A 56,886-nucleotide genomic window follows, 5' to 3' on the forward strand; every position below is an offset into this window, starting at 1 on the left:
GCCCGCCGCGACGCCGTACGCCGGGTCGAGCAGCTCGACCTCGAGACCGGAGTCGGTGACCTCGACCCGGGCCCGGTGCTCGGCGCCGTGGGCGCGCAGCTGCACGGTCACCGACTCCCCCTCCAGCACCCTGCCTGCCGGCAGCCGGGCGCCGCACCACCGCGGGTCGACGCCGGTCAGGCCCGCGATGGCCAGCCGCTCGTGCGGACCGACCGTGACGGTCGCCGTGACCGGCTCGATGTCGAGGACGTAGCGCGGGCGGCCGTCGGGCGCCGGTCGGCCGAGGTGCAGGCCCCTGCGCTGGCCGATGGTGAAGCCGAACGTGCCCTCGTGCTCGCCTACCTGGGTGCCGGTCTCGTCGACGATCGGGCCGGGGACCAGAGACGGCAGCGCGGGGTCGCGGTCGCTGAGCTTCTCCCGCAGCCAGCCCGCGTTGTCGCCGTCGGCCACGAAGCAGATGTCGTGGCTGTCCGGCTTGTCCGCGACCAGCAGCCCGCGCCGCGCGGCCTCCTCCCGCACCTGGGGCTTGGGGGTGTCGCCGAGCGGGAAGAGCGAGTGCCGCAGCTGGCGCTCTTCGAGCACCCCGAGCACGTAGCTCTGGTCCTTGCCGTGGTCGACCGCGCGGTGCAGCTCGATGCCGCCGTCGTCGGTCGTCCCGAGCCGGGCGTAGTGGCCGGTCGCCACCGCGTCGAAGCCCAGCGCCAGCGCCCTGTCGAGCACCGCCTCGAACTTGATCTTCTCGTTGCACCGCAGGCACGGGTTGGGCGTGCGGCCCGCGGCGTAGGTGTCCATGAAGTCCTCGACCACGTCGGTGTGGAAGCGCTCGGAGAGGTCCCAGACGTAGAACGGGATGCCGATGACGTCGGCCGCCCGCCGGGCGTCGTTGCTGTCCTCGATCGTGCAGCACCCGCGCGCGCCGGTGCGGTAGCTCTTCGGGTTGCGCGACAGGGCCAGGTGGATGCCGGTGACGTCGTGGCCGGCCTCGACCGCGCGCGCGGCGGCGACGGCGGAGTCCACGCCACCCGACATCGCGGCCACGACCCTCATGCTCGGACCCCGCTCATGCGCGGGCGGCGCGGGCCCGCTGCACGCAGGCGCCGATCGCGGCGATGACGGCGTCGACGTCGGCCGCGGTGGTGGTGCGGCCGAGGCTGAACCGCAGCGAGCTGCGGGCCGTCGCGCTGTCGCGCCCCATCGCGAGCAGGACGTGCGAGGGCTGGGGTACGCCGGCGGAGCAGGCCGACCCCGTCGAGCACTCGATGCCCTGGGCGTCCAGCAGCATCAGCAGCGAGTCGCCCTCGCAGCCGGGGAAGGACAGGTGCACGGTGCCGGGCAGCCCGTCGCCGCTGTTGAGCTCCGCGTCGGGCACGGCCGCGAGCACGCCGGCGACCAGTCGCTCGCGCAGGGCGGTGAGCCGCTCGGCGTACTCGGCCTGGCCCTTGACGGCCGCCTCGACGGCCGCCGCGAACCCGGCGACCGCGGGCGCGTTGAGGGTGCCGCTGCGGATGTCGCGCTCCTGGCCGCCGCCGTGCAGCAGCGCGGTCAGGTCGGCCTCGCGGCGTACGACGAGCGCACCGACCCCCTGCGGCCCGCCCAGCTTGTGCCCGGTCAGCGAGAGCGCGTCCACCCCGGACGCGGCGAAGTCGACGGGCACCGCGCCGACGGCCTGGACGGCGTCGGTGTGCACCGGGATGCCGTGCACGGCGGCCAGCGCGACGACCTCGGCGATCGGCTGGAGCGTGCCGACCTCGTTGTTGGCCCACATCACCGAGATCAGCGCGACCGCGTCGGGGTCGCGCTCCACCGCGGCCCGCAGCGCCGCCAGGTCGAGGCGTCCGGCGCCGTCGACGACCACCAGCTCGACCTCGGCGCCCTCGTGCTCCTCCAGCCACTCCAGTGGATCGAGCACGGCGTGGTGCTCGATCGTCGTGGAGATCACCCGCACCCGGCGGGGATCCGCGTCCCGCCGCGCCCAGAACAGGCCCTTGACGGCGAGGTTGTCGGCCTCGGTCCCGCCGGAGGTGAACACGACCTCGCCGGGCCGGCAGCCCAGCGCCCGGGCCAGCGTCTCGCGCGACTCCTCGACGACGCGGCGGGTCCGCCGGCCGGAGGCGTGCAGCGAGCTGGCGTTGCCCACGTCGCGCAGGTGCGCGGTCATCGCCTCGAGCGCCGCGTCGACCATCGGGGTGGTCGCGGCGTGGTCGAGGTAGACGGTGCGCTCGCCGGAGCGTCCGGAGGTAGCAGTCATGACGCCCCCAGCCTACGGCGCGGAGGTGCGGACCCCTGACCACAGGTTGCGTTCGCCCCACGTTCATCCCGCGCGTCTACGTTCCGGGCCATGCAGAAGGACATCCGGGAGTACATCGACCGGCTCGCCGTCGAGGGACACACCATCGGCGAGGACCACGACGACGACCCGGTGCTGATCGACGCGACCGGACGGGCCGTCGACACCTGGCGGGAGAACTACCCGTACGACGAGCGGATGCCGCGCGCGGAGTACGACGAGCTCAAGTACCTGCTGCAGGTCGAGCTGATCAAGTTCCAGAACTGGCAGCAGCGCACCGGTCACCGCCACGTCGTGCTCTTCGAGGGCCGGGACGCGGCGGGCAAGGGCGGCACGATCAAGCGGTTCATGGAGCACCTCAACCCGCGCCACGCCCGCACCGTCGCGCTCGTGAAGCCGACCGAGCGCGAGCAGTCGCAGTGGTACTTCCAGCGCTACATCACCCACCTGCCGGCGGCCGGGGAGCTCGTGCTCTTCGACCGCAGCTGGTACAACCGCGCCGGCGTCGAGCGGGTGATGGGCTTCTGCTCCGACCGCGAGTACGAGACCTTCATGGAGCAGGCGCCGCGCTTCGAGCGGATGCTGGTGGAGTCGGGCATCTCGGTCACCAAATTCTGGTTCTCGGTGACGCGCTCCGAGCAGCGCACCCGGTTCATCATCCGCCAGATCGACCCGGTCCGGCAGTGGAAGCTGTCGCCGATGGACCTGGAGTCGCTCGACCGGTGGGACGCCTACTCCGCGGCGAAGGAGGAGATGCTCCGGCGTACCGATGCCCGCACCGCACCGTGGACCACCATCAAGTCCAACGACAAGAAGCGGGCGCGGATCAACGCGATGCGCTACTTCCTCTCCACCGTGGAGTACGACGGCAAGGACGACGCGCTCGTCGGCCAGGCCGACCCGCTCATCGTGAAGCGCGCCAAGCGGGCCGAGGGCGACTGAGCCGCTACTCCGGGTCCGCGGCGAGCGGCCAGCCGCCGGCGGCGAGCTTGGCCGACACCCGGCGCAGGTCCTCGTCGGTCGAGGCCTGCAGCGCCTGGTCGCGGACCATGGCGCGGATCTGGTCGGCGGTGACCGGCTGGACCCCGTTGGAGATCGACTGCAGGGCGAGCTCGTCGGCGATGGACTCGATGTCGCCCTCGGTCAGGTTGCGGCGCAGCACCCCCAGCACCGGCGGGTAGTCGCGCGGCGGGATGCCCTCGGGGTAGCCGGCACGCAGCCATTCGAGGATCCGGGCGACGGGCGAGGTGCTCATGACTTCGGCTCGATCCAGGGGACGATGTGGTCGAAGGTTAGGTCCTTGCCCTGACCGCTGGCGATGATGAACAGCAGGCCGGCCACGATGCCGTAGGCGACGACGAGGAACATCACCGCGGCGAGCACGTTGCCGAGCGGGTTGGGCCTGCTGCCCACCTCGCCGTCGGCCGCCGTACCGCCGTCGCCGGCCATCGCCAGCCCGCGGATCCCGACGGCGAACACGGCGGGGAGCCCGGCTCCCAGCACCAGCCCGGCGACGAGCACCTTCCACAGCGCCTCGGCGGCGAACCTCAGGTCCAGTCCGAACGCGGTCATGCCACACCTCCAGCAACCTTGGGGAGTACGTCGTCGGGCGAGTCCCACTCCTCGTTGACGTTGTGCGCGCTCACCGGCTGGGAGCGCGACCTCAGGAACAGCGCTCCGGCCACGGCGACGAGCAGTGCGAACTCGACGACCGAGCCGATCGCCAGGCCGGTGTCCGAGGTGCCGGCGATGTGCCCGATCCACCAGGTCGCCGCCCCGACCAGCGCCGCGGCCGGCAGGGTGAGCACCCAGGCCGCGACCATCCGGCCGGCGACGCCCCAGCGGACCTCGGCGCCCTTGCGGCCCAGGCCGGTGCCGAGGATCGAGCCGGTGGCGACGTGGGTCGTGGAGAGCGCGAAGCCGAGGTGGCTGGAGGCCAGGATGACTGCGGCCGACGAGGCCTCGGCGGCGACGCCCTGGGGTGCCTGGATCTCGACCAAGCCCTTGCCGAGGGTGCGGATGATCCGCCAGCCGCCCAGGTAGGTGCCGGCGGCGATCGCGACGGCGCACACCAGCTTCACCCAGAACGGGATGCCCGAGTAGTCGGTCCAGTGGCCGCTGGCGATCAGCGCAAGGGTGATGACGCCCATCGTCTTCTGGGCGTCGTTGGTGCCGTGCGCCAGCGAGACCAGGGACGCGGTGCCGATCTGGCCCCAGCGGAAGCCCGAGTCGGTGAACCGCTCCGCGATGCCCACGGTGATCCGGTAGATCAGCCAGGTGCCGAGCGCCGCGACGATCGCGGCCAGGACCGGCGAGACGAGCGCGGGCAGGATCACCTTGCCGATGACGCCGTCGGGTGCTCCCTTCGCGCGCAGCTTGTCGGCGTGGCCGGCCCAGTTGACGCCGTTGATGCCCAGCGAGGCGATCGTCGCGCCGATCAGCCCGCCGAACAGCGCGTGCGAGGAGCTCGACGGGAGGCCGAGCAGCCAGGTCAGCAGGTTCCAGACGATGCCACCCACCAGCCCCGCCATGACGATCGCGAGCAGGTCGTGGCCGTCGAGGGCGAGTCCTGCCGGCGTACCTCCGCTGCCGTCGTTGAAGGTCTTGACCACCGCGTTGGTGACGGTGAGCGCGACGGCGACCGACAGGAAGGCGCCGATCAGGTTCATCACCGCCGACAGCGCCACCGCGACCTTGGGCTTGAGCGCGCCGGTCGCGATCGAGGTCGCCATCGCGTTGCCGGTGTCGTGGAAGCCGTTGGTGAAGTCGAATCCCAGGGCGGTCGCGACGACCAGCACCAGGACGAGGGTCTCGGGGTTCACGCGCCCACCCTCACCCGGCGAGGGGTCGGGGTCCAGGGATGCCAGAGCATGTTCGCCCGCTGTTCACCACCTGCGCGGCAGCGAGGCGCCGCAGCGACCGAGGCCGAGCGCGGGCCGCCCGCGAGCGCAGGGAGCTTGCGACCGGAGCTCGCGGGCGGACCAAGGTCGGCGAGCGCAGGGAGCTTGCGACCGGAGCTCGCGGGCGGACCAAGGTCGGCGAGGGAGCGCCCGCGGCGACTCGCTCGCGCAATTCAGATGAGCAGGACGAGGGCGTCGCGGTGGACGACCTCCCGGATCCCCTGCGCACCCAGCCGGGCCGCGAGCTCGGTGGAGTCGAAGTTGACCAGGCCGCGGGCGACCGTGGCGCCGTCGGGGCCCACGATGTCGACCGGGTCGCCGGCGGTGAACTCACCGTCGACGGCCGTGACCCCGGCTGCCAGCAGGGAGGCCCGCCGCTCGACCACGGCGCGCACGGCACCGGCGTCCAGGATCAGCGAGCCCTTGGCGTCGGAGGCGTGGCGCAGCCACAGCAGGCGGCTCGGGCGGCGCTTGCCCGTGGGGTGGAACAGCGTCCCCACCGGCTCCCCCGCCAGCGCGGCGCCGGCCAGGGCGGCCGAGGTCAGGACGACGGGGATGCCGGAGCTGGTCGCGATCGAGGCGGCCTCGACCTTGGTGGTCATCCCGCCGGTGCCGACGCCGGCCGCGCCCGCGCTGCCGATCGTGACCGCGGCGAGGTCGCGCTGGCCGCGGACCTCGGGGATGAGCCGGGTGCCCGGGCGGCTCGGCGGACCGTCGTACAGGCCCTCGACGTCGGAGAGCAGCAGCAGCAGGTCCGCGTGCGCGAGGTGGGCGACCAGGGCCGCGAGCCGGTCGTTGTCACCGAAGCGGATCTCGTGGGTGGCGACCGTGTCGTTCTCGTTCGCGATGGGCAGCACGCCGAGCTCGAGCATCTTGGTGATGGTCTGCTGGGCGTTGCGGTAGTGCGCGCGCCGACTGACGTCGTCGACGGTGAGCAGCACCTGCCCGGCCGTGATGCCGTGCCGCGCGAGCTCCTCGGTGTAACGGTGGACGAGCAGCCCCTGACCCACGGCCGCGGCGGCCTGCTGGTCGGCGAGGCCCTTGGGACGGCGCTTGAACCCGAGCGGCGCCAGGCCCGCGGCGATAGCCCCCGACGACACCAGCACGACCTCGGTCCCGCGCTCCCGCGCCAGGGCCAGTACGTCGACCAGCGCGCTGACCCGGTCCGGGTCGATGCCGCCCGCGGCCGTCGTCAGCGACGACGAGCCGACCTTGACCACGACTCGCGAGGCGCCGGTGACGGCGTCGCGCAGGTCAGTCGTCATCACCATCGGCGGCACCGGGGTCGGACTCCAGCCAGTCGGCGTCGGGGTCCTCCGCGGAGCCGATCTCGTAGGCCATCGGGCCGTACTCGTCGGGGCGGTCCAGCCGCCGCGCGACGTCGGCGCGCGTCTCGGTCTCGCCGCGCTCGGGCATCTGCTCCTGGATGTCGCGGCGACGCTGGGCGGCGGGCCGGTCCTCCATGAAGCGGTGGTCCTCACCGCGCCGCGCGAGGTTCTCGGCACCGGCGTCGATGCCGGGGTTGAAGTCGAAGACGACCGAGTCGTCGAGGTGCCCGATGAGCACGGTGTCGCCGGGCTCCGCACCGAGCTTGAGCAGCTTGTCCTCGACGCCGAGCCGGTTCAGCCGGTCGGCCAGGTAGCCCACGGCCTCGTCGTTGCTGAAGTCGGTCTGGCGCACCCAGCGCTCGGGCTTGCGGCCACGCACGCGCCAGCCGGCGCTGGTCCTCGTGATGGTGAAGTCGTCGCCGTCGACGGCCTTGGGCCGCAGGACGATCCGCTCGGCGACCTCGGCCGCGCGCTCCGCGCGAGCCGCGGCGACGATCTCGGCCATCGCGAAGATCAGCTCACGGGTGCCCTCGCCGCTCATCGCGGAGATCTCGAAGACGCGCAGGTCGCGGGCGCGCAACTCGTCGACGACCATGCTCGAGATGTCCCGGCCATCCGGGACGTCCACCTTGTTGAGGGCCACCAGGCGCGGGCGGTCCTCGAGGCCGCCGTACCGGCGCAGCTCGTCCTCGATCACGTCGAGGTCGTCGACCGGGTTGCGGCCCGGCTCCAGGGTCGCGGTGTCGAGCACGTGCACCAGGGCGGCGCAGCGCTCGATGTGGCGCAGGAAGTCGTGACCGAGGCCGCGGCCCTCGGCGGCACCCTCGATCAGGCCCGGTACGTCGGCGACGGTGAACGTCGTCTCGCCGGCCGTCACCACGCCCAGGTTCGGGATCAGGGTCGTGAACGGGTAGTCGGCGATCTTCGGGCGGGCCCGGGAGATGGCGGCGATCAGGCTGGACTTGCCGGCGCTGGGGAAGCCCACCAGGCCGATGTCTGCCACGACCTTGAGCTCGAGGACGACCTCGAGCTCGTCGCCGGGCTCGCCGAGCAGCGCGAAGCCGGGCGCCTTGCGGGTCTTGGAGGCCAGCGAGGCGTTGCCGAGGCCGCCGCGACCGCCCTCGGCGATCACCAGCTCGGTGCCGGCGCCGACCAGGTCGGCGATCAGCTCGCCCTGGGGCGTGCTCACCACCGTGCCGTCGGGCACCGGCAGCACCAGGTCGGCGCCGTGCGCGCCGTTCTTGTGCGAGCCGGCGCCGTGGCCGCCGTTCTCCGCCTTGCGCTTGGGGCTGTGGTGGTAGTCCAGCAGCGTCGTCACGTCCGGGTCGACGCGCAGGATGATCGAGCCACCGGGGCCGCCGTTGCCGCCGTCGGGGCCGCCGAGCGGCTTGAACTTCTCGCGGTGGACCGAGGCCACCCCGTGGCCGCCGCGTCCGGCTGCCAGGTGCAGCGAGACACGATCGACGAAGGTGGGCACGGCCATGGGATCAGTCTTTCAGTAGGAAATGAAAAGGAAGGGCGTCCGAAGCCGGACGCCCTTCCCGTTGAAGCTCAGCGAGCTGGCGTCACTCGCCAGCCGGCAGGATGTTGACGACCTTGCGGCCGCGCTTCTTGCCGAACTCCACGTTGCCGGCGATCAGCGCGAACAGGGTGTCGTCGCCGCCGCGGCCCACGCCGGAGCCGGGGTGGAAGTGGGTGCCACGCTGGCGGACGATGATCTCGCCGGCGTTGACCAGCTGGCCGCCGAAGCGCTTGACGCCGAGGCGCTGCGCGTTGGAGTCGCGGCCGTTCTTGGTGCTCGCAGCACCCTTCTTGTGTGCCATTGCTCAGTCCCTTTTGTCTACGCGGCGGTCAGGCGTTGATCGCGGTGATCTTGACCTGGGTGTACTTCTGGCGGTGACCCTGGCGCTTCTTGTAGCCGGTCTTGTTCTTGTACTTCTGGATGATGATCTTCGGGCCCTTGGTGGCACCGAGGACCTCAGCCGTGACCGACGCCTTGTCCAGGCCGGCGGTGGTGACGGTCTCGCCGTCGACCGTCATCAGCACGGGCAGAGACACCGTCTCGCCGACCGCCGTGGAGACCTTGTCGATCTCGATGACGTCGCCGACAGCGACCTTCTCCTGCTTCGCGCCAGCGCGCACGATCGCGTACACCGCGGTCTCCTTCAGCCAAGCTCGTAACTACCGGTGGGTGAAACTCTGTTTGCTCGCAGCACGCGCGACCGGGGCCGGGTGCCAGCGAGAGATGGGCGCCCTGCGGCGCACCGACGTTCCATACTAGGGAACGTCGGTCACGCCGACAAAATCAACGCTTGCGGGCGCCCTTCTTCTTGACCGGGACGTGCAGCGCGTGCGGCTCCCCCGCGTCGGCCGCCTCGGTCCCGTCGGCGTCCTGATCGGCGGGTACGTCGGCCGGGCGGGCCGAGCTGCGCCGGGTGCGGGTGACCACGACCGGCTTCGGGGTCTCGACCGGCGACTCGACCGGCTGCTCGGGCTCGGCCGACACCACGATCGCGGCGGCCGGGGCGGTCTGCACGGTGCGGCTGGTGCCGCCGCGGCGGACCTGGGTCACCACGACCGGCTTGGCCGGCTCGGGCTGCGCGGCGGGCTCCTCGGCCGGTGCCGGCTCCTCGGCGGCGGGTGCCTCGGCAACCTCGGGCTCCTCGGCGACGGGCTCCTCGGCGGCCGGCACCTCGAGCACGGGCTCCTCGTCGGCCGGCGCCTCCATGACGACGTCCTCCGCGGCCGGGGTCTCGGAGGAGACCTCGATCGCCTCGACGTCCCCGGTGCCCTCGGTGGCCTCGGTGGCGTCGGCCTGCTCGTCGGCCTGCTCGTCGGTGGCCACCGGCGGGTGCGACATCGCCATGGCGGCGATGGCGGCCGGCGACGGCACGGCCTTCGGCGCCTCGTTGGCAGTGGTCTCGGTGTCGGCCTGCTCGGCGTTGCCGCGTCCGCGACGGCGCCGGTTGCCGCTGCGCGAGCCACCGCCGCCACCGCTCTCGCCGCCTGCGTCGCCGCCGTTGCCGCGCTTGGTGTCGATCGGCATGTCGTGCACGATCACGCCGCGACCCTGGCAGTGGCTGCAGTTCTCGGAGAACGCCTCCAGCAGCCCGGTGCCGATGCGCTTGCGGGTCATCTGGACCAGGCCGAGCGAGGTGACCTCGGCGACCTGGTGACGGGTGCGGTCGCGGCCCAGGCACTCGACCAGGCGTCGCAGCACCAGGTCGCGGTTGGACTCCAGGACCATGTCGATGAAGTCGACGACGATGATGCCGCCGATGTCGCGCAGCCGGAGCTGGCGCACGATCTCCTCGGCCGCCTCGAGGTTGTTCTTGGTGACCGTCTCCTCCAGGTTGCCTCCGGAGCCGGTGAACTTGCCGGTGTTGACGTCGACGACGGTCATCGCCTCGGTGCGGTCGATGACCAGCGAGCCGCCGGAGGGCAGCCAGACCTTGCGGTCCAGGCCCTTGGCGATCTGCTCGTCGACGCGGTACGCCGCGAAGAGGTCCGCGCCGCGCTCGGAGGCGTCGTACTTCTCCAGGCGCTCGGTGAGGTCGGGGGCCACCTGCTCGACGTACTCCGAGACGGTCTTCCAGGCGTCGTCGCCCTGGACGACGAGCTTGGCGAAGTCCTCGGTGAACAGGTCACGGACGACCTTGAGGGTCAGGTCGGGCTCGCCGTACAGCAGCTGCGGGCTGTTGCCCTTGGCGACCTTGGACTCGATGGCCTCCCAGCGCGACTTCAGCCGCTCCACGTCGCGGGTGAGCTCCTCCTCCGAGGCGCCCTCCGCGGCCGTGCGGACGATGACGCCCGCGGTGTCCGGGACGATCTCCTTGAGCAGGGTCTTGAGCCGCGCACGCTCGGTGTCGGGCAGCTTGCGGGAGATGCCCGAGGTCGTGCCGTCCGGCACGTAGACCAGGAACCGGCCGGCCAGCGAGACCTGCGAGGTGAGCCGGGCGCCCTTGTGGCCGATCGGGTCCTTGGACACCTGGACCAGCACGGTCTGGCCGGAGGTCAGCACCGACTCGATCTTGCGCGGGGTGCCCTCCTTCCAGCCCAGCGACGCCCAGTTGACCTCGCCGGCGTACAGGACGGCGTTGCGGCCCTTGCCGATGTCGATGAACGCGGCCTCCATGCTCGGGAGGACGTTCTGAACCCGGCCCAGGTAGACGTTGCCGATCAGGCTGGTCTGCGACTCGCGGGCGACGTAGTGCTCCACGAGCACCTTGTCCTCGAGCACGCCGATCTGGATCAGGTCGGGCTTCTGGCGGATCACCATGACCCGCTCGACCGACTCGCGACGGGCCAGGAACTCCGCCTCGCTCACGATCGGCGCGCGGCGGCGGCCGGCCTCGCGGCCGTCGCGGCGGCGCTGCTTCTTGGCCTCGAGCCGGGTCGAGCCGGAGATCGAGGTGATCTCGTCCTCGGGCGAGCGGGGCTTGCGCACCCGGGTCACGGTGTTCGAGTCGTCGCCGTCCTCCGAGCCGCCACCCTCGCCCTCGCGGCGGCGCCGCCGGCGGCGGCGCGAGGAGTTGGACGAGCCCTGGCCCTCGCCGTCGGGCGTGCCGCCCTCGGCGTCGTCGCCCTCCTCGGCCTCGGCCTTGCCGGCGTCCTTGGTCGCGTCCCCGCTCGTGTCCCTGTTCGAGTCCCTGCCGCCATCCTTGGCGGCGTCCTGGCCGGGCGCGGTCGCGGCGTCGTCGGAGGCAGCCTCGTCGCCCTCGGCGTTGCCGCCGGAGCCTGCGGGCTTGCGGCGGCGACGGCCGCCACGGCGCCGGCGGCGGCGCGGGGCGCCGGTGCCGTCCGTCTCGCCCTCGGCGTCGTCCTCGGTGTCCTCACCGGACTCCGCCTCGTCGTCCTCGGTCGGGTCGGCCTGGTCGGCCTGGTCGGCCTGCTCCGCCTCGGCGGGCTTGGGCTGGGTCTTCTTCGCAGGCGCCTTCTTGGCCGCCTTCTTCGCGGCCGGGGCCTTCTCGGTGGCCTCGTTCGCCTCGGCCTCGTCGGTCTCCTCGACCTCCTCGACATCGGCCTCCGGGGCGGGCGCGGGGGCGACCGCCTTGCGGGTACGCCGCGGCGCGGCCGTCTTCTCCGGGACCTGGAACAGCACCGCGGGGGCGCCGGCCTCGTCGGTGCCCTCCTGGGCCTCCGGCGCCTGCGGTGCCTCGGCCTTCGCGGCCGCCGCCTTCTTCGCGGGAGCCTTCTTCGCGGCCGCCTTCTTGGCGGGGGCCTTCTTGGCCGGCTTCGCCTCGGCGGTCTCACCCTCGGACTCCGCCGGAGCGGCCTTCTTCGCCGGGGCCTTCTTGGCGGCCGCCTTCTTCGCGGGAGCCTTCTTGGCCGCCGTCTTCTTGGCGGGGGCCTTCTTCTTGGGAGCCTCGGCGCTCTCCGCCGCGGGCGCGTCAGGCGCCTGCTCGGTGGTCACGTCGGTGCTGTTGTCGATGGGCGCGTCGGTCATTGCGCTGCTCCTCAGGCCCGAGCCTCGCTCGGAGCCCTGATGTCATTTCGCCGCACACGAGGCGCGACGAACAAGCCTGTTGGAAGACGACACCCTCCGCGGGGCGTCAGCGCGGACGGGATCCTCGCCTGCCGCGGTCGCCCGGCGGATCCCTGTCACCGATCCACAGCCAGCGTCGCGGTCTGGCGACGAGCCGTCCCCGTGTGCCGGTCGGTCAGCGGGCTGCCGTGCCGGCGAGAACGTCGTCGGGTCGAACCTTGGGGGTCGACCTGTGGCGAGTATCGCACAACGGGGTCAGGCCGTGGTCATTCCCGGATCTCGAGCGGGTCGCCGATCGCCGCGGCGTCGCGGTCCAGCGGCCCCTGGGCCAGCCGGGTCAGCAGCGCGGTCGCGGACCCCGGGAGACCGCCCACCTCGCGCAGCCCGGTGAGCACGTCGTCGGGACGTACGGCGGGCGTGCCGTGCTCGAGCAGCAGCTCCAGCTCGCCCTCGGGGCCGACCTCCAGGGTCACCACCGCGGCCCGGCAGTCGAAGGTGCGCAGGCCCTTCTTGGTCATCCGCTCGACGGGCACCGACGCGGCGGCGAGGAAGCGCTCCACCGCGGCCGCGGCCTGGGGCGTGTCGGCCCCGACCAGGTCGAGCCGCCAGTGGCTGCCCTGGAGCAGCTCGGTCAGCGATCCGGCGCGACTGTCCGCGCCGTCGACCACCTCGACGATGTCGAGCCCCTCGGGCAGCACCGCGTCCAGCTCGCCGCGCACCTGGGCGGCGTCGCACACCTGGGCCAGCCCGAGCTCGACGTACTCCGCCTCGCTCGCGGCACCGGTCGGCGAGGCTCCGGCGTACGAGATCCTCGGGTGGGGGTGGAACCCCGACGAGTAGGCCATCGGGATGCCGGCACGGGCGACCGCGCGCTCGATCGCGCGGGACACGTCGCGGTGGCTGGTGAAGCGGAGCCGGCCGCGCTTGGCGTACCGGATCCGCAATCGCTGGACCGGGGGCGCCTGCTGCTCGGGCTGCTGTCGACTCACGGCCGAAGCCTAAACGCCGCCCGGGACCGTCGATCACCGTAGGGTTCACCCGTGAGCGAGACCAACGGCGAGAACCCCGAGAACCCGTACGGCAACCCTCCCCCGCCGTCGCCCTACACCCCGCCGAGCAACCCGTACGGCGCTCCGCCGCCGAGCCCCTACGGCGGCCCCCAGTTCAACCCGAGCAGCTTCCCGTCCTACGGGGAGAGCCCGCAGTACGGCGGGCCGCAGTACGCCGGCGGCCCCGGCTACCCCGGCGCGCCGGCCAAGACCGACGGCATGGCGATCGGCGCCCTCATCGCGAGCGTCCTCGGCTTCTGCACCTGCATCGGCTTCGTCGTCGGCATCGTGCTCGGCTTCATCAGCCTGAGCCGCACCAAGGCCAGCGGGGCCGGCGGTCGCGGGATGGCCATCGCCGGCATCGTGCTCGGCTTCGTCGGGATCGTCCTGGGAATCGTCCTCGTCGTCGTCCTGGCGGTGGTCGGGTTCCACCAGATCGTCACCCCGAGCAACGCCAAGGCCGGGCAGTGCGTGAACATCGACGAGCACGACGCCAACGCCGTCACGATGACGAAGCGATCCTGCACCCAGAGCCACGACGGGGAGATCATCGCGACGGCCACCATCACGAACGACAACCTGCAGGCGGCCCGGCAGTCCAACTTCTGCCAGTCGCTGGTCGATCCCGGCGTCCTCGCCGACCTCGAGCAGGTGCCCGGCCTCAGCCGCGAGTGGGTCAGCGAGCACCCCACCGACATCCGGGTCGGCGACCACGTCGTCTGCTACGTCCGGAGCTCCACCAAGCTCACCGAGGACCTCCTGCACTGACCGCGACGCCGCCGAGATTCACTCCTCCTCGTCGCTGTCGCCTCCATAGAGGTCGATGTCGAGGCGGATTCCGCGCCGCCCGAGCATCAGCATGGTGTCCGGAGAGATCGATACGCCTTCATTCGTACGGTCCATGAACCAGCCGCAGAAGAGATCGACGTCGTGGGCGGACCCCAGCTCCGCCCACACCGACGCGTCAGGGGTCAGGCGATCCAGGATCTCCGCAACCTGGGCGTCGAGGTCGGCGGGCTCGGTCTCCCTGGCCTGCAGCCGCCACATGCCGAAGGTCGCCGTGCGAGTGGCGAAGCGGGACACGAGTGTCTCACCCTTGGCGAAGGACGTCGTCGGTTCACAACCCAGCAGGGCCGAGATCGTGGACGGCACGAGGTCGACGCTGGTGATCCTCAACGAGGCGACGGCGCGCGCGAGATCAGCCACAGGTGGATCGTATTCAGCCCAGCACTCGAGATTCGTGCCTCAGTCGTCGGTGGGGGTGGCCTCGAGCTCGACCGCGGAGGAGATCACCTTCGTGGCCGGCAGCGGAGGGCGCTCGGACTTCCGGGGCGTCCAGGTGAGGTGGACGAGGGCGACCTCGTCGTCGACCTCGACGACCACGTCGTCGGCGACGAGCGACCGCGCGATGACGCGGACGTCGCGGCCGTGCAGCGGGTGTCCCGGTGCGAGCTCGCGCAGCAGCTCGTCGGTCAGCACCTCGGCGCCCTCGTCGCCGTCGCGGAGGTCGAGGAACGGCTCGTCGAACTCGTGCGCGTCGGCCCAGGTCGCCACTAGTAGACGACCTGGGTGACTGTGCCGGGCGTGCCGGCACCGACGACCGACAGCGGGAGCAGCTGCTGCCCGGTCGGGCCGATCTGGATCTCGGTGCCCATCTCGGGACACACGCCGCAGTCGTAGCAGGGGGTCCAGCGGCAGTCCTCGACCTCGATGTCCTCCCCGCGCGCGGCGGCGAGGGCGTCCTCCCAGTCGGCCCACATCCAGTCCTTGTCCAGTCCGGAGTCGAGGTGGTCCCAGGGCAGGACCTCGTCGTACTCGCGCTCGCGGACGGTGTACCAGTCCAGGTCGACGCCGGTCCCCTCGAGCGCAGAGGACGCAGAGGCGACCCAGCGGTCGTAGGAGAAGTGCTCGCTCCAGCCGTCGAAGCGGCCGCCGTCGCGCCACACGGCCTCGATGATCCGGCCGACGCGGCGGTCGCCGCGCGACAGCAGTCCCTCGATGATGCCGGGCTGGCCGTCGTGGTAGCGGAAGCCGATGGCGCGACCGAAGCGCTTGTCGGCGCGCACGGTCTCGCGCAGCAGCGCGAGCCGCCGGTCGGTGGTCTCGACGTCGAGCTGCGCGGCCCACTGGAACGGGGTGTGCGGCTTGGGCACGAACCCGCCGATGGAGACCGTGCAGCGGATGTCGTTGCGCCCCGACACCTCGCGGCCGGTCGCGATGACCCGCTTGGCCAGCTCGGCGATCTGCAGGACGTCCTCGTCGGTCTCGGTCGGGAGGCCGCACATGAAGTAGAGCTTCACCTGCCGCCAGCCGTGGGAGTACGCCGCGGCCACGGTGCGGATCAGGTCGTCCTCGGTGACCATCTTGTTGATCACCTTGCGCATCCGCTCCGAGCCGCCCTCGGGCGCGAACGTCAGGCCGGAGCGCCGCCCGTTGCGGGAGAACTCGTTGGCCAGGGTGATGTTGAAGGCGTCCACCCGCGTCGACGGGAGCGAGAGGGAGACGTTGGAGCCCTCGTACCGGTCGGCCAGGCCCTTGGCGACCTCGCCGATCTCGGTGTGGTCGGCACTCGACAACGAGAGCAGGCCGACCTCCTCGAAGCCGGTCTTGCGGATGCCGTTCTCGACCATGTCGCCGATCGTGGTGATCGAGCGCTCGCGGACCGGGCGGGTGATCATCCCGGCCTGGCAGAACCGGCAGCCGCGCGTGCAGCCGCGGAAGATCTCGACCGAGAAGCGCTCGTGGACCGTCTCGGCGAGCGGCACCAGCGGGTTGCGCGGGTACGGCCACTGGTCGAGGTCCATCAGGGTGTGCTTGCGGACTCGCTCGGGCGCGTCCGGGTGGTTCGGTACGACGGAGGCGATGGCTCCGCTCTCGTCGTACGCGACGTCGTAGAAGCGGGGCACGTAGACCGTCCCGGAGGCGGCCAGCCGGCGCAGGATCTCGACACGACCGCCGGGCGAGCCCTCGCCCTTCCACTCCCGGACGACCTCGGAGATCTTCAGCACGACCTCCTCGCCGTCGCCGAGCACCGCGGCGTCGATGAAGGAGGCGATCGGCTCGGGGTTGAAGGCGGCATGCCCGCCCGCGATCACCAGCGGGTGCGTGTCGCGGTCGACGGCGTGGATCGGGATCCCCGCCAGGTCGAGGGCGTTGAGCAGGTTGGTGTAGCCGAGCTCGGTGGAGAACGAGACGCCGAACAGGTCGAACTCCCCCACCGCGCGGTGGCCGTCGACGGTGAACTGCGGGATGCCCTGCTCGCGCAGCACCTGCTCCATGTCCGGCCACACCGCGTAGGTGCGCTCGGCGAGGATCCAGGGCCGCTCGTTGAGGACCTCGTACAGGATCTGGACGCCCTGGTTGGGCAGGCCGACCTCGTAGGCGTCGGGGTACATGAGCACCCAGCGCACCTCGACCGAGTCCCACGGCTTCTGCACCGAGTTGAGCTCGCCACCGACGTACTGGATCGGCTTGGAGACGGTGAGCAGATGCGGCTCGATGCGGGGGAAGAGGGACGTGCCGGGCATTCCCCCAGGGTAGTCGCGGCGGGGGCCCGGCGACGATTCAGCCGGCGGACTCGGCGGCCGCGGCCCGGGCCGCCGACGCCGAGGTCTTGCGCAGCTCGACCTCGGGCATCAGCAGCAGCACCAGGAAGGCGAGCACGCCGAGGCCGGAGGCGGACCAGAACACCGGCTGCATCGACTCGGCGAAGGCCTGCTTGATCGGGTGCGAGAGCTGGGGGCTCAGCGCGTTGATGATCGAGGAGTCCTCGGTGACGCCCGCGACGACCGACTGGTCGCCGGAGGCGAGCCGGTGGTCCAGCGAGCCGGCGGGCTCCTTGAGCGCCGCGGCGGCGGCCGCCTGGAACTCGGGTGTCGACCGGGCGTCGGTGAAGGCCTGCCGCATGTGCCCGGGGACGCCGTTGAAGAGCACGGTGAGGAACACCGCGACCGCGATGGTGCCGCCGATCTGCCGGAAGAAGGTCGCGCTCGAGGTGGCCACGCCGATGGCCGTCGGCGGGACCGACGACTGCACGGTCAGGATCAGCGGCTGCATCGAGTTGCCGACCCCGAAGCCGACGATCGCCATGTAGATCATCACCAGCCACAGGTGGGTGTCGGCCGTGATGTGCGCGAGCAGGAACATGCCGAGCGCCATCACGAGGGTGCCGAAGATCGGGAACAGCCGGGTCTTGCCGGTCTTGGAGATGATCTTCCCGGAGCCGATGGAGGCGGTCATCATGCCCGCGACCATGGGCAGCATCATGAAGCCGGCCTTGGTGGGCGAGGCGCCGTGCACGATCTGCATGTACAGCGGCAGCAGCATCATGCCGCCGAACAGCCCGGCGCCGACGATGATGCTGGCCACGATCGTGACCGCGGCCGGCCGGATGGTGAACAGCTTGAGCGGGATCAGGGCGTTGAGCTTCATCTTCGCCTCGACCGCGACGAAGAGCACCAGGCCGATCACCGAGATCGCGAAGAGCAGGATCGAGCGGCCCGAGCCCCAGCCCCAGCCCTGGCCCTGCTCGAGGACGGTCAGCAGCGGCACCAGGCACACGACGAGGGCGAGCGCGCCCATCCAGTCGACCTTCGCGTCGCGGCGGACGTGGTGCACGTGCAGCGTCTTCCACACCACGGCCAGCGCGAGGACGCCGATCGGCACGTTGACGAGGAAGACCCAGCGCCATCCGGCGATGCCGAGGATCGAGGTGGTGCCGGCCAGGAAGCCGCCGATGACCGGCCCGAGCACCGAGGAGGTGCCGAAGGTGGCCATGAAGTAGCCGGTGTACTTGGCGCGCTCGCGCGGGGACACGATGTCGCCGATGATCGCCAGCACCAGGGTCATCAGGCCGCCGGCGCCCAGCCCCTGCACCGCGCGGAAGGCCGCGAGCTCGTACATCGACTGCGAGAAGGTGCACAGGATCGAGCCGACCGTGAACAGCGTGATCGCGAACATGAACAGCTTCTTGCGGCCCCACAGGTCGCCGAGCTTGCCGTAGATCGGGGTGGTGATCGTCGAGGTGACCAGGTACGACGTGGTCGCCCACGCCTGCAGGTTCAGGCCCTTGAGGTCGTCGGCGATGGTGCGGATCGACGTCGAGACGATGGTCTGGTCCAGCGCTGCCAGGAACATGCCGAGCAGCAGTCCCGAGAGGATCGTCAGGATCTGAGCGTGGGTGTACTCACCGGAGTGGTCCTCGGTGGCGGCGGGGTTCACGGGCGCTGTTGACATCGCCAACCAACCTATCGCTGTGGTGAGACGTAGCCGAAACATTGGCAGCCTACGGTGACCGGCGATGAGCGCACTACAGCCCGGCCGGGGCCCCCTCCGGTCGCGCACCTACCTGCCGGCCGACCCCGACGCGGTCCTGTGGGGCAGGCTGCCGTGTGCGGCCGACGCGCCGGTGCTGACGGTGGCGCCGGGCACGGAGGTCACGGTCGACACGATCAGCCACGAGGGCATGCTCGAGGACCAGGGTCGCGACCCGGCGGCGTACTTCGCGGCGTACGACGTCGCCGAGGTGCTCGACGACGCCCGCGCCCTCGCCGCCTCCGACCACCCCCGCACCTTCGGCGTCGACGGCCCGCACGTCGTCTCCCGCCCGATCGCGGTCGACGGCGCGCGCGTCGGTGACCTGCTCGCGATCACGGTGGTCGAGACGCTGCCGCGCGTGCCGTACGGCGTCATCTCCAACCGTCACGCGAAGGGGGCGCTGCCCGCCGAGTACCCGCGCGAGGGCGACCTCTTCTCCGCCTTCTCCTGGGTGGAGGAGATCGACGGCGAGCAGTACGGCGTGCTCCCGCGCCGGCCCGGGGGCGAGGAGACGGTGCGCTTCCCGCTCCGGCCGTTCCTGGGGATCATGGGCGTCGCGGTGGCCGGTGACCGACGGCCGCACTCGGTGCCGCCGGGCGCGCACGGGGGCAACCTGGACATCTCCCTGCTGACCGCGGGGTCGACGCTCTACCTGCCGGTGCAGGTCGACGGCGGCCTGGCCTACGTGGGAGACCCGCACTTCGCCCAGGGCGACGGCGAGGTCTCGCTGACGGCGCTCGAGGCGTCCCTGCGGGCGACCGTGCGGCTGGACGTCGTCGCCCGCGAGACGGCCGTCGCGCGGTTCGGCGAGCTGGCCGGGCCGCTGGCCGAGACCGGCGACCTCCTCGTGCCGACCGGTCTCGACGAGGACCTGGACGTCGCGATGCAGAACTGCGTCCGGGCGGCGATCGCGCTCCTCCAGGCACGGTTCGGCATGGACCCGGCCTACGCCTACGCCTATCTGTCCGCGGCGACCGACTTCCGCATCTCGCAGGTGGTCGACGTGGTCAAGGGTGTGCACGCCACGATCAGGAAGAGCGACTTCTCGTGACCGACGATCCGCCGGCGGGCCTCCTCGAGGCGTTCTGGAGCTACGAGACGGCGCTGCTCGCCGACGACGTCGAGGCACTCGACCGGCTCTTCGCCCCCGGGCCGGACACCCTGCGCGGCGATGCCGACGGGCTGCTGGTCGGCCACGGCGCGATCGCCGCGTTCCGGCGGACCCGCGGCGGGACGCCCGCGCGCACGATCGTGGACACCCACGTCCAGGCCGTCGACCAGGACCACGCGCTGGTGGTCGCGGTCACCGAGCTCGCCCGGGGCGGACGCGGCCAGCAGACCCAGCTGTGGCAGCGCACGCCCGCCGGCTGGCGGGTCACCGCGGCCCACGTCTCGGTCCCGGCACCGGCGCTCGACACGCGGATCTGGCGTGCCGTCGGCGCGCCGCTCGTGACGGGCGCCCCGGACGGCCCACTCTCCGGGGAGGGGGTCGCGGTCAAGGATCTCTTCGCGGTCGCCGGCCATCGGCTCGGCGCCGGCAACCCGGCGTACCTCTCGGCGGCGGAGCCGCAGACCGCCCACGCCGACGCCGTCGCCGCACTGCTCGACGCCGGGGCCTCGGTCACCGGCATCGCGCGGACCGACGAGTTCGCCTACTCGCTGGCCGGCACGAACGCCCACCACGGCACACCGCCCAACCCGCGGGCGCCGTACCGGATCTCGGGCGGCTCCTCCTCGGGCTCGGCTTCGGCGGTCTCCCTGGGCATGGCGTCGATCGGGCTCGGCACCGACACCGGCGGCTCGATCCGGGTCCCCGCCGCCTACCAGGGCCTGTTCGGGATCCGTACGACGCACGGCGCGGTGTCGCGCGGCGGCCTGCTCCCCCTGGCTCCCCGGTTCGACACCGTCGGCTGGCTCACCCGCACGGTCGAGCTGCTCGCGCGCGTCGGCGACGTACTGCTGCCCCCGGGCCGCAGCGACACACCGGGCCGGCTCGTCGTGGTTCCCGCGCTGCTGTCGTACGCCGAGCCCGAGGTCGTCGATGCCCTGCTCCGCTGGCTGCCCGACGCCACCACCGAGGGCTGGGAGCCGGATCTCGCCGGGTGGCGGACCGCGATGCAGACCCTGCAGGCGTGGGAGGCCTGGCAGTCGCACGGGTCGTGGATCGAGGGCCGGTGGGACACGCTCGGCGCCGACGTACGCGGTCGGTTCGAGGTCGCCTCGTCCGTCACACCCGAGGAGCGCGACCGGGCCTCCGGTGTCGTGGAGGCCGCCCGGGCGGCGGTGCTGGCGTTCCTCGGCGACCGCATCCTGGTGGTGCCCTCGACCTCCTCCCCGGCGCCCCCGTTGGGTGCCGACCCGGCAGTCCTCCAGACCACCCGGGACGCCACGATGGCCCTGACCTGCATCGCCGGGATCGGCGGCCTGCCCGCGGTCAACCTCCCCCTCACCACCGCATCGGGACTGCCCTGCGGCGTCTCGCTGCTGGCCGCGCCGGGCCGCGATCGCGACCTGCTGGCGATGGCCATGTCGTTGTAACCCCGTTGAAACGGCCGTTTCTTAGACTGGCGGCGTGCAGGTCTCCGATTTCAACGCGCTTCCGGCGGCGAGGGTCGTCGACCTGCTGCGTGCCTGCGTCGACATCGACGCCTGGGCCCGGGCTCTCGAGGCCGGCCGTCCCTATGCCGACGTACCGGCGCTGATCTCCGCGGCCCACGCGCAGAGCGCGACCTGGACCGACGCCGAGGTCGAGGCGGCGCTCGCCGACCACCCGCGGATCGGCGAGAGGCACGGCGGCTCCGGAGCGAGTGCGGCGATGTCGGCCCAGGAGCAGTCCGGCGTCGACCGTGACGACACCGAGCTGCTGGATCGCATCGCCGAAGGAAACCGGCGTTACGAGGACCGCTTCGGGCGCGTCTTCCTGATCCGTGCGCGCGGACGCACCGCGCACGACGTGCTCGCCGAGCTCGACCGGCGGCTCACCCACGACCCCGCCTCCGAGCTCGCCGTCACCACCGCCGAGCTCCGCGACATCGCCCTTCTCCGACTGGAGGCACTCCTCGCATGACCACCCTCAGCGCCCACGTCCTCGACACCGGCACCGGCCGCCCGGCCGCGGGCCTGTCCGTCACGCTGTCGGCACCGGACCGCAGCCCCCTGGTCGTCGCCACCGACGCGGACGGGAGGGTCGCGTTCGAGGGCTCGACCGGCCCCGGCGAGCACGTCCTGGCGCTCGCCACCGGAGCCTGGTTCGCCGAGCAGGGCCGCGACACCCTGTTCCCGCGGATCGAGCTCGCCTTCACCGTCGACGCGGAGCAGCCGCACTACCACCTGGCGGTCCTCCTCGGGCCCTTCTCCTACACCGCCTACCGAGGGAGCTGACCGTGGCCGTCATCCTCAGCGACAACCAGTACGGCAAGGCGGAGTGCCGGCTGGTCAGGGTCACCCGGGACACCCCGGTGCACCGGATCGAGGACCTCAACGTCTCCACCCAGCTGCGCGGGGACTTCGCGGCCGCCCACGTCTCCGGCGACAACAGCCACGTGCTGGCCACGGACACCCAGAAGAACACCGTCTACGCCTTCGCCCGGGAGCACGGGATCGGCTCGCCCGAGCGGTTCCTGCTCACCCTGGGCCGGCACTTCGCCGGCGTCGACCACGTCACCGGGTCGCAGCTCTCGGCCGAGTCCTACGCATGGGACCGGATCGTCGTGGACGGTGCCCCGCACGACCACGCGTTCGTCCGCGCCGGTGGGGAGGTACGCCGCACGGTGGTCCAGTACGACGGCGACCAGCCCTTCGTGATCTCGGGCCTGACCGACTGCACGGTGCTGAAGTCGACCGGCTCGGAGTTCCACGGCTTCCCGCGCGACCGCTACACGACCCTCGCGGAGACCGACGACCGGATCCTGGCGACCTCGGTGACGGCGTGGTGGCGCTACACCGACCTGGGCATCGACTTCGACGCCACCTACGAGGCCGTCCGGGCACTCGTGCTGGAGACGTTCGCACGCATCCACTCCCTGGCGCTGCAGCAGACCATCTTCGAGATCGGCAAGGCGGTGCTGGAGGCCTTCCCCGCCATCGCCGAGGTCAGGCTGAGCTGCCCGAACAAGCACCACTTCCTGGTCGACCTGACCCCGTTCGGGCTGGACAACCCGCAGGAGGTCTTCTTCGCCGCCGACCGGCCCTACGGCCTGATCCAGGCGACCATCGCCCGCGACGACGAGCCCGCCGAGCCGCGCGCATGGGCCGCGGTCCCGGCGTTCGCGTAGGAGGCACCGATGCGCATCGACGCCGTCCGTGCCCGCCAGGTCCTGGTCGGCGACCAGTTCGTCCCGGCGACGGTGACCGTCCGTCGCGGGGTGGTCGAGTCCGTCGAGCCGTTCGAGCACGAGGTCGACGGCATGGTGCTCAGCGTCGCGGACACGGCGTACCTCCTGCCGGGGGTGGTCGACACGCACGTGCACATCAACGAGCCCGGGCGGACCGAGTGGGAGGGCTTCGTCAGCGCCACCGAGGCGGCCGCGCTCGGCGGCGCGACCACGTTGGTCGACATGCCGCTCAACTCCATCCCCCCGACCACCACGGTGGAGCACCTGGCGACCAAGCAGCGCGCCGCGGACGGCGAGCTGATGGTCGACGTCGGCTTCTGGGGCGGCGCGGTGCCCGACAACCTGCACGAGCTCGAGCCGCTCTGGGAGGCCGGGGTCTTCGGCTTCAAGTGCTTCCTGGCCCCCTCGGGCGTCGAGGAGTTCCCCCAGCTGGACCGCGGCCAGTTCCTGCGCTCGTTGACGGAGATCGCACGCTTCGGCGGACGGATGATCGTGCACGCCGAGGACGCACGGGTCCTCGAGGAGGCACCGAAGCCGCCGAGCCGGGCGTACGCCGACTTCCTGCACTCCCGTCCCGACGAGGCCGAGCTCGAGGCCATCCAGCTCGTGCTCGACGGCGCGCGCGAGACGGGCGCGCGGGTGCACATCCTGCACCTGTCGAGCGCGCGGGCCCTGGACCGCATCCAGGCGGCGCGCGACGAGGGCCTGCCGGTCACGGTCGAGACCTGCCCGCACTACCTCTGCTTCGCCGCCGAGACGATCCCCGACGCGAGCCCGCAGTTCAAGTGCTGCCCGCCGATCCGCGACGCGGGCAACCGCGAGGAGCTGTGGTCGGCACTGCGCGCCGGCATCATCGACACGATCGTCAGCGACCACTCCCCCGCCACCGCGGAGGAGAAGGCGCGGGGCGGCGGCGACCTGCAGCAGGCGTGGGGCGGCGTGTCGGGGCTCCAGGTGGGCTTCAGCGCCCTGGCCCACGAGACCCGCCGGCGCGGCGTACCGCTCGCCTCGCTGAGCCGGTGGATGTCGCGCAACACCGCCGACCTGGTCGGCCTCACGCAGAAGGGCCGGATCGAGGTCGGCGCCGACGCCGACTTCGCCGTGTACGACACGGCCGTCGACTTCCGCATCGAGGCGACCCGGCTCAAGCACCGCAACCCGATCTCGGCGTACGACGGCCAGCGGTACGGCGGGCGCGTGACCCGCTCGGTGGTGCGCGGCAACGCGATCGACGTCGACCGGCCGGACCACCGGTGGGGCCAGCAGCTCAGGAGGAACCCATGACATCGCCCGGGAGCGTGCCCGGACCGATCAGCCCGCCCGCGCGGCTGCTGATGGGTCCTGGTCCGATCAGCGCCGACCCGCGGGTGCTCGCCGCGCTCGGGGCGCCGCTGGTGGGGCAGTTCGACCCGTTCATGACCGCGACGATGGACGAGACGAGCGGGCTGCTGCGCACGGTCTTCTCGACCGCGAACCGCTGGACGCTCGTCGTCGACGGGACCGCACGCGCGGGCATCGAGGCGGCGCTGGTCTCCCTCATCACGCCGGGCGACACCGTCCTCGTCCCGATCTTCGGCCGGTTCGGCCACCTGCTCGTCGAGATCGCGCAGCGCTGCGGCGCGCAGGTCGAGACCATCGAGGTGCCCTGGGGCCAGGTGTTCGACCCCGAGCAGATCCGGGACGCCGTCGTCCGGGTGCGGCCCCGGGTGCTCGCCATGGTGCACGGCGACACCTCGACCACGATGCTCCAGCCGCTCGACGACATCGGTGCCGTCTGCCGCGAGCACGACGTGCTGCTCTACGTCGACGTGACCGCGTCGCTGGGCGGCAACACCTTCCTCAGTGACGACTGGGGGGTCGACGTCGCCACGGCCGGGCTGCAGAAGTGCCTCGGCGGTCCGTCGGGCTCCGCGCCGATCACCATCTCGCCGCGCGCCGCCGAGGTGATCGGCGCGCGCCGGCACGTCGAGGCCGGCATCCGCTCCGACGACGACCGCGACAGCGGCGTGGCGATCGCGTCGAACTACCTCGACCTCGCGCAGATCATCGACTACTGGGGCCCGCGCCGCCTCAACCACCACACCGAGGCGACCTCGATGCTGTACGCCGTCCGCGAGTGCGCCCGGCTCCTCGCCCTGGAGACGATGCCCGCGGCCGTGGCACGGCACGAGCTGCACGGGCGCGCGATGCTCGCCGGCGTACGGGGCCTGGGGCTGTCGGTGTACGGCGACGTCGCCCACAAGATGAACAACGTCGTCGCCGTCGACATCCCCGACGGCGTCGACGGCGACGCGGTCCGCGCCCTGATGCTCGACTGCTACGCCATCGAGATCGGCACCGCCTTCGGGCCGATGGCCGGGCGGCAGTGGCGGATCGGCACGATGGGCTACAACGCCCGCAAGGACGCCGTGCTGGTCACGCTCGCCGCGCTCGAGCAGGCGCTGCGCACGGTCGGCGTCGCGGTGCCGGCCGGCGGCGGCGTACAGGCGGCCACGGAGGTGTACGCCGGATGACCGACCCGACCGATGCCGCGACCGTGCTGCTGCGGTGCAGCGAGCTCGACCGCTTCTCCGCGCGCCCCCACCACCTGGAGCGCTCCTACCTGACGCGGGAGCACGCGATGGCCAACGCCGCCACGGCCGACTGGATGGGCCAGGCGGGCCTGCGGACCTGGGTCGACGCGGCCGGGAACCAGTGGGGACGGCGCGAGGGCGACGGCCGGTCCGAGCGCGCCCTCGTCCTGGGCTCGCACCTGGACACCGTCCCCGATGCGGGCTCCTACGACGGGATGCTCGGCGTGATGATGGCGATCACGGTCGCCGAGCGCCTCCGCGACACCCCGCTGCCCTTCGCGCTGGAGGTCGTCGGCTTCTCCGACGAGGAGGGCACCCGCTTCGGCAAGGCATTGCTCGGCTCTCAGGCCGTCGCCGGCACCTGGGACGAGGACTGGTGGGACCTGCGAGACCGGGACGGGACGACCCTGCGCCAGGCCTTCACCGACTTCGGGCTCGACCCGCGCGCGGTCGGCGACGCCGCGCGCAGCCGCGACTCGGTCGTCGCCTACCTGGAGGCGCACATCGAGCAGGGCCCCTACCTCGAGGCGGCCGACCGGTCGCTGGGCTTCGTCACCACCATCGCCGGCGCGCGCAGGTTCCGGCTGACGGTGGTCGGCGAGGCCCGGCATGCGGGAGGTACGCCGTACGAACGCCGCAAGGACGCCCTCGTGGGCGCCTCGGCCGCCATCGTGCGGATCGAGGAGATGGCCCGCGCCTCGGACTGCATCGCGACCGTCGGGCGGATCGAGGCCCGGCCCGGCGCCGTCAACGTGATCCCCGGGCGCGTGGACTTCTCGCTGGACCTGCGGGCCGCCACCGATGCCGAGCGGGACGCCATGTGGGAGCGGATGCTCGACGAGGTGGGGGCGCTGTGCGAGCGCCGTGGGCTGCGGCTGAGCACCACCGAGACCCACCGGGCGCCGGCCGCGCCGTGCGCGCCGTGGCTGCAGGAGGCCGTCGTCGCAGGCATCGTCGCCACGGGCGACCCGGACCCGATGGGCCTGTGGAGCCGCGCCGGGCACGACGCGATGGCGATCGCTGCGATCGCCGACATCGGCATGCTCTTCCTGCGCTGCCACGACGGGATCAGCCACCACCCCGGCGAGGACGTCCGCGCGATCGACGTGGCGCGTGGGCTGGACGCCCTCGAGACGGCCGTGCTCGCCGTCGCGGCACAGGTGAGGTCGGCATGCGCATAGACGAGCGGATCGCCCGCCAGCACGACGAGCTCTCCCCGCAGGAGCGGCGGGCCGCCGAGACCCTGCTCGAGCACCTCGACGAGCTCGGCACCTACCGCGCCGCGGAGCTGGCCGCGATGGCCGGGGTCTCCAAGGCGACGATGTCGCGGCTGTTCCGCTCGCTGGGCTTCACCGACTTCGACCAGGTCCGCGAGCACCTGCGCGGGCTGCGTGCGGGCGAGCCGCGAGCCACCGACGGCGTACCGGACCTCGCCGAGCACGTGGAGCGCGAGAGCGCCGCGATCAGGCGCGCGGTGGGTGGGGCCCAGGTGCAGGAGGCGGCCGCGCTGCTGGCCGGCGCGGGCCGCGTCCTCGTGGCCGGGTGGCGCAACTCCTACCCGGTGGCCCTGCACCTGCGCGAGCAGCTGATCCAGGCCCGCGGGGGCGTGACCCTGGCGCCGGCGCCCGGGCAGGTCCTCGGCGAGGAGCTGGCCGACCTGGGCCCGGGCGACGTGGTCGTCGCCGTCGGGTTCCGCCGCCGGCCGCACGGCTTCGCCACCTTCGTCGCCGGAGCGGCGGCCACGGGCGCCGACGTGGTGCTGATCAGCGATCCCACCGGGGTCGCCCACCTGCCCCACGCGCGGGTCTGGCTCGAGTGCGGTCTCACCTCCGGCCTGGCCTACGACTCCTACGCCGCCGCGATGAGCCTGGTCAGCGTGCTCGCCGACGGGGTCCTGATGCGGCTCGGCAGCGCGGGCAACGAGCGGATCGCCTCGATCACCGCGACGTACGCCGCACTGGGTGAGATCGAGTAGCCGTGGACCTCGTGGACGTGCGGAGCTGGCGAGCGGCCGCGGACCGTGCCGACCTCGCCCTGGCCGTGGGCGAGCGGGTCGTCGGCGGCGGGACCTGGCTGTTCTCGGAGCCGCAGCCGGGCACGACGGGCCTGGTCGACCTCACCTCGCTGGGGTGGCCGGCGTGGGAGCATGCCCCGGACGGCGGCCTGCGGATCGCGGGCACGGCGACCATCCGGCAGGTGCAGCAGGCGCCGTGGGGCGCCCTGGCCGAGCTCGTACGTCGCTGCTGCGACGGGCTGGTGATGTCGTTCAAGGTCCAGCACGCCGCGACCGTCGGCGGCAACCTCGCGCTGGGGCTGCCGGCCGGGGCGATGATCTCGCTGCTCTCCGCACTCGACGGCCGGGCGCTGATCTGGACGCCGGACGGCGAGCGGGTCGAGCAGGTCGCCGACCTCGTCGTGGGCGACGGCCGCACCACGCTCGTCGCCGGCGAGGTGATCCGTGCGATCGACGTACCGCCCGAGGCGCTGCGGCGCACCTACGTGCACCGCCGGATCGCGCTGACCGAGCACGGTCGCTCGTCGGTGGTGGTCATCGGCCGCAGCGGCGACCGCCGCCTCACCGTCACGGCCGCGACGCCGCGCCCGTCCCACGTCAGCGCGCCCGCCGACCTGGACGACCTCGTGTGGTTCGACGACGCGCACGGTGCCCCCGACTGGCGCGAGTCCCAGGCCCGGCGGCTCGCCGCCGAGATCTGGGCGGCGCTGTGAGGGTCGACGGGCGGGCGGTGACCGCGACGCCGGAGCCCGGGCAGTGCCTGCGCACCCACCTGCGGGCGGCCGGCGCGTTGGCGGTGAAGAAGGGCTGCGACTCCGGGGACTGCGGCGCGTGCACGGTCCTGCTCGACGGCACGCCCGTGCACGCGTGCATCACCCCCGCCGTCCGCGCGGTCGGCCACGACGTGACGACCGCCGCCGGGCTCGCCGCCGCAGGGAGGGACGGCGCCGGCGACGGCGCCGGCGGTGCCGACGCGCTGGCCCCGGTGCAGCGCGTGTTCCGCGACGCGGCGGGCTACCAGTGCGGCTTCTGCACCCCCGGGTGGGTGGTGACCGCGTCGGCACTGGCCGGGACGGAGGCCTCCCTCGAGGGCGCGGCCGAGCAGGCGTTCAAGGGCAACCTGTGCCGGTGCACCGGCTACCGCTCGATCCGCGACGCGCTCGCCGGGCGGTGCAACACGACGGAGGCCGGCGGGTTCGGCGAGTCGGTGCGCGCACCTGCCGCCGATCGCATCGTGACGGGCCGCGAGCCCTACACGCTCGACCTCCCCGAGGCGGGGGTGCTGCACATGAAGCTGCTGCGCGCCCCGGTCGCCCACGCCCGGATCGTCTCCATCGACACCTCGCGGGCCGAGTCCGTCCCCGGCGTACGCCTCGTGCTGACGCACCGCGACTCTCCTCCCGTGCACTACTCGAGCGGGCGGCACGAGGTGCTCGAGGACGACCCCTTCGACAGCGTGCTGCTCGACGACGTCGTGCGCTTCCACGGCCAGCGGGTGGCCGCGGTCGTGGCCGACACGGTGGCCGCGGCCGACCGGGCCGTCCGCCTGATCGAGGTCGTGTACGACGCCCTGCCGGCCGTCTTCGACCCCGAGGACGCCCGGCGGCCGGGCGCGCCCCTGCTGCACGGCGACAAGGACGCGGCCGGCAGCGGGATCGCCGACCCGCTGCGCAACGTGGTGGCCCACACCAGCGGCGAGGTGGGGACCGTCGACGCCGCCCTGGCGGCGAGCGCCCACACGGTGTCCGGCACCTGGCAGACCGCACGGGTCACCCACGTGAGCCTCGAGACCCACGGAGCACGCGGCTGGCTCGACGACGACGGTCGCCTCGTCATCCGCACCAGCACCCAGGTGCCGTTCCTGGTGCGCGACGAGCTCGCCCGCATCCTCGATCTCCCCCGGGACCGGGTCCGGGTGCTCGCGGCGCGCGTCGGCGGCGGCTTCGGCGGCAAGCAGGAGATGCTCGTCGAGGACCTGGTCGCGGTGGCGGTCCTGCGGCTCGGGCTGCCGGTGCAGCTCGAGCTGACTCGGGAGGAGCAGATCACCGCGGTCCCCCTGCGGCACCCGTTCCGCGTCGGCGTACGTCTCGGGGCGGATGCGGACGGCGTGCTCACGGCGATGGACGTCGACGTCCTCTCCGACACCGGCGCCTACGGCAACCACGCGGCCGGTGTGCTGTTCCACGGCTGCCACGAGTCGGTGGCCGTCTACCGGTGTGCGAACAAGCGGGTGCGCGGCGACGCCGTCTACACCAACAACCCGCCCAGCGGCGCCTTCCGCGGCTACGGCCTGGGTCAGGTGATGTTCGCGATCGAGGGCGCCCTCGACGAGCTGGCCCGCAAGGTCGGGATCAGCGGCTTCGAGATCCGGCGGCGCAACGTGGTCCGCCCGGGCGACCCCTTCGTGGTCAACGGCCCCGCCGACGACGACCTCGACTACGGCTCCTACGGCCTCGACCAGTGCCTGGACCTGGTCGAGACGCGGCTGCGCTCGGCGCCCACCGCCGACCCGGCCGAGGGGTGGGCCGACGGGTGGCGCATCGGGGAGGGCATGGCCGTCGCCATGATCGCGACCATCCCTCCGCGCGGCCACCGCGCCACCGCCTCGGCGCACCGCGAGCCCGACGGCACCGTCACCGTGCGCGTCGGCACGGCGGAGTTCGGCAACGGTACGGCGACCGCGCTCGCCCAGATCGCGGCCGCCGAGCTCGGCACCACCACCGACCGGATCCGCCTGGTCACGTCCGACACCGACGCCACCGAGCACGACACGGGCGCCTACGGGTCGACCGGGACCGTCGTCGCCGGCGTCGCGGTGGCGCAGGTGGCGGCACGGCTCGCGGCCGACCCCGCGCTCGACCGCGCCGAGACCGACCTCAACGCCCTGCGCCGCTCGGTGGCCTTCAACGTGCACGGCTTCCGCGTCGCGGTCCACCCCGCGTCCGGCGCGGTGCGGATCCTGCACTCGGTGCAGGCCGCGGACGCCGGCGTGCCCATCAACCCCGAGCAGCTGCGCGGCCAGATCGAGGGCGGGGTGGCGCAGGGCATCGGCAGCGCACTGCTCGAGGAGGTCCGCGTCGTGCGCGGCGTGGTCACCACCCGCACGCTGCGCTCCTACCGCGTCCCGCAGATCGGCGACATCCCGCCGACCGAGGTCCTGTTCGCCGACACCCACGACGCCCTCGGGGTGCGCGGCGCGAAGTCGATGAGCGAGGCGTCGTACAACCCCGTGGCGCCGGCGCTGGCCAACGCGATCCGCGACGCCCTCGGCGTACGACCGCACGAGCTGCCGATGACCCGCGACCGGGTCTGGCGCCTGGCCCACGGGGCCGCACCCACCCCCGAGGAGGACCCCGATGAGTGACCAGACCTGGCTGAGCGCCGCCATCGACCTGGCCACGGCCAACGTGGCCGCCGGGGGCGGTCCCTTCGGAGCTGTGGTGGTGCGTGGTGAGGAGCTCGTGGCCACCGGGACCAACCAGGTCACGCGCGACCTCGACCCGTCCGCCCACGCCGAGGTCGTCGCGATCCGCGCCGCGGCCCGGGCGATCGGCGACTTCTCGCTGCGCGGGCTCACCCTCTACGCGTCCTGCGAGCCGTGCCCGATGTGCCTGGCGACCTCGCTCTGGGCGCGCCTGGACCGGGTCGTGTACGCCGCCGACCGCGAGGACGCCGCTCGGGGCGGGTTCGACGACCGGGCCTTCCACGACCTGTTCTCAGGCGCCTCGACCGCGTGGCCGACCGAGGTCGTGGGGGTCCGGACCCCCGACGCGTTCACGCCCTTCACCGCCTGGCTCGGCGACCCGGCCCGCACGGAGTACTGAGCCCGTCGTACCCGGCGCTGCAACGAACGTTCCAGCGAATTGACCGGACCGGCACACCCGTAACACCAGCGGAACGCGGCGGCACGGAAGGCGAAACCCGGCCTGCCTACGTTCGGGGCACCGAGAAAACGCCGGGTCCGGCCCGGCCCCTCACGACAGGACAGCCCATGAAGCTTCGTTCGCGTGGAGTGCTCGCAGCCGGCGCGCTGCTCGCCCTCTCCACCGCCCTCACCGCCTGTGGTTCCAGCTCCACCCCGGCGGCGCCCGCCGGCGGATCCTCTGCTGCGGCTGCCTTCGGCAGCGTCTCGGCGCAGTTCTCGTGGATCAAGAACTCCGAGTTCGCCGGCGAATACATCGCCGACGACTCCGGCTACTACGCCGACGCCGGCTTCAGCAAGGTCACCATGCTCGCCGGCCCCGTCAACCAGGAGCAGATCGTCGCCAGCGGCAAGGCCCAGTTCGGCATGAGCAATGCGGTGTCGACCGCCTCCGCGATCGTCAACTCCGGCTTCCCGTTGAAGATCGTCGGGGCGACGTACCAGAAGAACCCGTTCTCGATCCTGTCGCTCAAGGACAAGGGCGACATCGCCACACCCCAGGACCTCTGCGGCAAGAAGATCGGCGTCCAGGACCCCAACCTCAGCCTGTTCAACGCCTTCCTCAAGGCCAACAACATCGACCCGAGCTGCCTGACGATCGTGCCGAACAGCTTCGACATCTCCCCGCTCGAGGACGGTGACATCGACGGGCTCGTCGCCTACGTGACCAACGAGTCCCTCCTGGTCGCGGCCGACGGCTACGACACCGTCAACCTCCCCTTCGCCGACAACAACCTGCCCTTCGTCGCGGAGACCATCATCACCACCGACGACATGATCAAGAGCCACCCCGACGAGGTCGAGGCGTTCCTCAAGGCCGAGGTCCAGGGCTGGAAGGCGGCCTGCGACGGCCAGGCCGGCTACACCAAGGGCGCACAGCTCGCGGTCGACAAGTACGGCGTCGACAACGACCCGAAGCTCGTCCTGAAGAAGGAGATCGAGCAGTCCAAGGCCCAGTGCGAGGACCTCGTCAACACCGACGAGACCGCGAAGAACGGGATCTTCACGATCAGCCCGGAGATGATCCAGGCCAACCTGGCGTCCCTGGCGACCGCGAAGATCGACATCACGGCCGACCAGCTGTTCGACACCTCGTTCATCGACAAGGTGTACGCCGACAACCCGGACCTGCTGAGTGACTGACGCAGCACGCCGGCTCACGGCAGATCCCTCCGCGCCCGGCGCGGAGGGATCTGCCGGCACGGGCATCCGGATCAAGGACCTGAACAAGACCTTCGCCAGCGGCCGCCGCCAGGTGGTCGCCCTGCAGGACGCGACGCTGTTCACCGACAAGGGAAGCTTCCTGTCCCTGCTGGGCCCCTCGGGCTGCGGCAAGTCGACGATCCTGCGCATCCTGGCCGGCCTGGAGGAGGCCACGAGCGGATCGGCGCTGGTCGAGGGCAGGACCCCGAGCGAGCTGCGCCGCGACCACGAGCTCGGGATCGCCTTCCAGGACTCGGCGCTGCTGCCGTGGCGCTCGGTCGAGTCCAACATCCGGCTCCCGTTCCAGGTGGCGGGCACCAAGCCCGACGAGGCGCTGATCAAGGAGCTCATCGTCCTGGTGGGACTCACCGGCTTCGAGAAGGCCAAGCCGGCGCAGCTCTCGGGCGGCATGCGGCAGCGGGTCTCGATCGCCCGCTCCTTGGTGGTGAAGCCGTCGGTCCTGCTGCTCGACGAGCCGTTCGGGGCCTTGGACGACATGACGCGGCAGCGGCTCAACCTCGAGCTGCTCCGCATCTGGACCGAGAAGCCCGCGACCACCCTGATGGTCACGCACGGCATCTCCGAGGCGATCTTCCTCTCCGACCAGGTCGCGGTGATGAGCCCGCGGCCCGGACGGATCAAGGAGGTCATCGAGGTGGACCTGCCCCGCCCGCGCACGCCGGAGATGCTGCGCACCCCGGAGTTCCACGCGCTGCACGACCGCGCCTCCGAGCTGCTCTTCGGCTCGGGCGGCGCGGCCGCCGACCCCGAGGGCCAGGGCAGCGATGCGGCTCGGTGAGGAGCGGCTCCGCGCGATCGCGGTGAGCACGGCCGGCATCGCCGCCACCCTCGCCGTGTGGTGGATCGCCGCGGCGACCGTGCTCTCCCGACACCACCTGCCCACGCCCTGGGCGGTGCTGCGCGAGTTCCACCACCAGGGCCTCGGCTACTACCGCGAGGTCTTCTCGGTCACCCTGAAGGAGGCCGGCCAGGGCTACCTGTACGGCGTCGCCATCGCCGTCGCGCTGGCCGTCCTGGTGCTGCTGCTGCCGTTCCTGGAGCCGCTGATCATGCAGTTCGCGGTCATCACCTACTGCCTGCCGATCATCGTGCTCGCCCCGCTGCTGGTGATCGTCAACCCGCTCACCGGCCAGGACGCCGGCGCGACCTCGCGGACCGCGATCGACCTGGCGGCGCTGTCGGTCGTGTTCACGACCGTCGTGGGCGCCGTGCTCGGCCTGCGGTCCGCCGACAACGCCAGCCTCGACGTGGTGAGCGTGTACGGCGGCGGCCGCTGGCAGCAGCTCACCCGGGTGCGGCTGGTCTCCTCGCTGCCCGCCCTGTTCACCACGCTCCAGGTGGCCGCCCCGGCGGCCTTCCTGGGGGCGCTGCTCGGCGAGTGGTTCGACCGCGGGCTCCAGGTGGGTGTCGGGCCGTCCCTCTACCTGACCCAGAACAACCGGGCCACCGAGCAGGCGTGGACGCTGGGGCTGGGCTGCGCGATCGTCTGCGGCGTCGCGTACGCCGCGCTCGGGCTGGTCGGCCGGCTCGTCGCTCCCTGGGCGAAGGGGGCGAGCCAGCCGTGATGCTCAGCTATGTGCGGTCGGTCGTGCGGCCGCTGTTCAACCTGGTCTTCGTCCTCGCCGTGCTGGCCCTGGCCTGGTCGCTGCTGCTGCAGCGCGCCGACGTGGCCGAGTTCCTCGTGCGCACGCCCAGCCAGGTCCTCTCGCTGCTCCTGCACGACCGCCAGATCAACGACAACACCTACACCAAGCACCACGTCTGGAGCATCCTGCTCCCGCCGCTGCTCATCACGCTCCGCGACGCGGGCATCGGCTTCGTCGCCGGCCTGCTCGCCGCGACCCTGCTCGCCACCGGCACCTACGTCTCGCGCGGCATCGCGGCCGCCACGATGCCGACGGCGATGCTGGTCCGCACCGTGCCGCTGGTCGCGCTGGCGCCGGTCATCACGCTGATCTTCGGCAACGGGTTCGCCACCGTCGCGGTGATGAGCGGGATCGTGGTGCTCTTCCCCGCGCTGATCAACATCTCCTTCGGTCTGCGCTCGATCTCGGAGCAGATGCGGGACGTGGTCACCGTGTACGGCGGGAGCCGCTGGGACCTCCTGCGCCGGGTGGGCTACCCCTCCGCGCTCCCCTCGATCTTCGCCGCCGTGCGCATCTCGGTGCCCGGTGCCCTCACCGGCGCGCTGATCGCGGAGACCTACACCGGCGACGACTCGGTCGGGAAGGTGGCCAACCAGGCGATCGCCGCCAACAACACCGACCTGATCTGGAGCCTGCTCGTGGTCGTCACCGTGGCGTCGATCCTGCTGTACGTCGTCGCGCAGCTCGCCGAGCGGCTGGTCCTCACCCGGTTCGGCATGGACACCACGACCTCATGAACACCCCGGCGGAGGGCGGTCGCGGACCGGGCGTCGGCTCCCGGCGCCGCTCGGTCTTCACCGCGCGACTGGTGGCCTCGACGTCCGGCGGCGAGCAGCCGCAGGTCGTCGAGGACCTCCGTCGCGCCATCCTCTCCGGGGACGAGCCGCCGGGCACGCTGATCCCGATCGAGGCGGTCGCGCACTTCTTCGGGGTCTCGCAGATCCCGGTGCGCGAGGCGCTCAAGGTCCTCACCGGGGAGGGCCTCGTGGACCACACCCACCACAAGGGCTACAGCGTGGCCAAGCTGACCTTCGCGGAGTTCCGCGAGCTGTACGACGTACGCGAGGCGCTGGAGGCCGCGGCGCTGCGCGAGGCCGTGCGGCACGCCTCCCCCGCCGACGACGAACGGGTGCGCACGTCCCACGCCCGCCTCGGCCGGGCGGTGGCCGAGTCCGACGACCGCGCCTACCACGCGGAGTCGCGGCACTTCCACCGCGCGCTCATCGCGCCGGCGCGCATGGAGCGGCTGGTGCACATGTACGAGGCCGCCTGGAACATCACCGAGCCGGCGCGCCCGATGACCCGCCTGCACCGGGGCCAGCACCGGGTGCTGCACGACGACCACGACCGCATGCTCACCGCGTTCATCGCCCGCGACGCCGCCAGTCTCGTCGCGGAGTCCGCCGCGCACTACGCCGCGCTGCGCTCGGCGATCGAGGCGCTCCGCGACGATCCGGAGCTGTTCCGCGGACCGTCCTGAGCATGCTCGAAAGACCTATATCTTTCCCGTCATCCTGCGCTGACACGGGGAGACCGCGGCCGAAACGCCCGCTCCTTAGCGTCGAGCCACCTCACCGGCCGGCTCGACAGCTGAGCCACCTCACCCCGCAGGAGACCCTGATGGAGCATTCCAAGGAAGCCGACATCGTCGAAGCGGCCGGCTACCCGCCGGGCCGTGGCGTCGCCAAGCGCGACTACGACCCCCGCCTGACCAACGAGGACCTGGCTCCGCTCAAGGAGCAGACCTGGAAGTCCTACAACATCTTCGCCTTCTGGATGTCCGACGTGCACAGCGTCGGCGGCTACGTCACGATGGGCTCCCTGTTCGCGATCGGCCTCAACGCCTGGCAGGTCTTCGTCTGCCTGATCATCGGCATCGTGATCGTCCAGTTCTTCGTCAACCTGGTCGCCAAGCCCTCGCAGCAGGCGGGTGTCCCCTACCCGGTCACGAGCCGCGCCTCGTTCGGCGTCCTCGGTGCCAACATCCCGGCGATCATCCGCGGCCTGATCGCGGTCGCCTGGTACGGCGTCCAGACCTTCCTGGCCGCCGAGTCGCTCAACATCGTCTTCCTCAAGCTCTGGCCCGGGCTGGCGGACTGGGCCGACGTCGACATCCACGGCTTCCTCGGACTCTCGGTGCTCGGCTACGTCAGCTACGCGATCCTCTGGGTCCTGCAGGCAGCGCTCTTCTGGCGCGGCATGGACATGATCCGCAAGTTCATCGACTTCGCCGGGCCTGCCGTGTACGTCGTCATGCTGGTGCTCTGCGTCTCGATGCTGTTCAAGGCCGACTTCAACATCAGCTTCAACCTCTCCGACGTGCATCTGTCGGGCTGGGCGCTGATCTGGGCGCTGCTCGCGGCGATCGCCTCGGTGGTCTCGTACTTCTCGGGCCCGATGCTCAACTTCGGTGACTTCTCGCGCTACGCCAAGTCCTACGGCGAGGTGAAGAAGGGCAACTTCTGGGGGCTGCCGATCAACTTCATCCTGTTCTCGCTGCTGACCGTCACCACGGCCGCGGCCACCGTGCCGGTCTACGGCAAGCTGCTCACCGACCCGATCGAGACCGTCCAGCGCTACGACAACACCTTCGTGATCCTGCTCGGCGGCGCCACCTTCGTGATCGCCACCATCGGCATCAACATCGTGGCGAACTTCATCAGCCCGGCGTTCGACTTCTCCAACGTCAATCCGCAGAGGATCACCTGGCGGATGGGCGGCATGATCGCCGCCTTCGGCTCGATCATCGTGACCCCGTGGAACTGGTACAACAACGACGACGCGATCTTCTGGACCCTGGGCATCCTCGGCGGCCTGATCGGCCCGCTGTTCGGCATCGTGATCGCCGACTTCTACCTGATCCGCCGGCAGAAGATCGTCGTCGACGACCTCTTCACGATGGAGGAGGACGGGGAGTACTGGTACTCCAAGGGCTACAACCCGGCCGCGATCTACGCCCTCGTCGTGGCGAGCGTCTTCTCCCTCGGCTCGGTGATCGTGCCGAAGGTCCTGGACCTGGCAGCCTCCAGCGGGACCTCGCCCATCGACTGGATCACCAAGTACAGCTGGTTCATCGGGTGCGGTGCCGGCTTCGCGGCGTACTACCTCCTGGCCCTGGCGTTCAACGTCGCGGGCAGTGCCGACCGCAGGGCGTCCCTCACCATGGCCCCCGAGGCGGCCTGATCCGGATGCGGATCCTGGTCGTCAACCCCAACACCACGGCGTCGATGACCGCGCTGATCGGTGACTGCGCCCGGGCCGCTGTCGGCCCGGGCGTGGTCGTCGACGCGGTCAACCCCACCGAGGGGCCCGCGTCGATCGAGTCGCACTTCGACGAGGCGGTGGCGACGCCGCACCTGCTCGCCGAGATCACCACCCGCCCGGCGTACGACGGCTACGTGATCGCCTGCTTCGGCGACCCCGGCCTGATGGCCGCACGGGAGCTGAGCGAGGCGCCGGTCGTCGGGATCGCCGAGGCCGCGATGCGCACGGCCGGCTACCTCGGCCGCACCTTCTCGGTGGTGACCACCCTGTCGCGGGTGCTCGGGCACACCGCGGAGATCGCGCACCGCTACGGCGTCGCCTCACTGTGCGCCGGCATCCATGCCTGCGAGATCCCGGTCGTCGAGCTCGAGACCGACCCGGCGGCGTACGCGACGATCCTGGGGGTCTGCCGCGACGCCCTCACCACCGACCGCTCGGAGGTGATCGTCCTGGGCTGCGCCGGCATGGCCGACCTGTGCCGGCGGCTTTCGCAGGACCTGGGCGTCCCCGTCGTCGACGGCGTGGCGGCGGCCACGGCGGAGGTGGAGAAGCTGGTCAGGCTCGACCTGCGCACCAGCAAGCACGGCGAGCTCGCCCCGCCCCCGGTGAAGGTCTTCGCCTGAGTCAGGAGCGGACCAGCACCCGCTGGGCGGGCTGCAGCCGGGCCGCGGGGTCGGTCAGGGTGCGCAGGTGGATGTTCTGCAGCAGGCCCACGGCCAGCATCCCGGCGAACATCGAGGAGCCGCCGTACGACACGAACGGGAGGGGTACGCCGGTGACCGGCATGATCCCGAGGCACATCCCGATGTTCTGGAACGCCTGGAACCCGAACCAGCACGCGATCCCCGCGGCGGCCATCCGGCCGAACATGTCGTCGGTGCGCGACGCGATCCGCAGCGCGCGCCACAGCACGATGCCCAGGAGCACCACGATCAGCGCGGCACCGACCAGCCCGAGCTCCTCGCCCGCGACGGTGAAGACGAAGTCGGTGTGCTGCTCGGGCACGAAGCCGGCCTGGGTCTGCGAGCCGTGGAACAGACCCTGCCCGAACCAGCCGCCGTTGCCGACCGCGATGCGGGCCTGCTCGACGTTGTAGCCGGCGCCCTTCGGATCGAGGTCGGGGTTGGTGAAGGCCAGGAAGCGGTCGACCTGGTACTTCTTCAGGAAGCCGCTCAGCACGGCGAAGACCGCCACGCCCATGCCGCCGACGCCGAGCATCCCGAGCCAGCGCCGGTCCGCGCCGGACGCGGCGATGACGCCGAAGACGGTCGCGGTGAGGACGAGCATGGTGCCGAGGTCGGGCTGCAGCAGGATCAGCGCGGCGGGTACGCCGGCGACGCCCAGCATGAGCAGCACGTCCGACGTACCGACGCCCCGGGACCAGCGGCCCTCGGAGCGCTCCGCGACGACCAGCGCCATGCCGACGACCACCGCGAGCTTCGCCAGCTCCGAGGGCTGCAGCGACATCCCGCCCAGCATCAGCCAGGACTTCGAGCCGTTGATCGTCGAGCCCATCACCAGGACCAGCAGCAGCCCCAGGATGCCGAACAGGTAGGCCACCGGCGCCAGGATCCGCACCCAGCGGTTGTCGGTGACCGTCACGATGCCGAGCAGCACCACGCCGATGACCAGGTTGACGACCTGCTTGTCGAGGAAGACCTTCGGGTTGCCGCCGGTGAGCGCGTCGCGGTGCGAGGTGGCCGACCAGACCAGCAGGCAGCCGAGCACGCTGAGCACCAGCACCGCGGCCAGCAGCGGGATATCGAGGTCCTGCCAGCGGCGCAGCACGCGGCGCCGGGACACCGTGGTCTGGCGGATCGACATGCTCACTCACCGTCCTTGCGGGCCGGCGGGAGGATCGAGCCGTCCTTGCCGAACACGGGCAGCGACGTCGGGGCGGTCACGCCGGGGATGGCGGAGTGGCGCGGGTTCACCGTGGTGTCGTGGATGCCGTAGAGGGCCTCCCACACCTTGCGCACCGCGGGACCGACCGACCCGGACCCGGTGCCGGCCTGGCTCATCATCATCACCACGACGTAGTCCTTGGTGTAGGACGCCACCCAGCCCGTCGACTGCTTGCCGAGGACCTCCGCGGAGCCGGTCTTGGCGTGCACCTGGACCTGGTCGAGCGGGAAGCCGCCCATCTTCCAGGCCATGGTGCCGACCTGGCTGACGCCGAGGGTGGCCATGTCGACGTACCTGCGCACGCGCGGGGGGATGTTCACGTGGCGCACGACCTTCGGGGTGATGGTGCGCAGCACCTGGCCCTGGGGGTCGACGATCGCCTTGCCGATGGTCGGCTCGAAGAGGGTGCCGCCGTTGGCGAGCGCAGTGTAGGCGCGCGCGAGCTGCAGCGGCGTGACCGCGGTGTCGCCCTGGCCGATGGCGAAGTTGGCGGCGTCGTACTCGCGGTAGGCCTGGCCCTCCACGCAGAACTCGTGGGCGAACAGGTAGAGGAAGTCGGAGGTCTTCTTGTCCTGCGGCTTGTGCGCGATGCCGCAGTAGTAGCCCTTCATCTGCTTCCAGTACTCCAGGCGCCACTTGCGGTCCGCGATCCGGCCGGAGGCCTCACCGGGCAGGTCGAGGCCGGTCGGCTTGCCGAAGCCGAACTTCTCGGCCTCGTGGACCAGCGGGTCCCGGGCGTGGGAGTTGAAGGCGTCCGAGCCGTACTTCTCCCAGAAGTGCATGCCCACCTGGAAGAAGAAGGTGTTGCAGGAGACCTCGATCGCCTTGGCGAAGGAGATCAGCCCGAAGCTCTCCGACTCGTAGTTGTGGAAGTCGCGGTTGCCGATCCGCACCGAGGGCGGGCAGGTCAGCTGCGAGCTCGGCCCGTAGCCGTGGGTGAAGGCGCCGACGGTCATCATCGGCTTCCACGTCGAGCCGGGCGCGAACTCGCCCTGGAAGGCCCGGCTCAGCAGCGGCGTGCCGGCCTTGGTGGAGTAGAGCCGGTCCAGCTGGCGCTGGGTGATGCCGCCGGTCCACACCTTCGGGTCGTACGTCGGCGCGCTGGCCATCGCGATGATCCGGCCGGTCTTGGCGTCCATCACCACGGCCGCGCCGGAGTCGGCGGCGAAGTGCCGGTGGGTGACCGGGTCGACCGTGGCGCGCTGGGTCCTGATCGCCTCGGCGAGCTGCTTCTCGACCACGCCCTGCACCTTGGCGTCGATCGAGGTGACCAGCGTGTCGCCGGGCTGTGCCTGCAGGTCGTCGACGTTGCCGAGGACCTGGCCCTGGGAGTTGACCGCGACCTGCTGGTAGCCGGGCTGCCCGCGCAGCCAGGCGTCGTACTCCTTCTCCAGGCCGGCGCGGCCGACCTCGGAGGCACCGTTGACGGAGGTGTCGTCGTTGCTGTTGGCCGCGTCGAGCTCGCTCTTGGTGATCGGGCTGAGGTAGCCGAGGACCTGCGCGGCGTTGACGCCGTACGGCGAGGGGTACTCGCGCACGCTCTGCTGGTCCACGATCACGCCCGGGAAGTCCTCGGGCTGCTCCTGGATCCGCAGCGCCACCGCCTGCCTGACGTCCTCGGCGACCGGGACCGGCTGGTAGGGCGAGCCGTTCCAGCACTGGCCGTTGACCGAGCCGTCGCTGCCGCAGGCGACGAGCTTGCGCTTGACCAGCATCGGGCGCTGACCGATGACGCCGGAGACGCGGCGGATCAGGGCGTTGCGCTCGTGGTCGCCCATCTTGTTCAGCAGCGTGGTGTCGATGGAGACCACCCACACCAGCCGGTTGGTGACCAGCGGGCGGCCCTGGTCGTCGACGATCAGGCCGCGCTGCGGCTGGACGACGATGTCGCGGATCGACTGCGAGGCGGCCTTGCCCTGGTAGGTGTCGCCGGTGACGACCTGCAGGTAGTACAGGCGCGCGCCGAGCGTGGCGAGCAGCGAGAACGCGAGGACCTGCAGGACGACCAGGCGGAGCCGGCTGCGCCGGCCGGGGTCGGCCGTCGTGCTCATCGCAGCCCGACCCGCGCGGGCTCGCCCGCGCCGAACCGGGCGACCCGGCCGAGCCTGCGGTAGGCCCAGAACGACAGCGGCAGGACGAACAGGGCGCCGACCAGGTCCCAGACCAGGCCGACGAGGATCACCCGCAGCACCTGGCCCGGGCTGAGGTCCAGGTCGTTGATGAGCAGGCCGGTCAGCGCGAAGATCGAGTTCGCCACGAACGACCCGCCCAGCACGGCCGCGGCCATCAGCGAGAGGTTCGGGCGGTGGGCCGCGCCGCTGTGCGGCTGGTCGTCGTGGCTGAGCCGGCCCACGACGTACCCGACCGTCATCAGGGCCAGCGCCCAGCGTCCGGCCACGTGGTCGGCCGGCGGCGCGAGGTCGAGCAGCAGGCCGGCGCAGAAGCCGGTCAGGGTCGCGAACCGGGTGTCGGTGGCGATCGCGGTGGCGACGACCACGAGCAGGACGACGCCGGGCACGGCGCCCGCGCCCGCATCGGGCCAGCCCAGCTCGGGCAGGGCCGAGACCTGCAGCAGCAGGCCGACCAGCACCAGCACTGTGGCCGTGACGACCCGCGTCGTGCCCCTCATCGGATGCCCCGCAGGCTCTGGTCGGCCTCGATCACGCGGCCGGGGGTCCCGGAGGGCACCACCACGCCCACCATGTCCAGGGAGGTGAAGTCGACGAACGGCTTGAGGACCGCGCGGTAGCTGGTCTCGCGCAGCGACTGGTAGACCTTCACGACCGTGCCGATGGGCACCCCGGCGACGTACGGCGCGCCGTCCTGGCTCCCCCACGTGACGACCGTCTGGCCGACGTGCGGGACGACCGTCTGGTCGAGCAGGTTCAGGTCGAGGCTGGCGTCGGAGCCGAGGCTGCCGTTGCCGGTGACGAAGCCGAGCTTCATGTTGTCGCCGACCCGGCCGCCCACGGTCGAGCCGGCGTCGGTGATCAGCAGGACCGTGGCGCTGTGCGAGGTCACCGAGGTGATCCGCCCGACGAGGCCGGCGCCGTTGACGACGGTCATGTCGGGACGCAGGCCATCGCTGCTGCCCGCGTCGATCGTGGCGGTGTCCTCGAAGGAGCCCGAGGCGTGCAGGCCGGTGACGCGGGCCGGCTTGAGGGCGTAGCCGAGGTCGCCGGCGATGGCGCGCAGCGAGTCGAGCTCGGCGAGGCGGTTGGCGGCGTACGGACCGGTCTCGGCCTGCTGTCGCAGCGCCTCATTCTCGGCCCGCTCCTTCGCCAGCTCGCCGCGGAGCTGGCCGTTGGTGCGCAGGGCGCCCGGAATCACGGCGATCGGGTGCAGCAGCGTGGTGACGGCGTCCTCGACCGGACCGACGAGCTCGCCCGCGACGTGCCGGACGGGCGCGACCGGGGAGCTGTCGCCGCTGGCCTTGTCGATGACCATCAGGGTCACGCAGGCGAGGACCAGCGCGAGGACGAGCGAGCGCGAGGGCAGGCCGCGGTCCTCGCGGCGCTCGCGGGCGAGGCCGACCCGCTTGATCGGGCCGGAGCCGGTACGCCGTGGGGGCAGCGTCTCGAGGGTCATGGCTGCTCAGAACCGCCGCGGGTTGGTGACGAGGACCTGCTGGAGCGCCTCGAACTGCTCCACGCAGCGGCCGGCGCCGAGCACGACCGAGACGAGCGGGTCCTGGGCGACGTGGACCGGCATGCCGGTCTCGTGCCGGATCAGCTCGTCGAGCCCGCGCAGCAGGGCGCCGCCCCCGGTGAGCACGATCCCGCGGTCCATGATGTCGCCGGCCAGCTCGGGCGGGGTCTGGTCCAGGGTCGACCGCACGGCGTCGACCATGGCGTTGAGCGGCTCCTCGAGCGCGTGGCGTACGTCGGCGCTGGTGACCGTGACTGTGCGGGGCAGGCCGCTGACCATGTCGCGGCCACGGATCTCGCCCTCGGGCTCGCCCGGCCGCGGGAACGCCGAGCCCAGGCTGATCTTGACCTGCTCGGCGGTGCGGTCGCCGAGCATGAGCGCGTGCTCCTTCTTCATCCAGCTGATGATCGCGGCGTCGAGGTCGTCGCCTGCGGTGCGGATGGAGAGGGAGGTGACGATGCCGCCCAGGGAGATCACGGCGATCTCGGTGGTGCCGCCGCCGACGTCGACGATCATGTTGCCGGTGGGCTCGTGGACGGGCAGCCCGGCGCCGATCGCGGCGGCCATGGGCTCCTCGACGACGTACACCCGGCGGGCGCCGGCCTGGTAGCCGGCCTCCTTGACCGCGCGCTGCTCGACCGGGGTGATCGAGCTGGGCACGCAGATGACCATGCGGGGCTTGGCGAAGTAGCGGCGCTTGTGCACGCGGGCGATGAAGTGGCGCAGCATCTGCTCGGTCGCCTCGAAGTCGGCGATCACGCCGTCCTTGAGCGGGCGGAGCGCGAGGATGTTGTCCGGCGTACGCCCCAGCATCTGCTTGGCCTCGTGGCCCACGGCGATGACCTCGCCGGTGGTGTCGTTGAGCGCGACGACGCTCGGCTCGTCGAGCAGGACGCCCCGCCCGCGCACGTAGACGAGGGTGTTGGCAGTGCCCAGGTCGACGGCCATGTCCCGACCGATGATCGAGTTCAGCCCCACGCCACCCTCCACGCACGTCACGGAGCCCGAGCGGGCCCACGTTGTCGAGGGTAGGAAAGTTGACCAGTGTTACTGGTGAGGCACGCCGATCAGAGAGTCGGGAACCACAGCCCGATCTCGCGGGCCGCGGACTCCGCGGAGTCCGAGCCGTGGACCAGGTTCTCGCGGTTGGAGAGCGAGAGGTCGCCACGGATGGTGCCCGGCGCGGCCTTCCGGCCGTCGGTCGCGCCGTTGATCGCGCGGACCACCGAGATCGCCTCGTCGCCCTCGAGCACCAGCGCCACCAGCGGGCCGCTGGTCACGAAGTCGCGCAGCGGCGGGTAGAAGTCGCGCTCCACGTGCTCGTGGTAGTGCGCGTCGGCCTGCGCCGCGTCGATCGTGCGCAGCTCCATCGCGACGATGGCGAGGCCCTTGGCCTCGAACCGGGACAGGACGTCGCCGATCAGGCCGCGGCGTACGGCGTCGGGCTTGATCAGGACCAGGGTGCGCTCAGTCACGGTCCGTGAGACTACCGGCAGGTGGGGTCGGGGCGGCCGGGAGACCATCGCGACCTCTCCTCCGCCGTGTCGTGCGGGGTTGGTCTTGGGCGGCCGCACCGTAGCCGCCCGGTCCCCGGCCTGGCCTGACCGCCCGGGAGGTACAGGATCGCCCGCACGGGTGATCTTCACGGACTCGGCAGCCCGAGAGGGCGCCACGATCGCCCGCGCGGGCGATCTTGGACCCCGTCGCGGCGCGCTAAGGACGATGGGCCACGTGACCCATAGTCCCTAGCTCCCCGACACCCACCCGCGCTGGCGGCCGCGAAGCGGCGGCGCGGGCGGAGCCCGTGCCGTTGTCGCGCCGTCCAGCTCGTCGTCCGGGACCCGCAGTCAAGGACCGCGAAGCGGCCGCGCAGCGGCGCCGAAGGCGTCCTTGACGGCGGGGGCCGACGAGCTACGGTGCGGCCGCCCAGACCACCCCCGAAGGAGTAGTGGGTTTCGATACGTCGCTCGCTGGCGCTCGCTCCTACTCAACCAACGACGGTGGTCAGACGAGCGGCCTCCCCGCCCGGATCCGGCGGCGTACGTCCCACAGGTAGAGGTTGAACGGCATGTTCCGCACCAGCCGCGGCAGGCGACGGGTGAGGGCGCCGGTGGTGCGGCAGACCCGGCCGAAGGCGCGCTCGCGCCGCGGGCCCCAGCGCAGGCCGAGCTTGTCGCGCAGGGCGGGCGGGGTGAAGCCGACGTTCATGAACTCCAGGACGCGGGCGAGCGGCCACATCCAGAACGGGAACATCTCGAAGCGGTAGAGGAACCGGACGTAGTCGCGGGTCGGGCCGTCGATGTCGGCGCTGGCGAGGCGCTCGTCGAAGTAGGCGTAGAAGTCCGCGCGCGTCGCCGGCCACTGCTCGCGCCGCATCTGCAGGGTGGTGCCCAGGATTGCCATCTGCTGGTAGATCCGCTCGGCGAGCTCCTCCTCGACCGGCCCGTGCAGCCGCTCCCAGGTGTCGACCAGGCCGAAGTAGAGGCAGGCCGCCACCCACAGCTGCAGCTCCGGGTCGAAGGCGTTGTACTTCACCGGGCTCTCGGCCGTGGAGCGGACGTGGCGGTGCGAGCCGTTCACCGCGTCGCGGTACGCCGCCCGGTCGGCGTCGGTGCCGAGCACCGCCACCGCGAGGTAGGTGAGCGTGGTGCGGCCGCGCTTGAACGGGTGCTTGTCGATCCGGCCGCTCTCGACCTTCGACTCCATGACGCCGTAGGCCACCCCCGGCGCACCCAGCATCTGCAGGGCCACGTTGGCGCTGCCGGCGTACAGGGCGGTGATGCCGTCCCAGTAGTCGCGCATCTCGACCGGCGCGGGCGTGGCTTGTGCACTCATGTCGGACTTCATGGTGGACCTCATCAGTAGCTCTTGGGCAGACCGAGCATCGAGGTGCCGATGTGCGCGAGCACGAGCTCCTCGGCGACCGGGATGTTCTTGGCGATGCGGGCGTCGCGGAAGATCCGCTCCACCGGGTACTCCTTGGAGTAGGCCATGCCGCCGAGGGTCTGGAAGGCCTGGTCGGCGGCCTCCCAGCCGACCTGGGCGCCGGTGAGCTTGGCGATGTTCGCCTCGTTGCCGCAGGGCCGGCCCTGGTCGAACAGCCAGGCGGCCTGGTAGGTCATCAGCCGGCCGAGCTCGGTCTTGGCCTTGATCTGGGCCAGCGGGAACTGCAGGCCCTGGTTGGCCCCGATCGGGCGGCCGAACACCTCCCGCGAGGAGGCGTAGTCGCAGGCGATCCGGAGCGCGGCGTCCGCCGTACCGATGCCGCCCGAGGCGGCCAGGATGCGCTCGGGGTTGAGGACGTCCCACAGCACGGCGAAGCCGGCGTCGACCTCGCCGATGACGTTCTCGGCAGGGACGCGGACGTCGTCGAGGAACACCTGGCTCGAGGCCAGGATGTTGCTGCCCATCTTGGGGATGGGGGTGAACGACAGAGTGCCGTCGGCGAGCGCCTGCTTGACGTCGACCAGGAACAGGGTGAAGCCGGCGGTGCGGGACAGGCCCTGCGCGCCGGCCTCGCCGGCCGGGATGGTGCGGGTGACCGCGACCATCCAGTCGGCGTTCTCGACGTTGGAGATCCAGATCTTCTGGCCCTTGATCAGGTAGTCGTCCCCGTCGCGGCGGGCGGAGGTCCTGATCTCGATCGCGTTGGAGCCGGCGTCCGGCTCGGTGAGGGCGAGGCAGAACTGCACGGAGCCGTCGGCCAGGCCGGGGAGGATGCGCTGCTTCTGCTCGTCGGTGCCGTGCCGGGTCAGCGTCATCGCGCCGAAGCCGGGCGTCGTGACGTAGAAGAACGTGCCGGCCACGCCGCCCGACGCGCACAGCGTCATGTTCGCGACCGCGAGCTCGAGCAGGCCCTGCCCTCCCCCGCCGTACTCCTCGGGGACGCACAGGCCGAACCAGCCACCGGCGCCGAGGTCGTCGAAGATCTCGCGCGGGAAGCGGTGCTCCTCCTCGCAGCGAGACCAGTAGCCGTGGTCGTACTTGGCGGCCACGGCGGCCACCCCCTCACGGACGGCGAGAGCCGACTCGGGCAGGTCGAAGTCCATCTGCTTCCTCTCTGGCGGTGCGGTCAGCGACGCTGGATCGAGCGGGCGACCAGGTCGTTGGTGGACCGCTGGAAGGCGGTGACGATGGCGTCCAGGGTGAGCTGGCGGAGCACCGAGACGGTGTGCTCGAAGCGCTCGGCGTCCTCGCGGGAGTGCACGGTCGCGCGGTAGGGACCGAAGACCTGCTCGCGCATGATCTCGGAGAGCTCCCCGGCCAGGACCGACATGTTGCGCACGATCGCCTGCCCGGCCAGGCGCATGCCCTCCATCGGGATGTCGAGGTCGAGGACCTGCACGCCGACCTCGAAGCCCTGGATCGGGGTGTAGCGGGTGCCCTTGTCGGTGGCGGCCTCGCGGACGATGCCGAGGTCGACCAGCATCTCGAGCTCCGCGTCGCTCAGGCGCCGCTTGGCGTGGGCGTCGAGCTGGCGGCGGGTGAGCTCACGGGGTCCGGGGATGGTCCAGGAGGTCAGCATGGCGCGCTCCAGCGCGAGGTCCTCGACGGTCGCGTCCTCGGGCAGCGAGGCGAGGTAGCGCTCGATCGCCTGCAGCGTGAATCCGTGCTCCTGCAGCGCCCGGATCATCTCCAGGCGGGTGAGGTGGGCCTCGTCGTACCAGGCGAGGCGGCCGCGGCGTCCGGGCGGCGGGAGCAGGCCCAGGCTCGCGTAGTACCGCGTGGTGCGCACCGACAGCCCGGCGGCCGCGGCGAGCTCGTCGACGGTCATGCCGGGTTCATCGGCAGCTTCTGCGGCGGCAAGAGCACTCATGACTGTCACAGTAGAGGTGTTGTCCAGCGCTGACAACCACCGGATTCACGCTCAAAACTCGCCCTTGACGTCACAGCATTGACGTATGTCACACTGCCCGGGACACATCAACTGTCATCGTCAGCATCGAGCGAGGGGGCCAGATGTCAGCAGCGAGCACCGGCCTCGCCGCCGCCGTGCGCCGCCCGTTGGGCGAGACGGCCGGCCTGCTCCGCTTCGCGCACCGCACCCTCGTGGCGACGGGCCGCTCGATCGCCGGGCGGCGCTTCCCGCTCGCCGAGGTCGTGGTCCAGGCCTGGTACGCCGTGCGGGTGTGCACGCTGCCGGCGCTGGCCGTCTCGATCCCCTTCGGCATCATCCTGGCCCTCCAGGTCGGCGTGCTCGCCCAGGAGGTCGGCGCGGTCGCGTTCACCGGCGCGGGCAACACGCTCGCGGTGATCCGCCAGGCCTCGCCGATGATCACGGCGCTGATGCTCTCCGGCGTGGCCGGGTCGGCGATCTGCGCCGACCTCGGCGCCCGCACGATCCGCGAGGAGATCGACGCGCTCGAGGTGATGGGGCTGCCCGTGATCGAGCGGCTGGTCGTGCCGCGGATGTTCGCGATCGTCGGTGTCGCGGTCCTGCTCAACGGCGTGGTCATGTTCTTCACGATCATCACCACGCTGCTGATCTCGGTGGCGATGGAGAACCTGCCGCCCGGCAGCTACTTGGCGTCGGTGACCACGCTCGCGCAGTCCTCCGACCTGGTGCTCTCCCTGGTCAAGGCAGCGGTCTTCGCGGTGATCTGCGCCGTGGTGGCGTCGTACAAGGGCCTGAACGCGAAGCGCGGGCCGACCGGCGTGGGCGAGGCCGTGACCAGCTCGGTCGTCACCAACTTCGTGCTCCTCTTCGCGGCCAACTTCGTGATCTCCCAGATCCAGTCCAGCCTGGTCGGGGGGCCGCTCGGATGACCTCGACCCGACCCCTCGACTCCGTGGTCGACGACCTCGAGCAGGTCGTGCTTTCCCCCCTGGCCGGCATCGGCGCGCAGCTCGTGCTCGCCTGGCGGGCGATCCTGGCGCTGCCGATCGCCGTGACCCGCTACCGCGGCGAGATCTCCCGCATCCTCGCCGACGTGGCGCTGGGGTCGGGGATCTTCCTGGTCGGCGGCGGAGTCGTCGGCGTCGTGCTCCTGCTCTCCACCCTGACCGGGACCGAGGTCGGGCTCGAGGGCTACCAGGGCCTCGACGTGATCGGCCTGGCGCCGCTGACCGGCTTCATCTCCGGCTACGCCAACACCCGCGAGCTGGCGCCGATGATCGCCTCGCTCGGCTTCGCGGCGCGGATCGGCTGCGGGTTCACCTCGCGGCTGGGCGCGATGCGGATCAGCGAGGAGATCGACGCGCTGGAGTCGATGGCCATCCGCCCGATCCCCTACCTGATCAGCACCCGACTGGTGGCGTCGTGGATCGTCGTGCTGCCGCTCTACCTGATCGGCCTGGTCGGCACCTATCTCGCGACCGACCTGATGGTCACCACCTTCTACGGGCAGTCGCACGGCACCTACGACCACTACTTCCGCACCTTCGTCGCGCCCGTCGACATCATCTACTCGGGCATCAAGGTGATCGTGCTGACGACCGTGGTGACCCTCATCCACTGCTACCACGGCTACACCGCGAGCGGCGGCCCCGAGGGCGTCGGCCGCGCAACCGGCCGTGCCATCCGGGCCAGCATCATCAGCCTGACCGTCGTCGACATCCTGCTGACGCTGACCCTGTGGGGCGCGGACCAGCAGGTGCAGATCTCGGGCTGAGCCGGCGCACCATGTCCGACATCCTCTTCGCGCACTCCCGTCTGTCGCCGCGCACGCTGCGCCGGCGGCTCGCCGCCGTCGGCGTCGTCGGGGCGATGGGCGTCGGGGCCCTCACGGCCACCCTCGGGATGGAGACCCTCGGCGTCGTGTCCGGCGACGTCCGGGTCACCGTGCACCTGCCCACCACCGGCGACACCCTCGGCATCAACTCCGACGTGAAGTACGCCGGCCTGCGGGTCGGCCGGGTCGTGTCGGTCGACCCCGGCGTCGCCCACCACGACCCCACCGCCGTCGTACTGGTGCAGAGCCGGGAGGCCGCCGAGATCCCCGCCACCGTGCGGGCCCGGGTGCTGCCCGGCACCCTCTTCGGCAACGAGTACGTCGACCTGGTCGGCGCCGGCGCGGGGCCGGTGACCGGCAGCCACCTGCGCAGCGGTGACCAGGTGCCCGCGGACCGCTCGGTGCGCACGCTGCGGCTGATGGACACCTTCGCCGCCACCCAGCGGCTGCTGGCCGCGGTCGACCCGTCGCAGTGGGACACCGCGCTCTCCCAGCTGGCCGGGGCGCTGGCCGGCCGCGGGCACGACATCGCGGGCTTCATGGCCGACTCCGAGCGGATGCTCGGGCGCTGGACCGACCTCCAGCCCGCCCTGATCCGGGACCTGCACCTGCTCGCGCGGAACGCCGACACCGCCGACGGCATCGAGCCGCAGCTGGTGCGGGCCCTGCGGGCGTCACGGCCGCTGGCGCGCACCCTCGTGGCCCACGCCGGCGACACGGACACGATCCTCGCCGACGCGGTCGGCCTGCTCGACGGCTCGACCGGCATCACCACCTTCCTGGCCCTGCACGGGCCGTCGGTCGCGCGGCTGCTCGACGCCACGGCCGCGACGCTGCGGACCTTCGCCCAGCGGCACCCCGCCTTCGAGTCGCTGCTGGCCAAGGTCCCGCAGCTGCTGCGCAACGGCGCCGCGGCGGTGCGGAACGGCCGGATCCAGATGGAGGGCGTGATGGCGCCGCAGATGATGGATCCCTACGGCCCCGCCGACTGCCCGCGCTACCGCGACCTCGCCGGTCCCGACTGCCCCGGGAGCAGGTGATGGGCCGCCAGCTCAGCGAGCTCCGCCGGAACAAGGGTGCGACGGCGGGGGTCGTGGTGTTCCTGCTGGTCTCGGTCCTGCTGACCTCGATGGTCGCCGGCACCCTCGCGCGCGGCACCGTCGGCGACACGATGACTGTGACCGCGGTGTTCCGCGACGCGACCGGGCTGCGCGTCGGCGACGACGTCCGCCTGGCCGGCGTACGCGTCGGGCGGGTGGCGGGGACCCGCCTCGGCACCGGGGAGCAGCGCGGTCTCGCGATCGTCACCCTGCACGTCGAGGCGCGCCAGCAGATCGCCGGCAACACCATCGCCGCGATCGACTACCTCAACCTGATGGGCCAGCGGTACGTCGCCCTGCAGCCTCCCGCCGGCGCGGCCGTCGGCAGGCTCGCCGACGGCGCCACCATCCCCGTGGACCACACCCGCCCGGCGCTCGACCTGACCGCGATGTTCAACGCGTTCCGGCCGATCTTCGACCTGCTCGACCCCGCCGACATCAACCAGCTCGCGACCAACATCATCGGGGCCCTGCAGGGCGAGGGCCCGACGCTGCGGGTGCTGCTGCGGCAGACCGCAGGCCTCACCCACGGCCTGGTGGACCGCGACGCGGTGCTGAGCCGGGTCAGCGACAACGTGATCGCCGTGCTGCGGGCCACCGACCAGCACCGCGCCGCCTTCACCCGGCTCCTCGGCGGGCTGGCCCGGCTCAGCACCGGCCTGGCCGGCGACCGCCGCGAGATCGCCGGCGGCCTCGACTCGCTGGCCCGGCTCAGCCGGGAGACCGCCCGGGTCATCGAGCAGGCCGGGCCCAGCATCGTCGACGACGCGCGGCTCAGCGCCGCGTGGCTGCGCTACCTGCGCACGCACCGCGCGCAGATCGTCGCCGCCGGCGGAGCCCTGCCCACCCAGCTGCGGACCTACCTGCGCACCCTCGACTACGGCAGCTACCTCAACGTCTACGTCTGCTCGCTCGGGATCCGGCTCAAGGGGACGAGCACCACCCTCGACGTCGGGCCCGGCGACCGCCACTCCGCGAGGTGCTCATGAGTGCCGTACGCCGGCTCGGCTGGCCCCTCCGGCTCGTCGTGGCGCTCGTCGTGGTCGGCCTCCTCGCCCTCTCGGTGCACCTGCTGCAGGGGGCGCCGGCATACCACGTCCGGCTGCACTCGGCGGCGGGCCTCAAGCCCGGCGCGGACGTCCGGGTGGCCGGCATCAAGGTCGGCAGGGTGACGGCCGTGGAGGCGGTCCGCGACCAGGTCGACGTGACCTTCCGCCTCGACGACTCCCCCGCCGCCGACGGCATCACCGGCGACAGCCGCTCGGAGGTGAAGCTGCTCTCGATCCTCGGCCAGCGCTACCTGTCGCTGTCCCCGGGCACCGGCCCGGCCCTCGCCGACGGCGGCACGATCGCGGTCGAGCACGCGCTGGACACCTACCCGATGGAGCGCTTCTGGCTCGACAGCGTGCCGGAGGTGGAGAAGCTCGACCTGCCCGTGCTGCAGCGGGCCGTGGCCGTCCTGAGCCGGTCGATGTCGGTCGACCCCGGCCAGCTGCACAGCGCCCTGACCGGCATCAGTGGCGTCGCCCGGCTGGTCCGGACCCATGAGGGCCAGCTCGACCGGCTGCTCGCCGCCACGCACCAGGTGACCCGGCTCGTGCTCGGCCAGACCCGGCACCTCGACACCATCCTGAACAAGGGCGGCCAGGTCCTGACCACGGTCTACCAGCGACGCGCCCTGCTCTCGGAGATGCTGCGGCAGGCGCACCGCTTCGTGACCGGGCTGACCGCCGTCGTACGCGCCAGTGCGCCGCAGCTCGAGCCGGGACTGCGCGACCTGCGCTCGGTCCTCGCCACCCTGGACCGGCACCGCCGGCAGATCGACCAGACGCTGCGCCTGGCCGGGCCGACGATCCGCGTCTTCACCAACGCGGCCGGAGACGGGCCGTGGCTCGGCGTCAACGCGCCGTACGCGATCTTCCCCGACGACATGGTCTGCGCGATCACCCCGGAGAAGTGCTCGTGAGACGGCGGATCATCCTCGGCATCGTCGCCCTGCTCGTCCTCGGCGGCGTGCTGCAGGGCGCGCGCGTGGCCGGCTGGCTCGGCGGGGCGGCCGGCGACGACCTCATCGTCACCGCGGACTTCGTCGACACCACCGGCCTGTACGTCGGCAACCAGGTCACCTACCTCGGCGTACCGATCGGCACCGTGGTGGGCGTCGAGCCGCACGGCGCGACCATGCAGGTCCTCATGCACCTGCAGCCGGACACCCAGGTGCCGGCCGACGCGGGCGCGGAGATCCTGCAGTCCTCCCTGGTCACCGACAGGTACGTCGAGCTCGGGCCGGCGTACACCGGCGGACCGACCCTGGCCTCGGGCGCCCACATCGCGGCCGCGCACACCCGCTCCCCCGCAGGTGTCGACGAGATCGCCACGGCCATCGACAACCTGGTCAAGGCGCTCAACGGCGACCTGCGGACCGGCAGGGGCACCCTGGGCGCCGGGCTCGGGACGCTGCTCGCCACGACCGCACGGACCCTGCGCGGCAACGGCACGGCGCTGCGCGCCGCCCTCTCCCAGGGCCAGGGCGCGCTGCAGGTGCTGACCTCCAAGGACGCCGCGCTGACCCAGGTGAGCAGCGACCTGCGCCGGCTCGTCGACGTCCTCGCCCGCCGCGACCGGCGGATCCGCACCTTCACCCATCAGTCCGACGCGACCCTCGGAGTGCTCGCGGACCAGAGCGGCCAGATCGTCGCCACGATGCAGGCGCTGGACCGGCTCACCGTCCTCGGCACCCGCTTCCTGCGCCGCAACGCCGGCGTCCTCGGCACCGACCTCGCCGGGATGGACGACATCGTCGGCATCGTCCGCCGGCACCAGGCGTCGCTGGCCGAGGCGTTCGACGATATGCCCACGCTCGCTCAGAACTTCGCCCAGGCCTACGACTGGAAGACCCAGCGCCTGCGGGTGCAGTTCTCCTTCGCGGCCGGACCCTTCTCGACGCTGTTCCGGTCCCACACCTGCCAGCTGTTCGCGGCAGCGCTGAGCGCGGCGACCATGTGCGACGCGCTCGACAACACCGGCGGCACGGGCCTGCTGGACGGGATCCTCGACGGCCTCTACAACTCGCTGCCGGGAGGTACGCCGTGAAGCGCCTCCTGATCCTCGTGCTGGCCCTCGTCTGCTCGGGCTGCGGGCTGACCCTCACCGACGTGCCGATGCCGAGGCTGGTCAACGGGCCGACGTACACGCTGAGGCTGGAGTTCGGCGACGCGCTCAACCTCCCGGTCGACGCACCGGTGAAGCTGGAGGGCGCGACCGTCGGGCAGGTGACCTCGGTGGCCGCGGACGGCTACCGCGCCGACGTCGAGGTGGCCGTGTCCACCTCGGTGCGGCTGCGGCGCACCAGCACCGCCGAGATCCGGCTGACCGCACCGATGGGTACGTCGTTCGTGGAGCTCAGCCAGGGCCGCACCGGGGGCTACCTGGCGGACGGCGGCACGATCGCTCTCGCCAGCACCAGCGAGGCGCCGGACGTCTCGGACCTGCTCAGCGCCCTGTCGACGGTCGTGACCGGCGGCAGCTTCGGCGACATCTCGACCATCATCAAGCAGCTCAACATCGCACTCACCGGGCACACCGGCACGGTCCGCTCACTGCTGTCGCGGCTGGACACCGCGGTGACCGGGCTCAACCGCCAGCTCCCCACGCTGGACCGGCTCACCGGCTCCCTGGACCGGCTCACCCGGCGGCTCCGCAAGGACCTGCCGGCCATCACCGCCTCGCTGACCGACCTGAGCGGGCTGGTGTCCACGCTGGCGCGGCAGCGGGTGCGGATGATGGGCACCCTCGCGGCGCTGCGCCGCTTCGAGCTGCAGGCCACGCCGTTCACCCGGGCCACCCGCGCCGACCTGGTCGGGCAGCTGGGCTCGCTGCGCACCGTCTTCCGCTCGCTGCTGGGCAGCAGCAAGGACATCGACGGCGTGATGGCCGGGCTGGTCGCGTTCGCGAAGGGCAGCGACCGGGCCGCGCCCGGCGACTTCGCCAACTTCGACCTGACCCTGCTGCTCGACCCGAGCACGCTGTCGGCGTACGAGAACGGGACGGGGCGCGTGCCGTGAACAACCCCGCCGACATCGCCGCCGCGGGCGCACGCCAGGTCAGGCGCCGCGCCCACCTCGCGCAGGTCCTCATCCTCGCCGTCCTCATCGCCGGCACCGTGTACGTCGCCGACACCGTCGTGGGCGGCTCGCTGTTCCACCACCCCTACCACCTCACCGTCGAGCTCGACCAGGCCGCAGGACTGCACCAGGGCTCGGTGGTGACCTACCGCGGCCAGCGGATCGGCGAGGTCACCGACGTCCGGCTCTCGGGACGCACGAACGGCGCCCGGGTGATCGCCGAGGTCTCCATCGACAAGGGCGTCCAGGTGCCGCGCAACAGCACGCTGAAGGTGCTCGACCTGTCCGCGGTCGGCGAGCAGTACCTCGATGTGCAGCCCGCGTCCGCCTCCGGCCCCCTGTACGCCGACGGCGACACCGTCCCGCTCGCCAGCACCACGACGCCGGTCAGCGTGCCGCAGGTGCTGGTCGACGCCCAGGGCCTGATGCGCCACCTCGACGTCGGCGACGTGCGCACGATCGCCCGGGAGACCCAGCGGATCTTCGGCGGCTCCGACGTCGACCTGCGCGCGCTCTCCATCGACCTCGAGTCGGCCTTCGCGATGCTGCGTCGGCTCGAGCCGACGCTGACCCACGTCATCCGGACGGCCCGGATCCCCCTCACCACCGGCGTCGTGCTGAGCCCCGCCCTCCGGCGGATCTCCCGCGACCTGGACCGGGTCACCGCGGCACTGCGGTCAGCGACACCGGCCATCCGGCGTACCGTCGTCAACGCCACGGACCTGCTCCCCCGGCTCAGCCGGTGGTGGCGCGGCAACCGGGTCACGCTGATCTCACTGCTGGACCGCGCGCTCCCCCTGTCGGTGATGTCGGCACGCCACCTGCGCGGGCTCGACACGTGGCTGGACTGGGCGCCGTTGCAGGCGGTCGCGATGGCCGGCAGCACCCGCGACGGCAGCGGACGGGTCCTGCTCGTGCCCCGGATCCTGAAGAACTGCGTCTACTCCCCGATGCGGCAGCGCGACCTCTACGACCTCAGCAGCCGCGCGCCGCTGCTCGACGAGCGCTGCACGAACCCGCCCGCCGGCACCCAGGCCCGCGGCTCCGCGAACGTCCCCCGTCAGTGACCGAGAGGAAATCCCCCATGACCGACACCCTCGACAGCACCCTCGCGACCCGGGCGAGGATCGAGGCGTCCATCGCCGGCGACACCGTCCCCGCCGCGTTCGCGCGCACGGTCGCGGCGCGCGGCGACACGGTCGCGTACGCCGACAAGGTCGGCATCGACCTGACCGCGGGCTACGCCCCGGGCTGGCGCTCGGTGACCTGGACCGAGCTGGCCGACCAGGCACATGCCGTCGCCGCCGCCCTCGTCGCCGCCGGGGTCCAGGCCGGCGACCGGGTCGCCCTCATGTGCGGCAACCGGATCGAGCACGTGGTCGCCGACCTGGGCGCGATGCACGCCGGAGCGATCACGATGTCGGTCTACAACACCCTGTCGGTGGACCAGGTCGCGTTCGTCGCGGGCCACAGCGAGCCGACCGTGGTGGTCCTGGAGACGGCCGAGCACCTGGCGCGGTGGGAGCGCGCGCTGGCCTCGTCGGCCACGGTGCGCACCGTCGTACTGATCGACGCACCCGTGCCCGACGGCGACGACCGGTTCGTGTCGTGGGCGGACTTCGTGGCAGCCGGACGGGAGGGGTTCGCGGCCGAGCCTGATGCCGTGGCGGCGCGCGTCGCCGGCGTACGGGCCGAGGATGCGCTGACGATCCTCTACACCTCGGGCACGACCGGTGACCCGAAGGGCGTCGTCCTCACCCACCACGCGGTGCTCTACGAGGCCGCATGCTCGCTGGAGACCTCCGGTGCGACCGGCGAGGTCGTGTTCATCTCCTACCTGCCGTTCGCGCACATCGCCGAGCGGATGCTGGGCATGTACATCCCGCAGGTCATCGGTGGTGAGATCCACCTGATCGCCGACCCCGCGCACCTGCTGGGCGCGCTCGCCGAGGTGCGCCCGACGCGGTTCTTCGGGGTCCCGCGGGTCTGGGAGAAGATCAAGACCGGCATCTCGGCACGGCTCGCGGCCGAGCAGGACCCGGAGAGGCGCGCGCAGGTCGAGTCCGCGCTCGCGACCGGGCTCGCGTACGTCGAGG

At 72.0% G+C, this 56,886-nt stretch carries 54 protein-coding genes (2 of these 54 running past the window's edge); 30 read left to right on the forward strand and 24 right to left on the reverse strand.

All coding sequences use genetic code 11. The features are described 5' to 3' along the window. Both mnmA and ACYU8V_RS21145 read right to left on the reverse strand, forming a co-directional pair. Positions 1-1,047: the 5' portion of a tRNA 2-thiouridine(34) synthase MnmA gene (gene mnmA, locus ACYU8V_RS21140; RefSeq protein WP_460850211.1), read on the reverse strand. The gene continues 78 nt to the left of window position 1, outside the view; only the first 1,047 of its 1,125 coding nucleotides appear in the window; its start codon is at positions 1,045-1,047; its stop codon lies beyond the left edge, outside the window. Positions 1,048-1,060: 13 nt separating this feature from the next. Continuing rightward, on the reverse strand, positions 1,061-2,248 hold the full coding sequence (locus ACYU8V_RS21145; protein WP_460850212.1) for a cysteine desulfurase family protein: 1,188 nt from the start codon (positions 2,246-2,248) through the stop codon (positions 1,061-1,063). 90 nt (positions 2,249-2,338) lie between these two features. Here ACYU8V_RS21145 and ppk2 point away from each other — a divergent pair, with 90 nt between their 5' ends. Further along, on the forward strand, positions 2,339-3,229 hold the full coding sequence (gene ppk2 / locus ACYU8V_RS21150) for a polyphosphate kinase 2 (RefSeq protein WP_460850213.1): 891 nt from the start codon (positions 2,339-2,341) through the stop codon (positions 3,227-3,229). A gap of 4 nt (positions 3,230-3,233) precedes the next feature. On the opposite strand, the gene ACYU8V_RS21155 is transcribed toward ppk2, so the two are convergent. The 9 genes from ACYU8V_RS21155 to ACYU8V_RS21195 all read right to left on the reverse strand — a co-directional run bounded on the left by ACYU8V_RS21155 (position 3,234) and on the right by ACYU8V_RS21195 (position 12,989). Continuing rightward, positions 3,234-3,542: a DUF3349 domain-containing protein gene (locus ACYU8V_RS21155; RefSeq protein WP_460850214.1), complete on the reverse strand. Its 309-nt coding sequence runs from the start codon at positions 3,540-3,542 to the stop codon at positions 3,234-3,236. Then, a complete protein-coding gene (locus ACYU8V_RS21160; RefSeq protein ID WP_460850215.1) occupies positions 3,539-3,859 on the reverse strand; it encodes a hypothetical protein in 321 nt (106 codons plus the stop codon). Before ACYU8V_RS21160 ends, ACYU8V_RS21155 begins: the two co-directional genes overlap by 4 nt. Then, positions 3,856-5,109, reverse strand: a complete 1,254-nt coding sequence (locus ACYU8V_RS21165; protein ID WP_460850216.1) for an inorganic phosphate transporter — start codon at positions 5,107-5,109, stop codon at positions 3,856-3,858. The genes ACYU8V_RS21160 and ACYU8V_RS21165 overlap by 4 nt, the downstream gene beginning before the upstream one ends. 251 nt (positions 5,110-5,360) lie before the next feature. After that, positions 5,361-6,458, reverse strand: coding sequence for a glutamate 5-kinase (proB, locus tag ACYU8V_RS21170; protein ID WP_460850217.1), 1,098 nt, complete (start codon positions 6,456-6,458; stop codon positions 5,361-5,363). Beyond that, positions 6,442-7,998, reverse strand: coding sequence for a GTPase ObgE (obgE, locus tag ACYU8V_RS21175; protein WP_460850218.1), 1,557 nt, complete (start codon positions 7,996-7,998; stop codon positions 6,442-6,444). Before obgE ends, proB begins: the two co-directional genes overlap by 17 nt. A gap of 82 nt (positions 7,999-8,080) precedes the next feature. Continuing rightward, positions 8,081-8,338 (reverse strand): 50S ribosomal protein L27, encoded by a 258-nt coding sequence (rpmA, locus tag ACYU8V_RS21180; protein WP_460850219.1) that lies wholly within the window; start codon positions 8,336-8,338, stop codon positions 8,081-8,083. A 28-nt stretch (positions 8,339-8,366) separates the two neighbouring features. After that, positions 8,367-8,669 (reverse strand): 50S ribosomal protein L21, encoded by a 303-nt coding sequence (rplU, locus tag ACYU8V_RS21185; protein WP_460850220.1) that lies wholly within the window; start codon positions 8,667-8,669, stop codon positions 8,367-8,369. Positions 8,670-8,820: 151 nt separating this feature from the next. Next, positions 8,821-11,961, reverse strand: coding sequence for an Rne/Rng family ribonuclease (locus ACYU8V_RS21190; protein WP_460850221.1), 3,141 nt, complete (start codon positions 11,959-11,961; stop codon positions 8,821-8,823). Positions 11,962-12,266: 305 nt separating this feature from the next. Beyond that, positions 12,267-12,989, reverse strand: coding sequence for a TIGR03936 family radical SAM-associated protein (locus ACYU8V_RS21195; protein ID WP_460850222.1), 723 nt, complete (start codon positions 12,987-12,989; stop codon positions 12,267-12,269). A 51-nt stretch (positions 12,990-13,040) separates the two neighbouring features. Between ACYU8V_RS21195 and ACYU8V_RS21200 the strand changes: the two genes are divergently transcribed. Continuing rightward, positions 13,041-13,817 (forward strand): DUF4190 domain-containing protein, encoded by a 777-nt coding sequence (locus ACYU8V_RS21200; RefSeq protein ID WP_460850223.1) that lies wholly within the window; start codon positions 13,041-13,043, stop codon positions 13,815-13,817. An 18-nt stretch (positions 13,818-13,835) separates the two neighbouring features. Here the strand turns inward: ACYU8V_RS21200 and ACYU8V_RS21205 are convergent, their stop codons facing one another. Genes ACYU8V_RS21205 through ACYU8V_RS21220 form a run of 4 tightly spaced genes read right to left on the reverse strand, consistent with a single transcriptional unit; the run spans position 13,836 to position 18,284 of the window. After that, positions 13,836-14,255 carry a DUF4279 domain-containing protein gene (locus ACYU8V_RS21205; RefSeq protein WP_460850224.1) on the reverse strand — a complete coding sequence of 140 codons (420 nt, stop codon included), beginning with the start codon at positions 14,253-14,255 and terminating at the stop codon, positions 13,836-13,838. A 39-nt stretch (positions 14,256-14,294) separates the two neighbouring features. Beyond that, positions 14,295-14,603: a hypothetical protein gene (locus ACYU8V_RS21210; RefSeq protein WP_460850225.1), complete on the reverse strand. Its 309-nt coding sequence runs from the start codon at positions 14,601-14,603 to the stop codon at positions 14,295-14,297. Further along, positions 14,603-16,576, reverse strand: a complete 1,974-nt coding sequence (locus ACYU8V_RS21215) for a TIGR03960 family B12-binding radical SAM protein (RefSeq protein WP_460850226.1) — start codon at positions 16,574-16,576, stop codon at positions 14,603-14,605. The genes ACYU8V_RS21210 and ACYU8V_RS21215 overlap by 1 nt, the downstream gene beginning before the upstream one ends. A gap of 37 nt (positions 16,577-16,613) precedes the next feature. Next, the gene (locus tag ACYU8V_RS21220) at positions 16,614-18,284 is read right to left on the reverse strand and encodes an MDR family MFS transporter (protein WP_460850227.1); all 1,671 of its coding nucleotides are present in this window, start codon (positions 18,282-18,284) and stop codon (positions 16,614-16,616) included. 64 nt (positions 18,285-18,348) lie between these two features. Between ACYU8V_RS21220 and ACYU8V_RS21225 the strand changes: the two genes are divergently transcribed. The 19 genes from ACYU8V_RS21225 to ACYU8V_RS21315 all read left to right on the forward strand — a co-directional run bounded on the left by ACYU8V_RS21225 (position 18,349) and on the right by ACYU8V_RS21315 (position 37,965). Next, a complete protein-coding gene (locus tag ACYU8V_RS21225) occupies positions 18,349-19,416 on the forward strand; it encodes an acetamidase/formamidase family protein (RefSeq protein WP_460850228.1) in 1,068 nt (355 codons plus the stop codon). Continuing rightward, entirely contained in the window at positions 19,413-20,903 is a 1,491-nt protein-coding gene (locus ACYU8V_RS21230; RefSeq protein WP_460850229.1) for an AtzH-like domain-containing protein, read from the forward strand. Before ACYU8V_RS21225 ends, ACYU8V_RS21230 begins: the two co-directional genes overlap by 4 nt. Positions 20,904-20,937: 34 nt before the next feature. After that, on the forward strand, positions 20,938-21,432 hold the full coding sequence (uraD, locus tag ACYU8V_RS21235) for a 2-oxo-4-hydroxy-4-carboxy-5-ureidoimidazoline decarboxylase (protein WP_460850230.1): 495 nt from the start codon (positions 20,938-20,940) through the stop codon (positions 21,430-21,432). Beyond that, entirely contained in the window at positions 21,429-21,746 is a 318-nt protein-coding gene (gene uraH, locus ACYU8V_RS21240; RefSeq protein ID WP_460850231.1) for a hydroxyisourate hydrolase, read from the forward strand. The genes uraD and uraH overlap by 4 nt, the downstream gene beginning before the upstream one ends. Before the next feature lie 2 nt (positions 21,747-21,748). Further along, entirely contained in the window at positions 21,749-22,639 is an 891-nt protein-coding gene (gene pucL, locus ACYU8V_RS21245) for a factor-independent urate hydroxylase (RefSeq protein ID WP_460850232.1), read from the forward strand. Between the two features lie 9 nt (positions 22,640-22,648). Then, complete coding sequence (allB, locus tag ACYU8V_RS21250; protein WP_460850233.1) at positions 22,649-23,983, forward strand: allantoinase AllB; 1,335 nt, start codon at positions 22,649-22,651, stop codon at positions 23,981-23,983. Continuing rightward, positions 23,980-25,212, forward strand: a complete 1,233-nt coding sequence (locus ACYU8V_RS21255) for a pyridoxal-phosphate-dependent aminotransferase family protein (RefSeq protein WP_460850234.1) — start codon at positions 23,980-23,982, stop codon at positions 25,210-25,212. The genes allB and ACYU8V_RS21255 overlap by 4 nt, the downstream gene beginning before the upstream one ends. Continuing rightward, positions 25,209-26,453 (forward strand): allantoate amidohydrolase, encoded by a 1,245-nt coding sequence (locus ACYU8V_RS21260; RefSeq protein ID WP_460850235.1) that lies wholly within the window; start codon positions 25,209-25,211, stop codon positions 26,451-26,453. Before ACYU8V_RS21255 ends, ACYU8V_RS21260 begins: the two co-directional genes overlap by 4 nt. Beyond that, the gene (locus tag ACYU8V_RS21265) at positions 26,444-27,247 is read left to right on the forward strand and encodes a MurR/RpiR family transcriptional regulator (RefSeq protein WP_460850236.1); all 804 of its coding nucleotides are present in this window, start codon (positions 26,444-26,446) and stop codon (positions 27,245-27,247) included. The genes ACYU8V_RS21260 and ACYU8V_RS21265 overlap by 10 nt, the downstream gene beginning before the upstream one ends. Before the next feature lie 2 nt (positions 27,248-27,249). Further along, positions 27,250-27,999: an FAD binding domain-containing protein gene (locus tag ACYU8V_RS21270; protein ID WP_460850237.1), complete on the forward strand. Its 750-nt coding sequence runs from the start codon at positions 27,250-27,252 to the stop codon at positions 27,997-27,999. Further along, a complete protein-coding gene (locus tag ACYU8V_RS21275; RefSeq protein ID WP_460850238.1) occupies positions 27,996-30,650 on the forward strand; it encodes a molybdopterin-dependent oxidoreductase in 2,655 nt (884 codons plus the stop codon). Before ACYU8V_RS21270 ends, ACYU8V_RS21275 begins: the two co-directional genes overlap by 4 nt. Next, complete coding sequence (locus ACYU8V_RS21280; protein WP_460850239.1) at positions 30,643-31,110, forward strand: nucleoside deaminase; 468 nt, start codon at positions 30,643-30,645, stop codon at positions 31,108-31,110. Before ACYU8V_RS21275 ends, ACYU8V_RS21280 begins: the two co-directional genes overlap by 8 nt. A 167-nt stretch (positions 31,111-31,277) precedes the next feature. Next, positions 31,278-32,351: an ABC transporter substrate-binding protein gene (locus ACYU8V_RS21285; protein ID WP_460850240.1), complete on the forward strand. Its 1,074-nt coding sequence runs from the start codon at positions 31,278-31,280 to the stop codon at positions 32,349-32,351. Further along, the gene (locus ACYU8V_RS21290; RefSeq protein ID WP_460850241.1) at positions 32,344-33,210 is read left to right on the forward strand and encodes an ABC transporter ATP-binding protein; all 867 of its coding nucleotides are present in this window, start codon (positions 32,344-32,346) and stop codon (positions 33,208-33,210) included. The genes ACYU8V_RS21285 and ACYU8V_RS21290 overlap by 8 nt, the downstream gene beginning before the upstream one ends. Then, a complete protein-coding gene (locus ACYU8V_RS21295) occupies positions 33,197-33,997 on the forward strand; it encodes an ABC transporter permease (RefSeq protein ID WP_460850242.1) in 801 nt (266 codons plus the stop codon). Before ACYU8V_RS21290 ends, ACYU8V_RS21295 begins: the two co-directional genes overlap by 14 nt. Then, a complete protein-coding gene (locus ACYU8V_RS21300; RefSeq protein ID WP_460850243.1) occupies positions 33,997-34,815 on the forward strand; it encodes an ABC transporter permease in 819 nt (272 codons plus the stop codon). Before ACYU8V_RS21295 ends, ACYU8V_RS21300 begins: the two co-directional genes overlap by 1 nt. Then, positions 34,812-35,558, forward strand: coding sequence for a GntR family transcriptional regulator (locus tag ACYU8V_RS21305; protein ID WP_460850244.1), 747 nt, complete (start codon positions 34,812-34,814; stop codon positions 35,556-35,558). Before ACYU8V_RS21300 ends, ACYU8V_RS21305 begins: the two co-directional genes overlap by 4 nt. A gap of 140 nt (positions 35,559-35,698) precedes the next feature. Beyond that, positions 35,699-37,261 carry an NCS1 family nucleobase:cation symporter-1 gene (locus ACYU8V_RS21310; protein ID WP_460850245.1) on the forward strand — a complete coding sequence of 521 codons (1,563 nt, stop codon included), beginning with the start codon at positions 35,699-35,701 and terminating at the stop codon, positions 37,259-37,261. A 5-nt stretch (positions 37,262-37,266) separates the two neighbouring features. Further along, positions 37,267-37,965, forward strand: a complete 699-nt coding sequence (locus tag ACYU8V_RS21315; protein ID WP_460850246.1) for an aspartate/glutamate racemase family protein — start codon at positions 37,267-37,269, stop codon at positions 37,963-37,965. A 1-nt stretch (position 37,966) separates the two neighbouring features. On the opposite strand, the gene rodA is transcribed toward ACYU8V_RS21315, so the two are convergent. The 9 genes from rodA to ACYU8V_RS21360 form a co-directional block, all read right to left on the reverse strand. Beyond that, positions 37,967-39,166 carry a rod shape-determining protein RodA gene (gene rodA, locus ACYU8V_RS21320; RefSeq protein ID WP_460850295.1) on the reverse strand — a complete coding sequence of 400 codons (1,200 nt, stop codon included), beginning with the start codon at positions 39,164-39,166 and terminating at the stop codon, positions 37,967-37,969. Between the two features lie 2 nt (positions 39,167-39,168). Then, the gene (mrdA, locus tag ACYU8V_RS21325) at positions 39,169-41,298 is read right to left on the reverse strand and encodes a penicillin-binding protein 2 (RefSeq protein ID WP_460850247.1); all 2,130 of its coding nucleotides are present in this window, start codon (positions 41,296-41,298) and stop codon (positions 39,169-39,171) included. Then, positions 41,295-41,876: a rod shape-determining protein MreD gene (locus ACYU8V_RS21330; RefSeq protein WP_460850248.1), complete on the reverse strand. Its 582-nt coding sequence runs from the start codon at positions 41,874-41,876 to the stop codon at positions 41,295-41,297. Before ACYU8V_RS21330 ends, mrdA begins: the two co-directional genes overlap by 4 nt. After that, positions 41,873-42,835: a rod shape-determining protein MreC gene (mreC, locus tag ACYU8V_RS21335; protein ID WP_460850249.1), complete on the reverse strand. Its 963-nt coding sequence runs from the start codon at positions 42,833-42,835 to the stop codon at positions 41,873-41,875. Before mreC ends, ACYU8V_RS21330 begins: the two co-directional genes overlap by 4 nt. A 6-nt stretch (positions 42,836-42,841) precedes the next feature. Then, positions 42,842-43,873 carry a rod shape-determining protein gene (locus ACYU8V_RS21340; protein WP_460850250.1) on the reverse strand — a complete coding sequence of 344 codons (1,032 nt, stop codon included), beginning with the start codon at positions 43,871-43,873 and terminating at the stop codon, positions 42,842-42,844. Positions 43,874-43,962: 89 nt separating this feature from the next. Next, positions 43,963-44,370, reverse strand: a complete 408-nt coding sequence (ndk, locus tag ACYU8V_RS21345) for a nucleoside-diphosphate kinase (protein ID WP_460850251.1) — start codon at positions 44,368-44,370, stop codon at positions 43,963-43,965. Between the two features lie 529 nt (positions 44,371-44,899). Then, a complete protein-coding gene (locus ACYU8V_RS21350; RefSeq protein ID WP_460850252.1) occupies positions 44,900-45,754 on the reverse strand; it encodes an oxygenase MpaB family protein in 855 nt (284 codons plus the stop codon). Continuing rightward, positions 45,754-46,944 carry an acyl-CoA dehydrogenase family protein gene (locus ACYU8V_RS21355; RefSeq protein ID WP_460850253.1) on the reverse strand — a complete coding sequence of 397 codons (1,191 nt, stop codon included), beginning with the start codon at positions 46,942-46,944 and terminating at the stop codon, positions 45,754-45,756. Before ACYU8V_RS21355 ends, ACYU8V_RS21350 begins: the two co-directional genes overlap by 1 nt. A gap of 23 nt (positions 46,945-46,967) precedes the next feature. Further along, complete coding sequence (locus ACYU8V_RS21360; protein WP_460850254.1) at positions 46,968-47,711, reverse strand: MerR family transcriptional regulator; 744 nt, start codon at positions 47,709-47,711, stop codon at positions 46,968-46,970. Between the two features lie 143 nt (positions 47,712-47,854). Between ACYU8V_RS21360 and ACYU8V_RS21365 the strand changes: the two genes are divergently transcribed. The 9 genes in view from ACYU8V_RS21365 to ACYU8V_RS21405 are tightly spaced (at most 17 nt apart) and all read left to right on the forward strand, a layout consistent with a single transcriptional unit that may run on beyond the window. Further along, positions 47,855-48,661 carry an MlaE family ABC transporter permease gene (locus ACYU8V_RS21365; protein WP_460850255.1) on the forward strand — a complete coding sequence of 269 codons (807 nt, stop codon included), beginning with the start codon at positions 47,855-47,857 and terminating at the stop codon, positions 48,659-48,661. Further along, entirely contained in the window at positions 48,658-49,506 is an 849-nt protein-coding gene (locus ACYU8V_RS21370; RefSeq protein WP_460850256.1) for an MlaE family ABC transporter permease, read from the forward strand. The genes ACYU8V_RS21365 and ACYU8V_RS21370 overlap by 4 nt, the downstream gene beginning before the upstream one ends. Positions 49,507-49,517: 11 nt before the next feature. Next, complete coding sequence (locus ACYU8V_RS21375; protein WP_460850257.1) at positions 49,518-50,606, forward strand: MCE family protein; 1,089 nt, start codon at positions 49,518-49,520, stop codon at positions 50,604-50,606. Then, entirely contained in the window at positions 50,606-51,655 is a 1,050-nt protein-coding gene (locus ACYU8V_RS21380) for an MCE family protein (protein WP_460850258.1), read from the forward strand. Before ACYU8V_RS21375 ends, ACYU8V_RS21380 begins: the two co-directional genes overlap by 1 nt. Further along, the gene (locus ACYU8V_RS21385) at positions 51,652-52,632 is read left to right on the forward strand and encodes an MlaD family protein (RefSeq protein WP_460850259.1); all 981 of its coding nucleotides are present in this window, start codon (positions 51,652-51,654) and stop codon (positions 52,630-52,632) included. Before ACYU8V_RS21380 ends, ACYU8V_RS21385 begins: the two co-directional genes overlap by 4 nt. Further along, entirely contained in the window at positions 52,629-53,759 is a 1,131-nt protein-coding gene (locus tag ACYU8V_RS21390; protein ID WP_460850260.1) for an MCE family protein, read from the forward strand. The genes ACYU8V_RS21385 and ACYU8V_RS21390 overlap by 4 nt, the downstream gene beginning before the upstream one ends. Continuing rightward, on the forward strand, positions 53,756-54,730 hold the full coding sequence (locus tag ACYU8V_RS21395; protein ID WP_460850261.1) for an MCE family protein: 975 nt from the start codon (positions 53,756-53,758) through the stop codon (positions 54,728-54,730). The genes ACYU8V_RS21390 and ACYU8V_RS21395 overlap by 4 nt, the downstream gene beginning before the upstream one ends. After that, the gene (locus tag ACYU8V_RS21400; protein ID WP_460850262.1) at positions 54,727-55,857 is read left to right on the forward strand and encodes an MlaD family protein; all 1,131 of its coding nucleotides are present in this window, start codon (positions 54,727-54,729) and stop codon (positions 55,855-55,857) included. The genes ACYU8V_RS21395 and ACYU8V_RS21400 overlap by 4 nt, the downstream gene beginning before the upstream one ends. Before the next feature lie 17 nt (positions 55,858-55,874). Further along, positions 55,875-56,886 carry the 5' portion of an AMP-dependent synthetase/ligase gene (locus tag ACYU8V_RS21405; protein ID WP_460850263.1) on the forward strand. The gene runs 875 nt beyond the window's last position, so only the first 1,012 of its 1,887 coding nucleotides appear in the window; it begins with the start codon at positions 55,875-55,877; its stop codon lies off the right edge, out of view.

It is taken from the genome of Nocardioides ultimimeridianus (genome assembly GCF_054777895.1).

Excerpts from the sequence above, each read along its gene's own strand:
- ACYU8V_RS21145 (WP_460850212.1), bottom strand. The coding sequence starts at position 2,248 with ATGACTGCTACCTCCGGACGCTCCGGCGAGCGCACCGTCTACCTCGAC.
- ppk2 (WP_460850213.1), top strand. The coding sequence starts at position 2,339 with ATGCAGAAGGACATCCGGGAGTACATCGACCGGCTCGCCGTCGAGGGA.
- ACYU8V_RS21155 (WP_460850214.1), bottom strand. The coding sequence starts at position 3,542 with ATGAGCACCTCGCCCGTCGCCCGGATCCTCGAATGGCTGCGTGCCGGC.
- ACYU8V_RS21160 (WP_460850215.1), bottom strand. The coding sequence starts at position 3,859 with ATGACCGCGTTCGGACTGGACCTGAGGTTCGCCGCCGAGGCGCTGTGG.
- proB (WP_460850217.1), bottom strand. The coding sequence starts at position 6,458 with ATGGTGATGACGACTGACCTGCGCGACGCCGTCACCGGCGCCTCGCGA.
- obgE (WP_460850218.1), bottom strand. The coding sequence starts at position 7,998 with ATGGCCGTGCCCACCTTCGTCGATCGTGTCTCGCTGCACCTGGCAGCC.
- rpmA (WP_460850219.1), bottom strand. The coding sequence starts at position 8,338 with ATGGCACACAAGAAGGGTGCTGCGAGCACCAAGAACGGCCGCGACTCC.
- ACYU8V_RS21190 (WP_460850221.1), bottom strand. The coding sequence starts at position 11,961 with ATGACCGACGCGCCCATCGACAACAGCACCGACGTGACCACCGAGCAG.
- ACYU8V_RS21215 (WP_460850226.1), bottom strand. The coding sequence starts at position 16,576 with ATGCCCGGCACGTCCCTCTTCCCCCGCATCGAGCCGCATCTGCTCACC.
- ACYU8V_RS21220 (WP_460850227.1), bottom strand. The coding sequence starts at position 18,284 with ATGTCAACAGCGCCCGTGAACCCCGCCGCCACCGAGGACCACTCCGGT.
- ACYU8V_RS21225 (WP_460850228.1), top strand. The coding sequence starts at position 18,349 with ATGAGCGCACTACAGCCCGGCCGGGGCCCCCTCCGGTCGCGCACCTAC.
- uraH (WP_460850231.1), top strand. The coding sequence starts at position 21,429 with ATGACCACCCTCAGCGCCCACGTCCTCGACACCGGCACCGGCCGCCCG.
- allB (WP_460850233.1), top strand. The coding sequence starts at position 22,649 with ATGCGCATCGACGCCGTCCGTGCCCGCCAGGTCCTGGTCGGCGACCAG.
- ACYU8V_RS21255 (WP_460850234.1), top strand. The coding sequence starts at position 23,980 with ATGACATCGCCCGGGAGCGTGCCCGGACCGATCAGCCCGCCCGCGCGG.
- ACYU8V_RS21260 (WP_460850235.1), top strand. The coding sequence starts at position 25,209 with ATGACCGACCCGACCGATGCCGCGACCGTGCTGCTGCGGTGCAGCGAG.
- ACYU8V_RS21265 (WP_460850236.1), top strand. The coding sequence starts at position 26,444 with ATGCGCATAGACGAGCGGATCGCCCGCCAGCACGACGAGCTCTCCCCG.
- ACYU8V_RS21280 (WP_460850239.1), top strand. The coding sequence starts at position 30,643 with ATGAGTGACCAGACCTGGCTGAGCGCCGCCATCGACCTGGCCACGGCC.
- ACYU8V_RS21285 (WP_460850240.1), top strand. The coding sequence starts at position 31,278 with ATGAAGCTTCGTTCGCGTGGAGTGCTCGCAGCCGGCGCGCTGCTCGCC.
- ACYU8V_RS21295 (WP_460850242.1), top strand. The coding sequence starts at position 33,197 with ATGCGGCTCGGTGAGGAGCGGCTCCGCGCGATCGCGGTGAGCACGGCC.
- ACYU8V_RS21300 (WP_460850243.1), top strand. The coding sequence starts at position 33,997 with ATGCTCAGCTATGTGCGGTCGGTCGTGCGGCCGCTGTTCAACCTGGTC.
- ACYU8V_RS21305 (WP_460850244.1), top strand. The coding sequence starts at position 34,812 with ATGAACACCCCGGCGGAGGGCGGTCGCGGACCGGGCGTCGGCTCCCGG.
- ACYU8V_RS21310 (WP_460850245.1), top strand. The coding sequence starts at position 35,699 with ATGGAGCATTCCAAGGAAGCCGACATCGTCGAAGCGGCCGGCTACCCG.
- ACYU8V_RS21315 (WP_460850246.1), top strand. The coding sequence starts at position 37,267 with ATGCGGATCCTGGTCGTCAACCCCAACACCACGGCGTCGATGACCGCG.
- rodA (WP_460850295.1), bottom strand. The coding sequence starts at position 39,166 with ATGTCGATCCGCCAGACCACGGTGTCCCGGCGCCGCGTGCTGCGCCGC.
- mrdA (WP_460850247.1), bottom strand. The coding sequence starts at position 41,298 with ATGAGCACGACGGCCGACCCCGGCCGGCGCAGCCGGCTCCGCCTGGTC.
- ACYU8V_RS21330 (WP_460850248.1), bottom strand. The coding sequence starts at position 41,876 with ATGAGGGGCACGACGCGGGTCGTCACGGCCACAGTGCTGGTGCTGGTC.
- mreC (WP_460850249.1), bottom strand. The coding sequence starts at position 42,835 with ATGACCCTCGAGACGCTGCCCCCACGGCGTACCGGCTCCGGCCCGATC.
- ACYU8V_RS21350 (WP_460850252.1), bottom strand. The coding sequence starts at position 45,754 with ATGAGGTCCACCATGAAGTCCGACATGAGTGCACAAGCCACGCCCGCG.
- ACYU8V_RS21355 (WP_460850253.1), bottom strand. The coding sequence starts at position 46,944 with ATGGACTTCGACCTGCCCGAGTCGGCTCTCGCCGTCCGTGAGGGGGTG.
- ACYU8V_RS21360 (WP_460850254.1), bottom strand. The coding sequence starts at position 47,711 with ATGAGTGCTCTTGCCGCCGCAGAAGCTGCCGATGAACCCGGCATGACC.
- ACYU8V_RS21365 (WP_460850255.1), top strand. The coding sequence starts at position 47,855 with ATGTCAGCAGCGAGCACCGGCCTCGCCGCCGCCGTGCGCCGCCCGTTG.
- ACYU8V_RS21370 (WP_460850256.1), top strand. The coding sequence starts at position 48,658 with ATGACCTCGACCCGACCCCTCGACTCCGTGGTCGACGACCTCGAGCAG.
- ACYU8V_RS21375 (WP_460850257.1), top strand. The coding sequence starts at position 49,518 with ATGTCCGACATCCTCTTCGCGCACTCCCGTCTGTCGCCGCGCACGCTG.
- ACYU8V_RS21380 (WP_460850258.1), top strand. The coding sequence starts at position 50,606 with ATGGGCCGCCAGCTCAGCGAGCTCCGCCGGAACAAGGGTGCGACGGCG.
- ACYU8V_RS21385 (WP_460850259.1), top strand. The coding sequence starts at position 51,652 with ATGAGTGCCGTACGCCGGCTCGGCTGGCCCCTCCGGCTCGTCGTGGCG.